The following is a 57,671-nucleotide window of genomic DNA, read 5'->3' as shown; positions in this document are numbered from 1 at the left end:
GGCCGGCAGGCGGCGAGGAGCAGCAGTGCCGCCGGCACACCGAGACGAAGCAGGCGGGAGCAGAGCGAAGCAGCCATCACAGGTACCGATCGGTGCGGACCGCACCATGCTGCCTCGCGACCCGGTGGTCAGCCGTGAAGGAGGCGCGGGCGGGCTTGCAGTGTTGCCACCGGCCTCAGCGCCCCTTGTCGTAGACCAACTGCTCCACGTCATATCCAAACTGCGTGGCCATATACGTGTTGATCGGCCCCATCCCTTGGATCAGCATCGTGCCATCCGGCCTGCCGCAGCGGTTGGCGACGTTCTTCATGCCGTAGATCAGCGCCGCTTCGCGGCCGCGCGTGGGTGTCGGTGCGGGATCAGGCGTCCACCACGGAAAACGATGCAGCGGCCTGTTGCTGGGCACATCGTGCTGCCAGCAGACAAAGGTCAGGCTCTCCTTGCCGCTGGCATCGTAGGTGTAGACACGATAACTGGCGTAGCCGCTTCTGGTGGGTGTGACCTTGAGTACGCCGCTTTCGGCATAGCGCCGGAGGTCTTCTGGATAGACCTTGAGTGCCCGGCCACCGGAGTAGATCACCTGGACCAGCTTTCCCTCGGCGTTGTAGGTCTCCTGGCGACTGAGTTCCACCGAACGCCATTGACGAAGCCGAGGCGTGCGACTGTTTCCATCGAAGAATTCGATGACATTCAAACCGCTTTGGTGCGGGTAGCGTCGCACACGCGGGTACTTGTCGAGGGTGGCGAAGTGGTCATCAACGACGGACAGCGGAACCGGCTGCGGGAAGTCGTACCTCAGCTTTCTGTTCGGATCGCGCAACAATTCCTTGTACGGCGGCTGCGCGTCATAGGCCGCGAGCCCCATGTTCTCTGCGTACAGCCGGGTGATCCCCTTCTTGTTCGTGAAGATGAAGTGCACGGACGACCGCTCGCGCTGAGGAACATGGACGTTGGACCATGCGGTGCCCCCTCCGGACCACTCGCCCTGCTTCGACGCATCGCGTTGGCTAGTCCTTGGGGAGACGTCGCTTCCTCGCGAGACCCTGAGTTCTGACAGCAATTTGCCGTCGGCATAATAGCGATAAGAAGTGCTATCCACCTCCCCGGTTTGAAGCCCGGCACATTGCGCGCCCGGCACATTGACCAACGACTCGAACATCCCTCCCGTGGTCCAGATCAACTGCCCTTGGGCGTTGTACCGCGCGCAGAACGTCAGGCGGTCGATCATCAGCTCTTTGGGGTAGCGCTGGCGGAGTGCGTTCACATCCTCGGTCTCCTGCACCCTGGCCTCGACCAGATGCCCGCCCTGATCGTAGAAGTACGCATCCACACGTGCCATATAGTAGTACGGGGTCAGTTTGGCCAGGATCGGGTTCCGCTCCTGGCCTGCCCAGCGGCGATACGGAACGGCCCGCACCTTGTTGTCTCTGTCACGACGCAGGTCCGGCGTGCCATCTCGGTGCGCGTAGTTCAAGGGTTGGTAGACCCGGCTTTCCCAACGTTCAGTTCGGCACACGCGCTTCCCACCCTTGCCATCGGGCTCCAGATACACCACTTGACCATCGGTGAAACCAAGCTTGCCCTCTTTCAGATCCACCACTGCCGGACGCAGGGCGGGAACTCGCAGATCGCCCTCGCCATAGATCTGCGGCCCCAAGAGGGAGACCCACTGGCCCGTAGTGCCTGTGAACATAAGGCTCACACCGGCGACGGGCGACACGAGCAGATCGGCACGGTCCGAGCAGTTGGCAGCGGCCTGTGCAGACAGCACCAACGTGAGCAGCGCAGCGGTCGCCAATCGGCGTGCAATGCTCATCCTTGCTTCCTGCCGTTGCGGGTCGATAGAACCGAGGCCATGTGGGTTCCTTTAGTGTGCAGACCGGTGTGGGTGGGGGCAGCAGCGATCAGTTGGCTGGGCAACGCGGATGCCGGGTCATCCATGCCGTGGCCCCATTCCAAGGGCATGCTTACCCAGAAGCCTCTGACTGCTGGCCGGCTGTCTCCATCACCTTCACGAAGACGAGCCAACCCCTTGGCAACATTGTGACACCCCACTACCGTGGTGACATCGCCCTCCATCACGCTTGGAGCGGCCATGTAGGCCGGCTGGAGATCCGGCGGCTGCGCGTGAACGTAGCGTTCCACTGCCTTCTTCTCTTCATTCCATCCAGCAGATGGAAACCCCTCGAGCACCGAATCGTAGCGGGGCATGGCATCGGTTGGCACGTTCCTGAACACCTCTTCGTAGAGCGCAGCGTTGTCGTCTGCCAGCTTCTGGATTTCCGTCCAGCAAACGGGATCGGCAGGCTTGGCAAGAAATGGAGTCTCACCTTCGCGCCGGCTGATCGGAGGATGAAAAGCGCCTCCCGCTGCACGGGTGTAGCCATCAGGCTTGCCCATCTCCTCAATTTTCTCACTGGTGTCGATCGACATTCCCAGGAACTTTCTCCATAGGCGCATCCGAAGATCCCGTGCAAACGCACGCGTGCCCACCCGGATGCCATTGCCCAGATCACGCAGCGTCGCCTCGCCATCGACGATGACCGCCGCAATTTCCGTGTCGCCATTACCCAGCAGACTTCGGTCATTGCAGTTGGCGCTGCCGATGATGGCCACCGCATCATCCACGATCAGCAGCTTGGAGTGTACGTAGCACTGTTCGGTCACCAGGTAGAGCGGCGGATTCGCCTCGCTGCCGCCTGCGGTTCGGGGGCCCGTGGTGTACAGGTCATGGTTGGTGTCCTTGAGCACGCCATAGCTGCGCAGGTTCAGGACAGTCAGATAGGCCTTCCACCCACCTTGGCGGAGTTCCGCACGCAGATCCTCCTCGCTCACACTGACATCGCGGATACCCAGGCGCCTGGCGGCCAGCGTCCGGCAGATCCGCCGGATCAGGCTGTCCTGCCCTCGCAGCAGGGTCTGCTGCACCCAGTACTGCTGTTTGACTACTGCGCCGTCGGTCACGCTGCCTTCGGGGTGTACCGGCAAGGTGATGTAGACATGGAAGCCCGTCCCGCTGCGGATCGCCTTGGCGATACGGGTAGCGATCACTTCGACCAGTGGGTTGCTCGCCGCCGATGGCACACCCGCCTTGAAGGCGAGCATGTCCGCCACCGGCGTACCGGGCAGCGCAGCGTCCACCGGCCCGCCCACCACACCCAGCCCCCGCGTGATCCGCCGTGCCTTGGTCTCTTCCTCCTCCGTGGACGGACCGCGCCGACTATCGCGAATGCGCCTGTCCAGCGGGCGTCCGGGCTCGACATCGGAGAAGCCGCAGCCTGAGATCAGGAACTGCGTCTCCAGATAGACAAACGCCCTGGCCGATGCGATGCAACTGAGCATCGCGTCCTGGATGGAGTGCATGGGTTGATCGCGCTCCCAATAGGGCGTCAGATTGCTGCCGTCGTCCAGGTCCAGGCCGTACCTGCGGCAGGCCCTGCGCTCCATGTCGTGCAATGCGGTGCCAGACGAGCGCACGATCTGCACGCTGACTCCACCGGCGGTGCCAGGACGGCACAGGTCTCCGAAGAGCGCCTGGGCACCCCCCATGCGCTGCAACCAAGCATCACCCAGGGGCGTCAGCTCCAGGCCGCGCCCCAGGGACGTCTGCCTTGGTACCGCCTTCCCGTGCTCCGCCGCCCAATCGATGCCCGCATTGATGCCCCCCACCGCTGCCCGGCCCCCGCCCCTTGCGCCACGCTGGTTCTGCCACAGCATGGCGTTCCAGCGATGCATGAAGTTGCGACAGATATCAAAGACTGCCGGCCCCTCAATGCAGGCATGCACGTCCTGCCACGGCATGCGCGGCTGGCGACCGCTGTCCAGCAGTGCCTGGGTGCGGTCTACGTCGGTCGCCAGCCAGGTGCGAAGGTCGTCCCACTTCTTTCTGGCACTGGCGAGCTTCTCCAGCGCTTTGGCCTTGGCCTTCTCGATGTCCGCGTCCATCTGGGATGGATCGCCGGGGTAGATCATCATCCGATCCAGCCCCTTCACGAAACGCCGGTGGTAACGCGTGAGCATCGCAGACTTCCCTGCGATCCAGTCCTCCAGATCCTTGGCGTGAATGGCCGTGAATGCGTCCACAATGTCCGACGCTGCCTCAAGGGTAGCTGTGACATCGCCGTTCCCGGCCTGGTCCACGGTGCGGTTGCCGGCGGCAATCACCTCACGATAGCGGTGCCGGGCCTGGTCCAGATCGATCCTGATGGCATTGAGAACCCCGCCCACCGTCCGCACGACGGTGATCATCTCGGAGATGCCTTTGACGTCCGCCATTTCCTGAAGCACTGAGATGATCGCGTCGCTGAGTACCTGCTTGCCCTTTTCCTCCAGCAGTGGCGTGATGGCGGCCTTGTCGGCATAGTCGAGAAGTTCCGACAGCGCCGCGCCCTCGTCCCATTGCTGTTTCATGCGATCAACGGCAATCGCCAGTCCGGGCAGGTACGCGGCAGCGAAGCCAGGACGGACCCTGCCGCACGCCTCCAGACTGTCGTCGATCCGGTCTCGGGTGAGATCGACCTCCAGGGTCGTCATGCCGCGCGAACGCGACAGGCTGTTGTTGTAGTGATCGTTGAGCACATGCAGCGCCGGATTGCAGACCACATCAAAGTTGCCGTCGTCCCAGCGGCCGTGCGCGATATCCAACCCACCAAGGAAGCCGATCTCTCCATCCACCACGAGAATCTTCTGGTGATGCGAGAAGGCGATGTTGAACGCATCGGCGCGACCGGTGGCCGGGTTCTGCAGACCTACTTCGATGTTGCCCGGGGTATTGTCGTCGCGCATTTTGTACAGCGCGATACGGGCCTCGTTCTCGTGCGTGTACGCGGCCGCCTCGATGCTGTCATAGAGCAGTACGCGCACGTCCACACCGCGATGATTGATGGCGTCGAACAGCAGTTCACTCAGCCGCCCGTCTCCGCCCCCTCCGCGCTCGGTCATCTCCGTATCGATGTTCAACTGCCAGTCGGCAATGAAGATGAACTTGTTCGCCCCTCGGATGGCCTCTGCCATCGCATGCATGGCAGAACAGCCATCGGTGAAGGACTGCACGGCATTGCCGTGCCGCACCGGTGCGAACTGCCGCTCTGCCGGCGCGTAGTAGTCCCCGCTGGACGTGCCCTGCTGACCGTTCCGGCACGTCAGCGCAGTGTGCGCGACGGTACGGGTATGGGTATGGGTGCCATCTGCCATGATCAACCTCTCCTTGCGCCGTCCGCGCCTGGTGTTCAGCCCGGGCAGGAACTGCCCCCGTCGTACCGACTGCTTCTGCTGTCCCCCGCTTCAAAAACGGTGGTGGACGCGGGCCAGACCGACAGGGACCGGCTCGCGTTCCACTTCCGCACGCGACATCTCCGCCTTGCGGCCGAACTGACTGCCGCTGTATTCGTCGACCTGTGCCGGCCGCCGGGACAGCCTGTTGCGTCCGGCGTACCGCGACGAGTCGCGGCGCGGTTCATGCAGTGGATGAGCGCGTGATGGCTGCAGCGCCCGAGCGTGCAGTTCAGCGGCTATCGCGCGAAGGAGCCTAGCGGCGTGTTGCCGGGGATGTCGTGCTGCCAGCAGATGACGGCTGCGGACTGCCTGCCCTTTTTCATCGCAATCGCAGGCATTGCAGCGGTCGTCGCCGCTGTAGGTCGCATGATCCTGCTGCCACGACGGGGTGTCGTCATCGGCCAGGGCAGACCCGGACATGCGCGGATTCGACGGCACGCTGCCGTCTCGGCAGAAGACCGGGATCGGGATCGTCGCCGTACGCGGCCCAGCCGCGCTGCAGGGGACGCGTCTGGCAGGAGAATCTCCTGACGGGCCATTGCGGCCTTCGGCGTCTCACCTCTTTCGGGCGTGCTGCGGGCATCCACTGCGTCGTGGCCAAGGACGCCTACGAGGGTCATCAAGCAGCAGCGTTCAACCTGGTCACGAGGCCTCGTGATGCCGGCCAGGCAGGGCACGCCGGTGCCTGCCCTCAGAGGGAAGGCACCGGCGTGTGCGAGCATGTGCACAAGGAGTCACGCGTACTCAGGTCCTACGCAGTCGCCTCACCGCAGCTGATCGTAGCTCAGCGTTTCCACGTCATATCCGTAAGGGACTGCCCGTATGGTGCCGCTCTCGTCTCGACGCAGGCCAGGCGTGCCGTCTGGCCGCGGACGCTCCATCGGACTGCAGGCACGGCTCTCCCATTGTTCCAGTCGGCACACACGCTGACCACCGTTGCCATCTCGCGGGCGAAGCGAGGAGATCGGCGCGGTCCGAGCAGGCCGCGCCGGCCCGCGCCGAGGTAGCCCAAAGTGCCACCACCAGCAGACCCAGCACACCGGGCTTCACGCTCACAGCTGATGCACACCAAGCCATCTCGTCTCCGGTGCGGGTCGATGTGCCTGCGATGCCTTACCGCACCTCGTCGTAGCTCAGCTTCTCCACGTCGTAGCCGTACTGCTTGGCCATGTACGCATTGATCTGCGCCAGCCCCTGGATCAGCATCTTTCCGTCCGGCGTGCCGCAGCGGTTGGCGACGTTCTTCATGCCGTAGATCAGGGCATCTTCCTTGCTGCGCTTGGGCGTGGGATCGGGCGTCCACCACGGGAAGTGACGCAACGGCCTGTTGCTCGGCACATCGTGCTGCCAGCAGACGAAGACGAGGCGCTCCCTGCCCGTGGCGTCGTAGTCGTAGACGCGATAGCTGGCGTAGCCGCTGGTGGTGGGCGTGACCTTCAGCACGCCGCTTTCGGCGTAGCGCTTGAGATCTTCCCTGGCAACTTCCTGCGGCATGCCCCCGTAGTGGATCACCCGGGTCAGTTTGCCGTCCGCGCCATACATCTCCTGGCGGTTCAGGTCGGCACCGCGCCATTGACGCTGGCGCGGTGCGCGGCGGTTGGCATCGAAGAACTCCATTACCGTGGAACCGCTGCGATGCGGGTAGGTGCGGATGCGCGGGTATCTGTCGAGCGAGGCGAACTGATCGTCGATGACCGAGAGCGGGACAGGCTGGGTCGGGAAGTCATATGCCAGCTTGGCGCTGCCATCCGTGCTGCGCTGCTCGTAAGGCGGCTGGGCATCGAAGGTGGCAAATCCCATGTCATGCGTGGCGAACGTGTAGATGCCCTGCTTCGGAATGAAATTGAACAGTGCCTCCTGGCGCCTGGCGTCCTTGTCTTTCAGCCACGCGTTGCCCTGCCCTCGACCGCGCGCGCTCGGCGGCTGCGACGCCGTGTCGTCGTCCGCCTGCCCGGGACCCGGGGTGCGAAGCTGCGACAGCAGCGTACCGTCGGGATAATAGGCATACGTGGTCATCGCCGCCGTGTCCGGCGCGACCTGGCTGCACTGGAAACCCGGCTGGACGCTCACTGCCTCGCTCGGGCCGCTGGCCATCGTCATCCGCCCCTGCGCGTCGTAGCGGGCACAGAAGGTCAACCGGTCAGCCACCACCGAGCGCGCGGCGTGATTGCTGGCCACCGTGATTTCCGGCGTCTCATGCATGCGCGCCTCGACCAGGTGCCCACCCGCGTCGTAGAAGAAGGCATCGACGCGGGTCATGAAGTAGTGGGGAGTCAGTTTGGCCAGGATCGGATTTCGCTGCTGCCCGGGCATGGGACGCGAGGAAGCCGCCTGCACCTTGCCGGCCGGGTCGCGACGCAGACCGGGTTTTCCATCCGGTTGCGCGCGCTCCAGGGGGCTGTACACCCGGCTTTCCCATTGCTCCAGCCGGCACACGCGCCGGCCGCCCTTGTCGTCCGATTCCAGATAGACCACCTGGCCCTCGGCCGGACCGAACCGGCCCGCCGGGAGCCTGGCGGCGGACGGCACCAATGCCGGCTGCCGCAGACGGCCGTCTTCCTGGATCTGGCCGTGCTGCAGCGCTACCCGCGCGGCGGCGCCGTCGTTGAACACCAGGGTCACACCTGCGACGGGCGACGCCAGCGGGTCGGTCCGGTCCGTACAGGCGGCCGTCGCCTGGAACGCCACCGCTCCCAGTGCGATCGACACCGCCCCCGTCACGCAGCGCCTGAATCTCATACCTGCTCCGTGCCCGTCTTGATCGGGTTGACCGATGCCATGCGTGTTCCTTCGTCGTTGATGCCACGGTGCGGCGGCACGGCGGCGATGATCTGGTTGGGCATTGCGGCGGCCGGGTCGTCCATGTTGTGCCCCCACTCCAGCGGCATGGTCACCCAGAACCCCTGTACCGCGTTTACACCATCACGCAGTCGCGCAAGGCCCTTGCTGACATTGTGACGCCCCACGGTCCGGGTTACCTCGCCGTCCATCACACTTGGCACCGACATGTAGCCGGCCTGCAGATCTGACGGCTGGGCGTAGATGTAGCGCCGGACCTTCTCCCGCTTCTCGTCCATGCCGGCCGTGGCGAAACCCTGGAACACCGCATCGTAGGTGCCCATGCTGTTGCGCGGCACGTTCTGGAACACCTCCTCGAACGCCGCCGCATTGGCGTCGGCAAGCTTCTGGATGGCGGTCCAGCACGCACGGCTGGCCGGCTGTTCGATGAAGGATACGTCGCCCTTACTCGGCAGGATCGGCGGGTGATAGGCGCTCCCCGCCGCATTGGTGTAGCCCAGGTCCTTGGCGACGCGCCCCAGCACAGGGCCGGTCTCGATGGACTTGCCCAGGAACTTCTTCCAGAGCCGCAGACGCAGGTCGCGGGCGAACGTGCGCGTCACCACCATCGCGCCATTGCCCAGATTGCGCACCCTGTTCTCCGTGTCCACGATGACGGCCGCGATCTCGGTGTCGCCAGTGCCTTCCAGGCTGCGGTCATTGCAGTTGGCACTGCCGATGATCGCCACCGCATCGTCGACGATCAGCAGTTTGGAGTGCACGTAGCACTGTTCGGTGACCAGATAGAGCGGCGGATTCGCGTTGCTGCCCTCGGCGGTTGGCGGTGCGCTGCGGTAATTGTCGTGGTTGGTGTCCTTCAACACGCCATAGCTGCGCAGGTTGAGGATCGTCAGGTAGTCCTTCCAGCCACCTTCGGCGACCGCTGCCCGCAGATCGGCTTCGCTCACGCTCTCGCGGCGGATCTTCAGTTTGCGTGCCACCAGCGCGCGCGCGATCTGCCGGATGAGGCTGTCGCGACCCCGCAGCAGGCTCTGCTGCACCCAGTACTGCTGCTTGAGCACCGCGCCATCGAACAGACTGCCTTCCGGGTGAACCGGCAAGGTCACGTAGACGTGGAAGTCCTGGCCGCAGCCGATCGCCTTGATGATGCGCGACGCCAGGGTGGCGACCAGTTTGTTGTGCGCGGCGGACGGCTGACCCTGCCGGAATTCACGGATGTCCTTGATCGCGTTGCCGGCGCCAAGCCGATCGGCGACGCCCTGGGTGGCGCCCAGTCCGCGGTCGGCGATCTTGGCCTTCTTGTCCTGCGCCGGCGTCAATTCGCCGCGACGGCCGCCGGTGATGATGGTGTCCAGCTTTCGCCCGGGTTCGGCATCGGAGAAGCCGCAGTCTGAAATCAGGAATTGGGTCTCCACATAGACATAGGCCTGCGCAGATTCGATGCAGTTGAGCATCGCATCCTGGATGGAGCGCATGGGCTGGTTCCGGTCCCAGTAGGGGCTCAACCCGGCATCATTCATGTCCAGGCCGTGCTCCCTGCAGGCGTCGCGTTCCATCGTATGCAGCGCCGTACCGGACGAGCGGACCACCTGCACGGTGATGCCACCCGCGGTGCCGCGTCGCGATACGTCGCCGAACAGTGCCTGCCGCCCACCCATCGCCTCCAGCCATTTCCCCGACAGCGGCGTCAGTTCGCGACCGCGTGCCAACGAGACCTGTTCGGGAATGGCGGCACCGATGCTGTTGGCCGTTCGGATGCCCGCATTGGTGGCGTCGCGGATCTTCTGGCCCGCCGCCCGGTCGCCGCGCTGGTTCTGCCAGACCATCGCGTTCCAGCGGTGCATGAAATTGCGGCAGATGTCGAACACGGCCGGACCTTCCAGCCGGGCGTGCACATCCTGCCAGGGCATGCGCGCGTGGCGTCCTGGATCCAGCAGCATCTGCGCGCGGTCGATGGGCTCGTTGAGCCACTTCTCGAACGCCAGGAACGCATCCTTGGCCTTCTGCAGGGCGTCCAGCGCAGCCGCCTTGAGCTTGTCCACGTCTTTGCCGATTTCAGACGGATCATCGATGTAGTCACCCGCCCGGTCGATCACCTTGCCACCGGTCTCGCGGACGGCCTCGACGGTCGCCTTCAGCTCATCCCAGCGCGCCATGAAGCCCTTGGCCTGGATGTCGACGAAGGCCTTGGCCGCATTCAAGGCATGGTCAGCCGCGCCGCTGACATTGCCCTTGCCCAGTTCGTCGTAGCTGCGGTTGCCGGAGGCGAGGACCTCCGAGTATTTCAGGTCGGCCTGCGCCAGGCTTTTCTGGATGCCCTCCAGCAGGGTGCCCAGGGTCTGGACCAGGCTGGTGGCGGTGGAGTAACCCGGAATGACCAGGCCGCGGATCTTCTCGGTCACCGCATGTTCGGCGGCGTCGGGAATGCCGGCCTTGTCGGCGTAGTCGAGGATTTCCGCCAGGGCGGCCCCCTTCTCCCACTGCTCCTTGAGCAGGTCCATCGCTGTGGCCATGTTGGGCAGATAGGCCGCCGCAAACCCCGGGCGCTTGCGCCCGGCGGCGTCGGGGCCGGTATCCATGATGTCGCGGGTGAGCTCCCACTCGTCCTGGGTCATGCCGCGCGCCTTTGTCACGCTGTTGTTGTAGTGATCGTTGATGACATGCAGCGCCGGGTCGCAGACCACGTCGAAGTTGCCATCGTCCCAGCGGCCATGCGCGACGTCCAGACCGCCGACGAAACCGATCCTGCCGTCGATCACCAGGATCTTCTGGTGGTGCGAGAACGCAATATTGAACGCGTCGGAGCGGCCGGTGGCCGGGTTGTGCAGGCCCACTTCGATGTTGCCCGGGGTGTTTTCATCGCGCATCTTGTACAGCGCGGTCCGGGCTTCGTTTTCATGGGTGTAGGCGGCCGCCTCGATGCTGTCGTAGAGCAGCACGCGCACGTCCACGCCACGCAGGTTGATGGCGTCGAACAGCAGTTCGCTGAGGCGCCCGCGGTGCTGGCTCTCTCCGCGCCCGGTCAGCTCGGTATCGAAGTTCATCTGCCAGTCGGCGATGAAGATGAATTTCTTCGCGCCGCGGATGGCCTCGGCCATCGCATGCATGGCCGAACGGCCGTCGGTATAGGACTGCACGGCATTGCCATGCCTTACCGGTGCGAACTGCCGATCTGGCGGCGCATAGTAATCACCGCTGGACGTGCTCTGCTGGCCGGTCTGGCAGGTCAGCGCGTTGCGCGCGACGGTGCTGGTGTTGGTCCCATCGGCCATGACTCAGATCTCCTTGCGCTGCTTGGGCGCAGCAGTCAAACGGGACTGGAACTCGTACTCGACCCGATGGCGGATGGCGCGCAGCGCGTCGCTGTCGGGCAGCAGCTGGAGATCCTTGCTGTAGTTGTTGGCATCCAGGGTTTCCACCATCTCGCGGACACCCGGGCCGGTACTGAACTGACGCATCTGCAGCGGGATCGCGTCGATGCCGTGCACCAGATACAGGCGCCCCGGGAAGCGGGCCACCGCATCCCAGACCGCCTTGCAGTCGGCATCGTCCAACGTGACCTTGCCGTCGCCGTCGGCGCTGCCCTCCTTGAGCACCTCCACCCACTCGTCGGCGTCCACCGCGTGCAGGTTGTCGGGGGTGTCGGTGGCGGCCTGCCGGGTGCGCACGATCTTCCACGGCTGGCCGGCCAGCGCCACGCCCTGTGGACCGGGAATATCCTGCAGACGGAAGGCGAAGGTCGGCATCACCTCGGGCGATTCGCTGCGCGGCATGGTTGGCAGCGGATAGGTCAGGTTGGTCGGGCCAACGAACGACTTGCTGCCGGCATGGACGGTGATGGTGCCCGGACAGGTGACCGTGAGGTTGCCGCCTTCCAGGGTGATGCTGGCGCCGCCAGCGGTGGCCACGTGCAACGTGGTCGGTGCTGCCAGCTCGACGGCGGCGGACGCGCTGGCCATGCGCAGGCCGGCCCGCGACTGCACCAGTATCCGGTTGTCCTGGGCCTGCACGACCAGCTCGCCCAGGCCACTGACCACGCTGAGGCTGTTGCCGGTTGGCGTGCCCATCGTGGCGGCCAGTGCGCCAAGCGCCTGGCCACCGTGCAGGCGTGCGCTGCCCTGCACGATGCCTTCGGACGCCAGGCCGCTGGCCAGGGTGAGGACCTCGCCAACCGCCCAGTGCAGGCTCTGCCCGGCGACCTGGGCGATGCCGGCGCTGGCCGACAGGCCCAGCGTGGGCTCACCGGTATGCGGCAGCCGCCCGGGGCCGGCATCGCTGGCGAATGCCGGCGCATCGGTGCGGCCGGTGTCGAAGGCGTCGCCGCCCACGGTGGTGCGGGTGCTGCGCAGCAGCTGCGCCAGCGGCGCCGGTTCGTCGCCCTGCCCCGCCACGCCGGCATGGCTGGCCAGCACCACGCTGCGATGCGTCCTGGCGGCCTGGTCCTGCGCCTTGCCCAGGTCGCGCAGCTGGGTCAGCAGGGCGGCCTGCGCCGCCGCTTCGCCGGCCGGCGCCTGTGCCGAACGCGATTGCGCGGTGAGCCACAGGCCGGCGCGCGCACGCACCGCGCCCCAGGCATCGGTGCGCAGTTCGTTGCCTTCGCCGCGCAGACTGCCGCGGAAGTTGTCGGCCTGGTGGATCAGATGGCCGAGGTTGAGCTGGGAGCTGGCGTGGGTGGTGGCCAGTTGCAGCCGCAGCTGGCCATCGCTGTCGTCGAATACCAGTCGCGAATGGCCTTCGCCATGCCACTCGCGCGACTGAATGCCCCACAGCGCGGCGGCGTTGCGGTGCGCGTCGTCCCCCTTGCCCATCGCATGCCAGGCCGGCGCGTGGCCACCGGCCAGGTTGCCCTGCGCGCTGGGACGGGTGTCGCCTGCCTGCGCATAGGCCGCAAGATCAGAGGACGCCGAAGCGCCGGCCGGGGTCGGGGCAACGCCGGCTTCGCCGCGGCCGTTGTAGAGCGCACCGACCACCAGCGGCCGGTCGATGTCACCTTCGAGGAAGGCCACCAGCACCTCCTGCCCCACGCGTGGCAGGAACTGGCTGCCAACGCCCGGGCCGGCGTAGCGCTGCGCCACGCGCAGCCAGGCACTGCCGTCGTCGCCGCTGCCCGGGGACTGGAAATGGAAGCGCACTTTGATCCGGCCGAGCGTGTCGCAGGACACCTCGCCGGTGTCGCTGCCGTCGGCCGCGATCACGCGCGCGGTCTGGTAACCCGGCGCGATGGGACGGGGATTCAGGCGCAGACCGGTGCCATCCTCGCGCGCCGGGCGCCACGGCTGGCCACGATCCACGCCGTCGAACGCATTGGCGTAGCCGAGCGATTCGGCGCGGGCCTGGAGGCGGGCAAAGCGCTCTGCATCGGTGCCGCTCGACGCCGGCATCGGCTCACCCAGGCGCTGCTGCAGTGCCTCGCGCGTGGCGGTGGGAAAATTGTTGCTGCCCTGATGCAGCACGCGGGTCACCAGCACGGACGGGGTACCGCCACGGTCGGCCATCGGCCACTGGCGCACGCCGAACCACGTCCCCGTGCGCAGGCTGGGCGCGGTGCTGCTGCCCAGCCAGGACGCCCCACGCGATTCGTGCGCCTGCGCGGCGAGGCGGCTGTAGTGCTCGGCCGCGGCGCGGCCGGCGAAGGCGTAGGCGCCCACCGGGGCATAGTCTTCCAGTGCGGTGCCGTCCTGCTGCGCCGCCAGCACCGGGGTCTGCCCCTGGCGGGCCTGGCGCGACACGTAGTCGTCGCTGGCCAGCACCAGCCGGGTCACCCCGACACGCTGGGTACGGCCCAATGCCAGCACGCTGTCGGTGGCCTCGGTGGCATCACTGCGGTGGAAGCGCAGCCCACCGTCACGCTCGGCAGTGGCGTCCTGCGCCTGCGCGCCGCTGTCGGCGAACACCACCAGCGCGTGGCCGGCCGGAGCACCTTCGTCCTCCTCGATGCGCCAGCCCAGCCCTTCCTCGGCCAGCAGGCGCTGCATGAAGTCCAGGTCCGACTCGCGGTACTGCACGCAGTAGCTGCGCGCCGGCACTGCCGCCAGGAAGTCCCCCACTTCATCGCTGACCCGCCAGGCGGCATGCGCGCTGTACGGCTCGATCACGCTCTGCAGGATCTCCAGTACCGTGCGTTCCTGGAACACCCGGCTGTGCCGCCCCTGGCCCATCGCCCAGGTCCAGGGCACCAGACACAGGCGATACCGGGCCAGGCCACCATCGGCGGCGATGCAGGCCGCTTCGCGGACCACGCCGCTGCGCACCGCGTCGTGGCCACCGGTCTGCCGCGAGCGCAGCGTGGCCGTTGTGCCCAGCCAGCCATCCAGATCCAGATCGGCATCGGTGGCGAGGACATCGACCCACCATTCGAAGCCGTCCGACAACTGCTCGTGACCCCACCAGCGCTCCACCAGCAGCGGCGCGCCGGCGGCCAGCGCCAGGCGATGCGGACGGCTTTCCCCGTCCATTCCTGCCACGCCCGTCAGCGAGGAAAACACTGCGACTGCATCCTGCATCGTACCCGTCCATTCGCGGCCATCCGGCCGACTCATTGGTCCCGAAACCAACGTGCACCACGGCGGTCCGGTTCGTGGACTGCCATCGTGCACCTCCATGTCCTGCGAACAGCGTCGCACCCGGGATGGCCCACGCACCCCCTGTGCGATGAGCGCATCCGGCGACCGGTCTGCCCGGCGCAAGAATATCGCAGATGGCCGCCCCGCACGGGTTCCGGTGAAACCCTTAGTGCAATTCTTACGCCAACGTCAGAAATCCCTGACGCGAATCCGCCTCACGCGCGGGGCTGTACTGGTCATTTCCTGACCACCCGGCCACATGCCCTGCGGCACAAGGCGCTTGCCATGCTATCCACAGGTTGATCGCCTCCAGGTCCACATCCTGTGTGGACAACCGGCGACGCGACCGGCGGTTTTTTCACCACCGCTGTTTCCGCCTGCCCGCACAAGGGCTGCCAATGGATATCCACAGCTTTGCCAACGAGACCTCCACACCCGGTGTGGACAACCGGCGGCGCTGGCAGGCACCCGGAGCGCGCGCTACTCTGTAGCCCCTTTCCCTGCCCGCGGCCCGGTCCCTGGATCGAGGGCCGCCAGACGCAATGACCGCACTGTCCCAACGCGATTTCACCCTGGCCCCGGAGAACAACGAGCAGCTCGCGAACCTGGCCGGCCCCTTCGATGAGCACCTGCGCCAGATCGAGCTCAAGCTCGGCGTGGAGATCGCCAACCGGGGGCATGTGTTCCGCATCACCGGCCCGAAGGCCGTCGTCGAGGAGGCGCAGACGCTCATCGAGGCGCTGTTTGCCGAAGCGGCCGAGGTCAGCTTCGATGCGCATGCCATCCACCTGCGCCTGAACCGGGCCAACGTGGAGCACGTGGTGGAGCGCGCGTACGAGGCCCAGGACGTGGCGATCAAGGTCAAGCGCGGCACCGTGCGCGGGCGGGGCGCCAACCAGGCGCGCTACCTGCACCAGATCACCACCCACGACATCAATTTCGGGATCGGCCCGGCCGGCACCGGCAAGACCTTCCTGGCCGTGGCCAGTGCGGTGGAGGCGCTCAACGAATCGCGCGTGCAGCGGTTGATCCTGGTGCGCCCGGCGGTCGAGGCCGGCGAGAAGCTGGGCTTCCTGCCCGGCGACCTCAGCCAGAAGGTCGACCCCTATCTGCGCCCGCTGTACGACGCCCTGTACGAAATGCTCGGCGTGGAAAAGGTGCTCAAGCTGCTGGAAAAGAACATCATCGAAATCGCGCCGCTGGCCTACATGCGCGGACGCACGCTCAACGACGCATTCGTGATCCTGGATGAAGCACAGAACACCACCGTGGAGCAGATGAAGATGTTCCTGACCCGGCTGGGCTTCGGCTCCACTGCGGTGGTCACCGGCGACCTTACCCAGACCGACCTGCCCAAGCACGTGAAGTCCGGTCTGCGCGACGCGATCGAGGTGCTGCGCGACGTGGAAGGGGTGAGCTTCACCTTCTTCGAGGCGCGTGACGTGGTGCGCCATCCGCTGGTGGCGCGCATCGTCAGCGCCTATGATCGCCGCGACCTGCAGCAGGTGAAACCGGGCGCGGAGTAGCCGCAGACCCGCTCTATCGCCGCGCGCACAGGGAGTGCCATGCCTGATCCACGGAAGAGGCTCGTCTTCGTTCTGCTGCCGCTTGCGGCAGTAGCCACGGCAGCCGCCGAAGCGCCGGCGGCACCGCAGGCATACGTCGACACCCGCTATGTCGTTGCCCCGCACGCGGCCGGCGGCTTCACCCTGGAACGCAGCAGCTACGATCCCGACAAGCGGTTGGCCGGTGCCAGCTTCCTGTATCGGCTGAAGGAACAGCCGGACGTGGTGGTCAACGTGTACGTGTATGCCGCCGGGCGGATGGCGCCCGACGATGCACTCGCCGGCCGTGCCGCGCGCGCGCTGGTGCCGGCGATGCAGGTGGTCAACGTCAGCGGCTGCGCCAACGCGACCATCAACCTCGACGTCAACGCGACACCGGCGCAGTCCGCTGCCGAACTGAGCCGCCAGGTGATGGCGCACAAGGGGTACAGCTGCCACCTCTCGGCCGATGCGGCCGGCATCGCCGAACACACCGTCGGGGCCGATGTCATTCCGATCCACTACCAGGCATCGGACTGGACGTCGCAGTGACGGCCCGCACGCGCGATACTGTCGGTTCCTGACTGTTCTGAAATGCCGGTATCGCCATGACCAAGGGTCCTGTCCGCCTCGATGTCGCCGTGAGCTACGCCCTGCCCCGTGCCGGGTTGCCCTCGGCGGTGAGCTTCCGCAAATGGGTGGCCGCCGCGCTGAAGGGCCGCATCCGTGAAGCCGACCTGGCCATCCGCCTGGTCGATGCCAAGGAGGGCCAGTCGCTGAACCGGCACTACCGTGGCAAGGATTACGCCACCAACGTCTTGAGCTTCCCCGCCGACGTGCCCGAGGGCCTGCCCAAGGGGGTCAAGTTCCCGTTGCTGGGCGACCTGGTGGTGTGCGCGCCGGTGGTGGCCCGCGAGGCCGTGGAACAGGGCAAGGCGCTGAACGCGCATTACGCGCACCTGACCGTGCACGGTGTGCTGCACCTGCTGGGCTGGGACCACGAAGACGACAAGGAAGCCGATGCGATGGAGCAACTGGAACGCGAGATCCTGGCTGAACTCGGCATCGCCGACCCCTACGCCGGCGAGCGCTGAGCCATGCGCGACGAACCGTTGTTCGACCGCCGCCCCGCGCGTTGGCCGGCGGCGCTGTTCGTGCTGGCGCTGCTGGGGTGCGCGCTGGTTTTCCTGATGGCGCCGTCGAGCCTGGGCGGGGTGCGTTTCGGTATCTGCGCGGTGCTGGCCGTGCTGGCGGTCGCCCTGCTGGCGCCGGCCCGTCGTGGCTGGCGGGCCGCCTGGGCGCGGTTGAGCGCCACCACGCAGCGACGCGTCCGCCTCGCCATCGCCCTGACCTGCGCCACCAGCCTGGCGGCCAGCCAGGTGGTCGGATTCGTGCTGCCCCGGTATCTGGCGGGTCCGTCCGAGCCGACCCACAGCCCGGGCGGCGTCAGTGCGCTGATGGTGCTCGGCCTGCTCGCCGTACTGACCGCACCTTCGGCATGGCGCACGGTGTACCGGGCGCTGCATCGTGGCCGTCCGACGCCGGAGCAGCAGCCGTTCTTCCGCGCCAGTGCCGTCCAGTTGGGTGGCCTGTTCGGCCTGGCTGTGCTGTGCGTGCGCCTGCTGCCGCCGGCGGCCGTGCAGCTGGAACAGGGCGGTTCAACGCTGTGGCAGATCGCGGCAGGCGCGCTGAACGTGCAGGCCTGGCTGTCACACTGGACGCTGCTGTTCCTGCTGCTGACCGCGATCGGCTGGGCGCTGGACCGCTGGCGGCGCGCCCCTGCGCCGACGGCGGGAATGCCATGATCGGCGCCTGTCGCCGTTGTCGTTTGTGATGGAAGCCTCGTGATGCCCCACCTTCCCACCGCGCTGGCCGGCCTGATGGGCCTGCTGCCGCTGGCCGCCGACGGCGCCACCCCCACGCTGGACCTGCCGGCCCTGATCGAATGCCGCCAGAGCGTGGCCGACTACGCCGCCGTGGCCCCGGTGGTCGCCGACCCGCTCAAGGCGGTGGCCAGCGGCCTGCAGCCACTGCCGCAGACCAACCAGTTCATGACCGAGTTCCGCCTGGCCGCCCCGCTGACGGTGTTCGGCCAGCGCACCGAGTACGTCGCCGTGGCCGGTGCGAGCATCATGGCGATCCTGGACCTGCCCGACCCTCGCCCCCTGGCCGGCAGCTTGGCGCTGGAGACCGCGGTCGACAGCCCGGACAAGTTCATGGCCGGCCGCGAGCTGGTGAGTCGCGATGTGACCGACCCCAGGACCGGCGAGGCACAGATCGAGTCGGTGATCCTGAGTCTGTCCACGGTCAAGAGCCACCCGGGCAAGACCCTTGCCGGCTGCACCTACAGTCTGGATCTGCCGCCGGAGGAGGAGGCGCCGGAACCGCCACCCGCCCTGCCCGTCCCGTCGGTGAATGCGGCCCCTGCCGGGGGGCGCTGACAGCGCCGCGCATCCTGCTAGACTAAATCCAACGCCCGGCTCGCCGGGTGCCTTTTTTCCAGAGATGTCTGAAGACGACAGTAGCAGCTCCTCCGTGGAGCACATTGAGAAGAAGCGCAGCTGGCTGGAACGCCTGACCTCTGCCTTCTCCGGCGAACCCCACACCCGCGACGAGCTGGTGGCGGTCCTGCACACCGCACAGGAAGACGGCCTGATCGCCGCCGACACGCTGCGCATGATGGAAGGTGCGATCTCGGTGGCCGAGCTCACCGTCGGCGACGTGATGATTTCGCGTTCGCAGATGGTGTCCCTGCCGGTCGAAGCGCCCTTCCTGGACCTGATGAAGCAGGTGGTCGAATCCGGCCATTCGCGCTTCCCCGTCCACGGCGACAACAAGGACGACATCCTCGGCATCCTGCTGGCCAAGGACCTGCTGCGCGGCGTGGTGGCCGACAACGGGCCGGCCAACATCCGGGAGCTGCTGCGCCCGGCAGTGCTGATCCCCGAGGCCAAGAAGCTCAACGTGCTGCTGAAAGAGTTCCGGCTCTCGCGCAACCACATGGCCATCGTGGTCGACGAGTACGGCGGTGTCGCCGGGCTGGTCACCATCGAGGACGTACTGGAGCAGATCGTCGGCGAGATCGACGACGAGCATGACGAGGCCGAGGACCACACCGCGCAGATCGCGATCCAGGCCGACGGCCAGTACGTGGTCGACGCGCTGACCCCGATCGAGGATTTCAACGAGCGTTTCGGCGCCGCCTTCCCCGACGATGACTACGACACGATCGGCGGCCTGGTGACCGAAGCCATCGGCCACCTGCCTGAAACCGGCGACGAACTGACCCTGGACCGCTTCGTGTTCCGCGTGGCGCGTGCCGATGCGCGCCGGGTGCAGGCCTTCCACGTGACCGTGCTGGCCCCCGACGTACAGGACGAGAATTGACCCACGCCATGCGGCCCCTGCTGATGCGGTGGCCGTTGTGCCGCCTGTTGTTCCTGTCGTGGGTACTTGCCCTGGCCAGCCTGCCGTCGATGGCGCTGGCCCAGGAGGCCCCTGCCCCGCCGCCGGCGCCTGTCGCCGCTGACCCTGCCACGCCCGCACCGCGCATCGGCGTGGTGACCATGCAGCCGGGCGAGATCTTCTTCGAGCGCTTCGGCCACGATGCGCTGGTGGTGGTGGACCCGGTGACCGGCGCGGCCACTTCCTACAATTTCGGCTACTTCGATCCGTCCGAACCGGACTTCATCGGCCGCTTCGTGCGCGGCGAGATGATGTACTACCTGGTGGCGCTGCCGCTGGAGCAGGACCTGTCCTATTACCGCGAGAGCGGCCGCGGCGCGAGCATCCAGTGGCTGGACCTGGACCCGCAGCAGGCGCGCGCACTGGCCGCTTCGCTGGCCGAGCGCGCCAAGCCGGAAAACGCGCGTTACCACTACGACTACTACACCGCCAACTGCGCCACGATGGTGCGCGACGCGGTTGACCAGGCCCTCGGCGGCGGACTGCATTCACAGCTGTCCGGGCGCTCGCGCGGCAACACCTACCGCAGCGAATCGGTGCGGCTGGCCTCGCCGTCGCCCTGGATGTGGCTGGGCTTCGATATCGGTCTGGGACCGTTCGCCGATGCGCCGCTGTCGCGCTGGCAGGAAGCGTTCGTGCCGATGCGCCTGGCCGATGCGCTCCGCCAGGCGCGCAACAGCGACGGTCGCCCGCTGGTGCAGGCCGAGCAGGTGCTGCTGCCGCACCGGATCGCACCGGAGCCGGCCGAATCGGCACGCCGCTGGTGGCCCTGGCTGCTGTGTGGGCTGATTGCCGCCGCGGGCGTGGTGGCGCTGCGTGCGCGGCGGCGCTGGCTGGGCGGCATCGCGCTGCCGTTCTGGCTGTTCTGCGGCATTGCCGGTGCGCTGCTGACCTACCTGTGGGGCTTCAGTGCCCACCAGGCTGCGTGGGCCAACCGCAACCTGCTGCAGCTCTCGCCGCTGTGCCTGCTGCTGCTGCCCGGCGCCATCAGCCTGCTGCGCGGCCGCCAGCCGTGGCGCGGCTTCCGCGCCGTGCTGTGGGCGGTGGCCCTGCTGTCCGGGCTGGGCCTGGTCCTGCACTGGCTGACCCTGCAGGCGCAGTACAACCTGCAGTGGATCGTGCTGCTGCTGCCGATCCACATCGCCCTGGCCTGGGCACTGGGCCGCCGTGACTTGCCCGTCACGACCCGCTGACGCACGATGCCCGCCATGCAGACCGTCCCGATCGCCAATCCCGCCTGCGTCATCAACTGCGTGCACTACGACGACCAGGGCAAGCGCCACGACATCAGCCTGGATGCGATCAGCGACGTGATCGAAAGCGGCAACGGCTTCGTCTGGGTGGGCCTGTACGAGCCTGACGACCGCGTGCTGCTGAAGCTGCAGGAAGAGTTCTGCCTGCACTCGCTGGCCATCGAGGATGCGCGCAACGCGCACCAGCGTCCGAAGGTGGAGGCGTACGGCAATTCGCTGTTCGTGGTGGTCACCACCGCGCAGATGGTCGACGAGCGCATCGAATACGGTGAGACCCATGCCTTCCTCGGCCCGCGCTTCCTGGTCACGGTGCGCCACGGCGCGTCGCTGTCCTACGCCGCGCCGCGCGCGCGGGTGGAACGCGAGCCGGAGCTGCTGCGCCGGATGGGGCCCTCGTACTGCCTGTACGCGGTGCTGGATTTCGTGGTCGACAACTACCTGCCGATCACCCAGCGCTACCGCGACACGCTGGAGCTGCTGGAGAAGGACATCTTCGCCGACCGCTACAAGCGCCAGACCGTGGTGCGGCTGTACGAACTCAAGCGTGACCTCAACAAGATGCGCATGGCCGTGGCCCCGCTGCAGGACATGCTCTCGCAGATCAAGCGCTACCAGGGCGAACTGGTGCCGGACGAGGTCAAGCTGTACCTGCGCGACGTGCACGATCATGCCGTGCGCATCAGCGATGTGATCGACACCCTGCGCGAGATGCTGGGCACCGCGTTGAGCGTGAACCTGTCGCTGGTGACCCTGGCCCAGGGCGAGACGGTCAAGCGCCTGGGCGCGTGGGCCGCACTCCTCGCGGCCCCGACCTTGATCACGAGCTGGTACGGCATGAACTTCACCCACATGCCCGAACTGGACAAGCCGTGGGCCTACCCGGCGATGATCATCGGCGTGGGCGCGGTCTGCGTGGGCCTGTACCGCCTGTTCAAGCGCGTACGCTGGCTGTAGTGTCGGCCGCTGGCCGGCTCCCGCAGATGCCGGCCACGCCCGTTCCCGTATTTGCGGGCCGCCGCCTCGCCCCGCGTCGTCAGGCGACGTAGACCGTTTTGATGTTCATGAACTCGTGGATGCCGTGGTCGGCCAGCTCGCGGCCGAAGCCGGAGCGCTTGGTGCCGCCGAACGGCAGGCGTGCGTCGCTCTTGACGATGGCGTTGACGAATGCGGCGCCGCATTCCAGGCGCTTGGCGATCGCTTCGCCACGCACCGGATCGCCACTCCACACACTGCCACCAAGACCGAAGGTGGTGTCATTGGCCACGCGCAGCGCGTCGGCATCATCGCGCACGCGCAGGATCGCGGCGACCGGTCCGAACAGCTCTTCGTCATAGGCCGGCATGCCGGGTGCCACATGGTCGAGAATGGTTGCCGGGTAACCGGCATGCGAACCGGCCACCGGCTCGCCGCCAAGCAGCACGGTGGCGCCCTTGGCCACGCTGGCCTGCACCTGCCTGTGCAGCTCATCGCGCAGGTCGGCACGCGCCATCGGCGCCAGCGTGGTCCTGTCATCCTGCGGGTCGCCGTAGACGCGCTCGGCGGCCGCCGCGACGAACTTCGCCACAAAGGCATCGGCGATCGCATCGACCACCACGAAACGCTTGGCGGCGATGCAGGTCTGCCCGCTGTTGTCGAACCGCGACTTCACCGCGGCGGCGACGGTCTTGTCCAGGTCGGCGTCGTCGAGCACCACGAATGCGTCGCTGCCCCCCAGCTCCATGACGCACTTCTTGAGCTGGTCGCCGGCATTGGCGGCGATCGAGCGCCCCGCGCGCTCACTGCCGGTCAGCGTGACCGCCTTGACCCGCCTGTCGCGCAGCACCTCGGCCGCCTGGTCGTTGTCGATATGCAGCACATCGAACACACCGTCCGGCAGGCCACCATCGCGGCAGACCGCCAGGATCAGATCGGCGCACTGCGGCACGTTGCTGGCGTGCTTGAGCAGCGCCACGTTGCCGGCCATGAATGCCGGGGCGAGGAAGCGGAACACCTGCCAGATCGGAAAATTCCACGGCATCACCGCGAACACGCAGCCGATCGGCTCGTAGCGCACGTAGCTGCGCTGGGCCTCGGTGTCGATCAACTGCGGCTTGAGGTAATCGGCGGCGTGGTCGGCGTAGTACTCGCAGGCCTGCGCGCACTTCTCGATTTCGGCCAGCGCCTCGCCCTTGAGCTTGCCCATTTCGCCGGTCATTGCCTGCTGGATGTCATCCCTGCGGGCGCGCAGCTGCGCGGCGATGCCGCGCAGGATGCCACCACGCTCCTGCAGCGAGCGCGCCGTCCACAGCGGGAAGGCAGTTGCCGCTGCCGCCAGACGCTGTTCGATCCCGACGGCATCAAGCAGTTCGTGACGGTACGTGACCTGGCCGGTCGCGGGATTGACGATTTCAACGGTCATCGTGGTACTCCGGAAGACAGACCGTCATTCTGCGCCCGGAGGTGTGATCCGGATGTTGCCGCGGCTGGCGGGCGCCGGGCTCGGGGTGCGTCATGGCGTCGCAGGAGCCAGAGCCACAGCGCGGGCAGTCGCTTCGTCGGGGCGGGCATGGTGGGGTGCGTTGCCGGGCGCCGGCGTGGCTGGGTTGGCAGGACCGTTGCCTCACCCCTTGTCCTGCAGCGCCATCTGCAGATCGCGCTGGCGGCGCTTCTCGCCGCGCGCGGTGATGTACCAGCCGATCACGGCGGCGACCGACACCGCCAGCACCATCAGGGTGGCCAGCGCGTTGATCTCCGGCTTGATGCCCATGCGCACCGAGGCGAACACCTTCATCGGCAATGTCGTGGAGTTCGGGCCTGCCACGAAGCTGGCGATCACCACGTCGTCCAGCGACAGCGTGAAGGCCAGCAGCCAGCCGGCCACCAGCGCCGGTGCGATGATCGGCAGGGTGATCTGGAAGAACACTTTCAGGCGCCCTGCCCCAAGGTCCATCGCCGCTTCTTCCAGCGAACGGTCCAGTTCCTGCAGGCGCGAGGACACCACCACCGTTACGAACGACAGGGTGAAGGTGACATGCGCGATCCAGATCGTGACCACGCCGCGGCTCGGGAAACCGGGAATGCCGCCCATCGACACCAGCAGGGTCATCAGCGAGAACCCGAGGATCACTTCCGGCATCACCAGCGGCGCGGTAATCAGCGCCCCGAACACCGTCTTGCCCGGGAACTGGCGGAAACGGGTCATCACCATTGCCGCCATCGTGCCCAGCACCGTCGCAGCCGTGGCGGTCCAGAACGCCACTTCCAGGCTGATCCACAACGCATCCAGGATCTGCCGGTTGTTGAACAGCTCACCGTACCAGCGGGTGGAGAACCCCGACCACACCGTGGCCAGCTTGGAGGCGTTGAAGGAATACACCATCAACAGCAGGATCGGCAGGTACAGGAAGGCAAAGCCCAGCCCCAGCACGCCCCAGCCCAGCCAGCGGTTGCCGCGCACCATGCTCATGACAGCTTCCCTTCCAGCTCGCGCTGCTGGAAGCGGTTGAAGACCAGGATCGGCACCAGCAGCAGCGCCAGCATCACGATCGCCACCGCCGAGGCGGTGGGCCAGTCGCGGTTGTTGAAGAACTCGCCCCACAGCACCCGGCCGATCATCAGCGTGTCCGGCCCACCGAGCATTTCGGGAATCACGAATTCGCCCACCGCCGGGATCATCACCAGCATGCAGCCGGCGACGATGCCGCTGCGCGACAGCGGCAGGGTGATGCTCAGGAACGCCCGCCACGGCTTGGCGCCGAGGTCATAGGCGGCCTCCAGCAGACGATGGTCGAGCTTGACCAGATTGGCGTACAGCGGCAGCACCATGAACGGCAGGTAGCAGTACACGATGCCGATGTACGCGGCGGTCGGGGTGTACAGGATCTGCAGCGGCGCATCGATCAGGCCCAGCTTCATCAACCACTGGTTGAGCAGGCCGTTGCGGTCCAGGATGCCGATCCACGCGTACACGCGGATCAGGAACGAGGTCCACGACGGCAGCACCACCAGCATCATGGCCACGTTGCGCGCGGCCGGCGACATCCGCGAAATCACGTAGGCCATCGGATAACCGATCAGCAGCGTGAGCAGTGTGGAGACCAGCGCAATCCTGATCGAGCTCAGGTAGGCCAGCACGTACTGGTTGTCCTTGACCAGCGCGGCGTAGTTGCCGAGGTTGAGCTTGAGCGAAAACGCGCCGTCCACATACTCCAGCAGCCACGTGTACGGCGGCGAACCGACTTGGGTGCGCGCGAACGAGATCATCAGGATGATCACGAATGGCACCGCGAAAAACAGCAGCAGCCACAGGTACGGCGCAGCGATCACGCCACTGCGCGTGCCGGGGAGCCAACGCTTCCAGCCCGTGGCGTTCATGCGGTGAGCACCACGCCGTCGTTGTCGCGCCAATGCACCCACACGCTGTCGCCCCAGGTCAGCCCGTCGCTGGCCCAGCGCTGCGAGTTGGCGAAGTTGGACAGCACCTTGGCGCCGCTGGGCAGGCGCACGTGGTACACCGAATGGCTGCCGAAATAGGCGATGTCCTCGATCACGCCCTGGGCCTTGTTGGTGGCGCCCTCGGGCTCGTCCTTGCCGATCATCACCTTCTCCGGACGCAGCGCGAAGGCGACCGGCTGACCTTCGTAACCGGTGATCCCGTGGGCGACATAGATCGGCGCCGGGAACAGCGGGGTGCGCACCGTGACGTACTCGGGCAGGTCCTCGTCGATGACGCCGTCGAACAGGTTCACCGACCCGATGAACTCGGCGACGAAGCGGTTGGCGGGCTGCTCGTAGATCTCGTCCGGTTTGCCGACCTGCTGGATCCAGCCAGCGTCCATCACCGCAATGCGGGTGGCCATCGTCATGGCCTCTTCCTGGTCGTGGGTGACCATCACGCAGGTCACCCCCGAGGTCTCGATGATGTTGACCAGCTCCAGCTGCATCTGCGAACGCAGCTTCTTGTCCAGCGCCCCCATCGGCTCGTCCAGCAGCAGCAGCTTGGGCCCCTTGGCCAGCGATCGCGCCAGCGCCACGCGCTGCTGCTGGCCACCGGAGAGCTGGTGCGGCCTGCGCTTGGCCAGCCTGCCCATCTGCACCAGCTCCAGCATCTCGCCCACGCGCGTACGGATCGCATCGCGCGCCATTCCGTCCTGCTTCAGGCCAAACGCGATGTTCTGCTCCACGGTCATGTGCGGAAACAGCGCGTAGGACTGGAACATCATGTTGATCGGGCGCTGGTACGGCGGCAGCGCATTGATGCGCTGGCCATCCAGGTCGATGCTGCCGGCGGTGGGCGTCTCGAAGCCCCCCAGGCAGCGCAGCAGGGTCGACTTGCCGCTGCCCGAGCCACCCAGCAGGGCGAAGATCTCGCCCTTCCTCACGTCCAGACTGACGTCGTCAAGCGCGACGAAGCCGTCGAACTCCTTGCGCAGCGCGCGGATGGACAGATAGCCCGGTTCGAGGACCGGCACGACCTCGCCTTCCGGCTTGGCTTCTAGTGGCATGGGGAGCGGCTCCGGGCGCGCGTCGGGACGGGGGGAGGATCCCATTTTAACGGTCGCGGCCGCGTCATGGGCCGCAACCGACACCGCCGGCACAGGGCCGGCGGTTGAAGGGGTGTACCAGACGGGGGCGGTTCAGCGCCCGGTCTTGACCTCGGTCCACAGCCGCGTGTAGAGCTTGTCCACTTCCGGGGTGTTGATCGAGTAGGTGAACATTCTGGCGGCCACGTCGGCCGGCGGGTAGATGGTCGGGTCGTTGCGGATGGCCGCGTCCACCAGCGGCGTGGCCGCCGTCACCGGGTTGGCGTAGTGGATGAAGTTGGTGTTGGCCGCGGCGACCTTGGGTTCGAGCAGGTAGTTGATGAAGGCGTAGGCGGCCTCCGGGTGCTTGGCGTCCTTGGGAATGGCCAGCATGTCGAACCACTGCGGCGCGCCCTCGCGCGGGATCGAATAGGCCACGGTGACGCCGTTGTCGGCCTCGGCGGCACGGTCACGGGCCTGGATGATGTCACCGGACCAGCCGACCACCAGGCAGGTACCGCCGTTGGCCAGCGAGCCCACGTACTGCGAGGAGTGGAAGTTCTGCACGTACGGGCGGATGCTCTTGAGCAGCGCGGCCGCCTTCTGCAGGGTGGCCGGGTCGTTGCTGTGCGGATCCTCGCCGAGATAATGCAGCGCGATCGGGATCATGTCCGACGGGGTGTCCAGAATGGTCACGCCGCAGTCCTTCATCTTGGCGATGTTCTCCGGCTTGAACACCAGATCCCAGCTGTTGGCGATCTCGGTGCTGCCCCCGAAACGCTGCTTGAGCAGCTCCACGTTGTAGCCGATCCCGGTGGTGCCGATCATGTAGGGCACGCCGTACTGGTTGCCCGGGTCCTGCTGGGCGATGCGCTTCATCATCTCCGGGTCGAGGTTGCCCAGGTTCGGAATCCTGCTCTTGTCCAGTGGCAGGAACACACCGGCCTTGATCTGGCGCCCGAAGAAGTTCAGCGTCGGCACCACCACGTCGTAGCCGCTGTCACCGGCCAGCAGCTTGGTCTCGACCATCTCATCGCTGTCGAACACATCGTAGGTCACCTTGATCCCGGTCTTCTTCTCAAAGTCCGGAATGGTGTTCTCGGCGATGTAATCGCTGTAGTTGTAGACGTTCAGCACCTTGGCGTCTTCCTGTTTGCCGCCGCCACAGGCGCTGAGCAGGGACACGGCAATGCCGAGGGTGAGGATTCGCAGCTTCATCGGACTCTCCACAGGTCAGGTGCGAGATGGGGGAACCGGCCGGACCGGCAAGACGGGTGCCAGCCTACCGGGCGCGCGCCCATTTTCCCAGCACGCGGCCCTCACGGCCTTGCCGCACCGGGTGCGTCACGGCCTTCAGACGTTGAGCAGCAGGAACTCGCGCTCCCACGAGCTGATGACGCGGAAGAAGGTCTCGTACTCCTTGCGCTTGACCGAGACATAGGCCCGGCAGAAGCGCTCGCCAAGCATGTCGCGCAGTTCCGGGCAGCCCTCCAGCCCGTCCAGCGCCTCGCCCAGCGAGCGCGGCAGGTCGTAGCCCAGCTCCTTGGCGCTGCCGCCGATCGGCGCGGTCGGCGAGCCCTGCTCACGGATGCCGAGCAGGCCGGCCGCCAGCGTCGCGGCCATCGCCAGGTACGGGTTGGCGTCCGACCCGGCGAAGCGGCTCTCCACGCGCATGTTCTCCGGGGTGTCCATCGGCACGCGCAGCCCGCAGGTGCGGTTGTCGAAGCCCCAATGCACGTTGCTCGGCGACACCTCGCCGAACACCAGCCGACGGTACGAGTTCACGTTGGGGGCGAAGAACGCCATCGCCATCGGCACGTACTTCTGCAGGCCCGCCAGGTAGTGGCCGAAGATCGGACTGAAGTCCTCACCGCCGTTGTCGCCGCTGAAGACATTGTGGCCGTCGCTGATCCGTATCAGGCTCTGGTGGATGTGCATGGCACTGCCCGGCTCGGTCTCCATCGGCTTGGCCAGGAAGGTGGCGTACACCCCGTGGCGCATCGCCGCCTCGCGCATGGTGCGCTTGAACAGGAATACCTGGTCGGCCAGGTCCATCGCATCGGCATGGGTGAAATTGACCTCCAGCTGCGCCGCACCGGATTCATGGATCAGCGTGTCCACGTCCAGCTTCATCGCATCGCAGTAGTCGTACATCAGGTCCAGGATGGGATCGAACTCGTTGACCGCATCGATGGAATAGGACTGGCGTGCGGTCTCCGGGCGCCCCGAGCGCCCGGCGGGCGGCAGCAGCGGGAAGTCCGGGTCGGTGTTCTTCTGCACCAGGAAGAACTCCAGCTCCGGTGCCACTACCGGGCGCAGGCCCAGTGCGGTGTAGCCGTCCAGCACCCGCCGCAGCACGTTGCGCGGGGCCAGTTCGTGCGGTTGGCCGGTCTTGGTGTAGCAGTCGTGGATCACCTGCGCGGTGGGATCGGTGGCCCACGGCACCATGCGGACCGTGTCCGGGTCCGGGCGCAGGATCATGTCCGAATCCGACGGCGAGGTCAGTTCGTAGTAGTCGTCGGGGAACTCGCCGGTCACGGTGGTGGCGAAGATGCCCTCGGGCAGGCGCGTGCCGTAGTCGTGGGAAAACTTGTCAGCCGGGATGATCTTGCCGCGCGCATTGCCGGTGATGTCCGGCACCAGGCACTCCACTTCGGTGATGCGCCGGTCCTTGAGCCAGCGCAACAGCACGCTCTCCTGCGGGACGGGCGGCGTGGCGGATTTCTTGCGCGAGCGCGTTCGGGTGGTCATGACCGGTCTGCTGTAGAGGAGTAGCGGCGACAAGCATCGCCGAAGGCACGGAAAATACTGTGATAGAACGCATCGCTGGCGACACGCCATTCCGGGTGCCACTGTACGCCGAGGACGAAACGATGCGTGGGACTGCGCGCGGCTTCGACCAGCCCGTCCGGCGCCCGCGCCTCGACCTGCAGCCCCGGCGCGAGCCGCGCGATGCCCTGCCCGTGCACCGAGTTGACCCTCGCCGTCTCCGCACCCGCCCAGCCGGCCAGCCAACCGCCCGGTGTGAGCACGACAGCGTGGGCCGGCCCGTACTGCACGTCGACCGTGGCAGCGGGGTCTTCACGATGGTCGAGCATGCCCGGCACCCGCTGCACCCGTGGGTGCAGGCTGCCCCCGAGCGCGACATTGAGCTCCTGGAAGCCGCGGCAGATCGCCAGCACCGGCAGGTCACGCGCCAGCGCCGCCTGCAGCAGCGCGAACGCGTTGGCATCGCGCGCCGGATCGTGCGGGTTGCCAGGCCAGGACGGTGGGCCATCGTAGTGACGGGGGTCGATGTTGCTGACCGCGCCGGTCAGCAGCAGCCCCTGCAGGCGGTCCAGCCAGGGGCTGGCCGGCAAGGCGGGGTGCAGGCTGGGCAGCAGCACCGGCACCACGCCGGCCGCCTGGACCAGCGCCTGCACATACTTTTCGCCCGCCATCGCAAACCGGTGATGGCCCAGCTGCAGGCTGTCGGTGGGCAGGCCGACCCAGGGTGACGGGTCCATGCATCGTGCTCGGATGACCTGGCTGCACGGTACGCCGACGCGCGCGGGCCACGCAAGCGCGACCTCCACGATGCGTTGCCGGCGTTGCTGGCATGCTGTGCGCATGACTGACGCCCCCTCCCTTCCCTGCCGGTGCCGCGCATGAGCAGCACCGCCGTCGCGCATGCGCCGAGCTGGTACGCCGACAGCGTGCCGGACGTGGCCGTGCATGCGCCGCTGCATGGCGACCATGTCGCCGACGTCTGCGTGCTGGGTGCCGGCTACACCGGCCTGTCCGCCGCGCTCGCGCTGGCCGGGCGCGGCTATCGGGTGATCGTGCTCGAAGCGCAGCGCGTCGGCTGGGGCGCGTCCGGACGCAATGGTGGCCAGGCCATCGTCGGCTATGGCTGTGAAGTGGACACCTTGGAACGCCTGGTCGGCCCGGCCGATGCCCGCCTGCTGTTCGATTTTTCGCGCGACGGCATGCGCCTGCTGCGCGATCGACTCCAGCGCCACCAGATCCAGTGCGACTGGCGGGACGGCCATGCCAGCGTGCCGATCAACGCCCGCCAGGAACGCGGGCTGCGCGCGGGCCTGGTCGCACTGGCCGAACGCTACGATTATCCGCTGCAGTGGTGGGACCGCAGCCAGCTCCAGCAGCAGCTGGACAGTCCGCGCTATCGCGGGGCGATGTTCGATGCTGACAGTGGCCACCTGCATCCGCTGGCCTATGCGCAGGGCCTGGCACGCGCGGCGGCATGCGCCGGCGCGGTCATCCACGAGCACTCGCCGGTGCTGCGGCTGGAACGGGGCACGCGCCCGCGGCTGCGCACTGCCGCCGGCAGCGTCAGCGCCAGCCATGTGGTGATCGCCGGCAACGCCCTGCTGCAGGGCATCGCGCCGGCGCAGGAAGCACGGATCATGCCGGTGGGCACCTATATCGGTGCCTCGCAGGTACTGGGGAAGGCCCGCGCGCAGGCCCTGATCCGCAACGACATGGCGGTGGCCGACGTGAGCTGGGCGCTGGATTACTTCCGTCTCAGCCACGACCACCGGCTGCTGTTCGGCGGCCGGGCCAGCTACTCGGCGCTGCCGCCGCCGGGCCTGCGCGGCGTGATGACGCGGCGCATGCACCAGGTGTTTCCGCAGCTGGCCGATGTGGAAATGGACTATGTCTGGGGCGGCCTGGTGGATATCACCCGCAACCGCGCGCCCGACTGGGGGCGCCTGGACCCCACGGTGTATTACGCGCAGGGCTTCTCCGGCCACGGCGTGGCGGCCGCGGGACTGGCCGGCGTGATATTGGCCGAGGCCATCGCGGGGCAGTCGGAACGGCTGGACGTGTTTGCCCGTATCCCGCACCGCCGCTTCCCGGGTGGGCGTGCGCTGCGCACCCCGCTGCTGGTGGCGGCGATGTCCTGGTACAAGCTGCGCGACGCGTTGTGGTGATCGGAGGTGATCGCGCGCAGTTTCCCGTCGCGATTGCAACCGCTGGAAACTGCCGATACTGTCCCGTTCTCCGGGAATGCCGTCTGGATGGATTCTCCGCCGCGACGGAAGACCGGCCTCATACGACACGCCGGGGCGTCGCACGATGGGACTGGTGGAGAAACGGACGTCAACTGAACCTGCGCATTCGGCCCGCTGGCCTCGCTCTGGCCGCGGTATATGCCCTCGCCTGCCGGAGCGCACGTCATCGGCCTATATACCCACGTGCGCTGCGGCAACCCGCAGAGAAAATAGAGACGCAAATCACACTCAAGGCCGAATGCTGCGCCGCGTCTGCTGAAACCCACGGTCACCGCAATCCGGCAACTGTCCTGCGCAATTGCATAATCCTTCCCGTGTGGATACCGTCCACTCATAGTGTATTGCGCCGCATGGATGTTGACGGGGCACGGACAGGAGGGAAGGCGTGCGAGGCGAATGGTGGAAAGATGGTCTTCAGCTGAAGCTGCACATCCGCCCGGTCGGACTTGCTCTCGCAGTTGTGTATGCCTTTGCATGCTGGGGCGCGCGCAAGCTGTCCCTCGACCAGTTCTACCTGCCTGCGGGCATACGGGTGGCCGCGCTGCTGCTCTGCCCACCACGCCTTTGGCCTTACCTGTTCCTCGGCGAATACGCCTACTTTGCCCAGATGCGTTACCCGATGGTGGAAAAGTACGGGCTGACCTGGGTGATACTCGCTTCCGTCTCCCTGATGCCCACAGTGGCACTGATTGTACGACTGCATCGCCGCATGATGGCCGCCACCACCCAGGTCTGGCTGCTCTCGGTTGGCGCGGCATCGGCCGTCGCCGTTACATCGTTGAACCTGGCGCTGATGCACCTGCTCTGGCCGACACCGGATGTGCCGCTGCTGGCCGGCGCAGCGCGCTACATCGTGGGAGACTTCATCGGCATCCTGACGGTGGTCCCGCTTGCCCTGCTCTGGGCATTGAGACGCGCGGAGCCCGCACGGACAGGCCGTTTCCTGACGCCGAGCATCATTGCGGTGGCGGTAATGATCCTGATCGGCATCTCCTCGTCGCTGATTCCAGCAGAATCGGCGACCGCCAAGACCGGCATGCAGCTGTTGTTGGCACTACCGGCCATAGCACTTACCTGCCTGCTTGGGTGGCGTGGAGCGGCGCTGGCCGTTCCATCACTCAATCTCATCATCGGGCTGACGACACCCAAGCCGCATCCTTTGGCGTTTGATTCGACGACCTTCACGTCGCAGATGGTCCTGGCTGTGGCCGGCATCGCCCTTCTTCTGTTCGGGTCGCGCATCACGCACTACTATCATCGCTACCGGATCCATGAAGACGGGGCGGGAAAGGCCATAAAGCTGGCCCGCAATTCACATATCGCGACCGAGAATGGCCTGCGCGAACGTGCGCTTCACCTGAAGAAACTCGGCGACGGCATTGATGTGTCGCTCAAAGAAGTGGTGAACTGGCTGAAACTGCACGGCCACAATGAAATAGCAGGCAGGCTGTTGAACACGGCAACAGTACATTCACGACTGTTCCGTGCGCAGGCAAGCATGGTCTATCCCACCACACTGGATCAGCTGGGCCTGTACGTCGCGCTGCAGGCCGGCGGCGTGCGTGAATCCTGGGATCTGAGCAATCGGGTGACCCGGCCTCGCCTGGAAGGCGACCCGTGCCTCCTGAGCACCGGGCTGCAACTGGCCGCCTATCGGGGAACCACTGAAGCGGTTTCCATGCTGCTCGAGCACGAGTACGGACAGATAACGGTCCGGGCCCGCTGCGGGCGCTTCGGGCCCCGGCGGGGAATCCTCGTTGTCGTCGCACTGCTCGATCCGGCACACACGCTGTCTGAAACAACCGTTACCAGGGTCGATGAGCATCTGGCCGGCCTGCCGCTTGCCTACGGCGGCCTTGTGCAGTGCCGCCGCAATCGGATCAGGATCGTGCTGACGGAGCCATCGACGCGCACACCCGCCAGAGCGGCAGACCTCCCCCAGCAGCACTGGGTTCGGGAGAGTCTCCGGTCTGGTCAATAGGAAGAACGGTTCCCGGTGTGCGGGAACGGATGCTGCCGCGTATCACGCGGCAGCGCGTCATGGCCACATGCGCCCCGGAACGCTATGGCTGCTGGTCTGCGACCTCTACCGACCAGACGGCATCGGCGCCATGACCGTAACGAACCAGCGTAAAGCCGGCTCCCCGATAGACCTCGGACCTGGCTGCGTTCGCCGGAGTCTGGACCCGTTGCAGTGGCAACGACACACGGGCCGGGCTTTCGCCAGCGGGCAGCGTCCAGAACGCGTCATCCGCACGTCCAATGATCAACTGTACCCGTCCAACGAGATCGTTGACCTGGAAGTACGAGATGCCATCACGCTGGAACCCGTACACCCGCCACTCCGGGTCGAGACTCAGGTTGACGGCAACTGGATGCGTCTGGCCCAGCCCACTTCTTGCCAGGGGAGCCCCGTGACCATCAGACTGAGCCAACGCCAACGCCGGAACCACCGCCAGAATCACGCTGGCCACGGCACTACCTATACGTAGAAAAGGCACGTCCACCTCCTGATTGGGGCCAATGAAAACATCGCTTGGCATATTACCTGCGCATCGTCCCGATATCGAACCGGAATGGCGCGATTGTCCTGCTGGCCCTGCCTGCCGGCGGACCGATGGCCATCATGCTCCTGGTCCCGCCTTGCGTCGCGCCTAAAGTTTCATATGAAATGGCCGCTATCCCTGCCGACCCACTCGACTCCGAGCGTACGCCTCATGCCGGCACTGTTGCAGGGCGCTTTCGACAGCGACCCCGGTGATGCTTTGCCCCAGCGGATCCTGCTGGTGGAGAACTCGCGAACGTTCACCAGCATGCTGCGCGAAGCGATCGAGCAGCGCCTGGAGCTACCGGTGTCGGTGGCCACCAGCCTGGCCGAGGCGGGCCGGCTGCTGGACGAGGAACAGGGCTGGTTCCTGGTCCTGACCGGGCTGGTGCTCGCCGATGGCGACCGCGATGGAGTGGTGGAGTTCTTCCTGTCGCGCGGGCTGCCCACGGTGGTGGTCAGCGGCGTCTACGACGAAGACCTGCGCAAGCGTGTGCTGCAGCAGCAGATCATCGACTACGTGTTGAAGAACACGCCCGGCAGCATCGACTATCTCGTGTGGCTGGTGCAGCGGCTGGAGCGCAACCGGCGCATCGCCGCGCTGGTGGTGGACGACTCGCTGTCGGCGCGGATGTACGCCGCCTCCCTGCTGCGCATGTACGGCCACGACGTATACGAGGCCGCCGACGGTGCCGAGGGACTGAAGGCGATCGAGGCGCATCCGGCGATCCGCCTGGCGGTGGTGGACCAGGAAATGCCTGGCATGGAAGGCGTGGAGTTCACCCGCCGCCTGCGCACGCTGCGCTCGCGCGACAAGGTCGCGGTGATCGGCATTTCCGGCAACACCGATCCGTCGCTGATTCCACGCTTCCTCAAGAACGGCGCCAATGACTTCCTGCGCAAGCCATTTTCGCGCGAGGAGTTCTTCTGCCGCGTCTCGCAGAACGTGGACCAGCTGGAGCTGATCGGCACCCTGCAGGACCTGGCCACGCGCGATTTCCTCACCGGGCTGCCCAACCGCCGCTGCTTCCTGGAACAGAGCCAGCGCCAGCTGCCGCAATTGCAGCTGGACGGCGAACAGGTGGCGGTGGCGATGATCGACATCGACCATTTCAAGCACATCAACGACACCCACGGCCACGAGGCCGGCGACGATGCGCTGCGTGCGGTGGCCGCTGCGGTCGCCGCCCACGCGCGCGACCAGGACCTGATCGCGCGGTTCGGCGGGGAGGAGTTCTGCCTGCTCGTGCCGGGGCTGGACCAGGAGGCGGCTTTGACCTACTTCGAGCGCCTGCGCCAGGCGATCGCCGCGCTGGAAGTGAACCTGGGCGAGACGACCCTGCGCATGACCGTCAGCATCGGGCTGTGCTGCCTGCGCCCGCAGCACGATTCGCTGCACCGGCTGATCTCCGAAGCCGATCGCCAGCTCTACCTGGCCAAGGCCGGCGGCCGCAACCGGGTCAACTGCACCACGGTCGCGACCAATGCCGGCGCCCGCGCGTGCGAACCCGCGCTGGCGCCTTGATCGAGATCAACGCGGCCTGGCCGCGTCGTGCCTAGAGTCGTGCCCAGTTGAAAAGCACAGGGAACGCATCATGGCACTTCTGGTCTGGCAGGACGATCTCAACATCGGGATCGAGGTCATCGACCACCAGCACATGCGCATCGTGGAGATGCTCAACCACCTGCATGTCGCGCAGAAGAGCCTGGAGCGACTGGCCGTCGCCGAGGTGATCGACGAGCTGGTGGACTACACCATGTCGCACTTCGCTTTCGAGGAAGAGCTGATGGAGGAAGCCGGCTATCCGTTCTGCGCCGCGCACAAGCGCGTGCACGAGATCTTCGGCAAGCGCGTGGCCGAGTACCGGCTGCGTTTCCAGGCCGGCGAGGACATCACCGATGAACTGCGCACAATGCTGTCGCGCTGGCTGTTCAACCACATCCGTGGCGACGACAAGGCCTATGCGCCGCAGGTCAAGCAGCACCTCAACCAGTTCGCCCGCGAGCACCAGCAGGGCAGCTGGCTGGGCCGCACGCTCAAGCGCTTCTTCGGCTGATCAGCGCGCCCGCCGGCCCATCGCCAGCAGCGCGACGATGGTGACCAGCGCGGTGAGGCAGAGGTAGTAGCCCACCGCGACCAGGCCGAAGCGTTCGGCCAGCCAGGTGGCCACGTACGGCGCGGGTGCAGCGCCCAGAATGCCGGCCAGGTTGAACGACAACGACGCGCCGGTGTAGCGCACCTGCACCGGGTAGATTTCAGCCAGGAAGGTGCCGCAGGGGCCGTAGGTCAGCCCCATCAGGAACAGCCCCAGCGACAGGAAGACGAGCACCATCCACGGGCTGCCGGCCTGGAACAGCGGCGCGAACAGCACGCCGAACGCCAGAATCAGGCCGCTGGCAACGATCATCGTCCGGCGCGTGCCCCAGCGGTCGCCGTAGCGCGCGGACAACGGGATGCCGGCGGCGAAGAACAGGATGCCGGCCATCTGCAGCAGCAGGAAATCCTCGCGTGCATAGTGCAGCACGGTCGTGCCGTAGCCGAGGGTGAACACGGTCATCAGGTAGAACAGCACGAAGGTGGCGAACGCGCCCAGCGTGCCCAGCAGCAGGGTCATCGGATGCGCGGAGATGACCGTCCACATCGGCAGGCGCACCCGTTCGTTGCGGTCCAGTGCGGCCTGGAACTGCGGCGTCTCGTGGATGTTCAGGCGCACCCACAGCCCGACCGCGACCAGCAGCGAACTGGCCAGGAATGGCACGCGCCAGCCCCACTGCAGGAAGTCGGCATCGCTCATCGCGCGTCCGAGCAGCAGGAATACGCCGGCCGACAGCAGGAAGCCCAGCGGCGCGCCCAGCTGCGGAAACATGCCGTACCAGGCGCGCTTGCCAGGCGGCGCGTTCTCGGTCGCCAGCAGTACTGCCCCGCCCCACTCTCCGCCCAGCCCGAGGCCCTGGCCGAACCGGCACAGTGCCAGCAGCGCGGGCGCCCACAGGCCGATGCTGGCATGCGTGGGCAGCACACCGATCAGTACCGTGGATACGCCCATCGTGAGCAGCGCGGCGACCAGCGTGGCCTTGCGCCCGATGCGGTCGCCGTAGTGGCCGAACACCGCCGAGCCGACCGGCCGCGCGATGAACGCCACCGCGAAGGTCGCCAGCGACTGCAGCAGGGCCGCACCATCGCTGCTGTCGGGGAAGAACAGGTGCGGAAACACCAGCACCGCCGCCGTGGCGTAGATGTAGAAATCGAAGAACTCGATGGTGGTGCCGATCAGGCTGGCCAGCAGCACACGGCGGGGCGAATTGACGGCAGGCGCGGCAGGAGTCGACATCGGACACACGAAAAGGGGCAGCTGCCGGATTCTGCCACGCCCGTTGCCTGCGGCGGGACGATGGTTGCAGACGTGACTGTCCGCCGCCGGCGCCCGCCGCGGCGGTTCACGCGCCCAGATGGATCCAGGTGGCTTTCAGCTCGGTGTACTTGTCGAAGGCATGCAGGGATTTGTCGCGGCCGATGCCGGACTGTTTGTAGCCACCGAACGGCGCGGTCATGTCGCCACCGTCCCATTGGTTGACCCAGACGCTGCCGGCACGCAGGCCGCGCGCCACGCGATGCGCGCGGCCGAGGTCGCGCGTCCAGACACCTGCGGCCAGGCCATACACCGAATCGTTGGCCAGGCGCAGCGCATCCTCCTCATGATCGAAGGGAATCACCGCGAGCACGGGACCGAAGATCTCCTCGCGGGCGATGGCGTGCTGCGGGTCGACCTCATCGAACACGGTGGGCTCCACATAGCTGCCGCCTGCCACCACCTCCACCCGCCGACCGCCAAGCAGCAGGCGGGCGCCCTCGGCCTCCCCCCGCGCCACGTGGTCGAGCACGCGGTCGGCGTGGGCATCATCGACCAGCGCGCCCATCGCGGCGTCCGGCTCGAACGGATGCTGCGGCTGCATGTGCCGCCCGTAGGCGAGCACGCGCGCCACGAACGCATCCTTGATCGAGCGCTGGACCAGCAGGCGCGAGCCTGCCGTGCACACTTCGCCCTGGTTGTAGAAGATCGCGGTGGCCGCGGCCTGCGCCGCTGTGTCCAGGTCCGGTGCGTCGGCGAACACCAGATTCGGGCTCTTGCCGCCACATTCCAGCCATGTCCGCTTGAGGTTGGACTGGCCGGCGCACTGCAGCAGCCGCCGGCCGACTGCCGTAGAGCCGGTAAACGCAAGCGCATCCACGTCCATGTGCAGCGCCAGGGGTTCACCGGTGCGCTGGCCGTGGCCGGGCAGCACGTTGAACACACCGTCGGGCACGCCCGCTTCGGCCGCCAGCGCCGCCAGCCGCAGCGCGCTCAGTGGCGAGCGCTCGGACGGCTTGAGCACCACCGAATTGCCGGCGGCCAGGGCCGGGGCGATCTTCCAGCAGGCCATCAGCAGCGGAAAGTTCCAGGGCACGATGGCCGCCACCACGCCGATCGGCTCACGGGTGATCAGCCCCAGCGTATCCAGCGGCGTGGGCGCTACCTCGCCGTAGACCTTGTCGACCGCCTCGGCGGTCCAGCGCAGGCAGCGCAGGACCCCCGCCAGGTCGCCCTGCCGCGCGTCGCGCACCGGCTTGCCCATGTCCAGGGTCTCCAGCAGCGCCAGTTCGTCCGCATCGCGTTCGACCAGCTCGGCCAGCCTCAGCAGCACCTGCTTGCGCTGCGCCGGGGCGGCCCGCGACCAATGGCCCGCTTCGAAGCTGCGACGGGCGGCGGCGACCGCACGGTCGACGTCGAGGTGGTCGGCATCGACCACCTGTGCCAGCACGCGTCCATCGATCGGGCTGATGCAGGCGTAGCGTGCACCGCTGGCGGCGTCGACGTAGCGCCCGTCGATGAAGGCCTGGTCGGGGATGTGCAGGCCCTCGGCCTGGCGCTGCCAGTCGGCGCGGGTGCGTGCGGCGGTCATGGACGCTCCTCGTTTGATCGGATGGGCTATCGCGGTTATACCTGCCGCCCTCACGGCACGCCGTGACGCGTCTGCGATAGAGTCGTGACCATCCAGACCCTGCGGAGCCGCCATGCCTCGTTCCGAATCGTCACTGAGCGCGCTGTCCCGGCAGATGCCGGCCGATCTCGACGCGTACTGGATGCCGTTCACCGCCAACCGCCAGTTCAAGGCGGCCCCCCGCCTGCTGGTGCGGGCCGAGGGCATGTACTACCACGATGTCGACGACCGCCCGATCCTGGATGGCGCCGCCGGACTGTGGTGCTGCAACGCCGGCCACGCGCGGCCACGCATCGTGCAGGCGATCCAGCAGCAGGCAGCGACGCTGGACTTCGCGCCGCCCTTCCAGATGGGCTCGCCCCTGCCGTTCGTGCTGGCCCAGCGCCTGGCCGCGCTGGCGCCGGCGACGTTGAATCATGCGTTTTTCACCAACTCCGGCTCCGAAGCGGTCGACACCGCGATGAAGATCGCGCTGGCCTACCATCGCCTGCGGGGCGACGGGCAGCGCACCCGCTTCATCGGCCGTGAGAAGGCCTACCACGGCGTCGGCTTTGGCGGTCTGTCGATCGGCGGCCTGCCCAACAACCGCAAGACCTTCGGCCCGCTGCTGGCCGGCAGCGATTTCCTGCGCCATACCCTGGACCTGGAGCGCAATGCGTTCAGTCCCGGCCTGCCCCGGTATGGCGCCGAGCTGGCCGAGGACCTGGAGCGGCTGATCGCCCTGCACGACGCGTCCACCATCGCGGCGGTCTTTGTCGAGCCGATTGCCGGCTCGGCCGGCGTGATCCTGCCAGCCCCGGGCTATCTGCAGCGACTGCGCGAAATCTGTGACCAGCACGGCATCCTGCTGGTGTTCGATGAGGTCATCACCGGTTTCGGCCGGGTCGGCAACGCCTTCGCCGCGCAGCGGTTCGGGGTCACCCCGGACCTGCTGACGATGGCCAAGGGCCTGACCAACGGCAGCGTGCCGATGGGCGCGGTGCTGGCCAGCGACGCGATCCATGCGGCCTTCATGCAGGGTCCGCCGGGAGCGATCGAGTTCTTCCACGGCTATACCTATTCCGGTCACCCCCTGGCCTGCGCCGCCGCACTGGCGGCGCTGGACACGTATGCGGAGGAACACCTGTTCCAGCGTGCCATCGAACTGGGCGAGTACTGGCAGACCCGCCTGCACGGATTGCGCGGCCTGCCCCACGTGATCGACATCCGCACGTTCGGTCTGATCGGCGCCGTCGAACTGGCGCCGCGCAAGGACGCGCCGGGCAGCCGCGGCTATGACGTGTTCGAGCGCTGCTTCCGCGACGGGCAACTGCTGGTGCGCTGCACCGGCGATGTGATCGCCCTGTCGCCACCCCTGATCATCGACAAGGCGCAGATCGACCGGATCGTGGACATCCTGGGAGAGGTGATCCGCGCCACCCGGTGATGTCAAGCCCGACGCGGTTCATGTCGATCAGGGTGCCGGCGGGCGACCGGCACTACAATGGTCGGTCACGTTTGGCTCGCGTATCGGATTGCATGGACATTGTCGTCAAAGAAGAACTCAAGGCCTACATCGACCCACTGACCGCGGACGAGCACGACGCGCTGGAGCGCAGCATCTTGGCCGAGGGCTGCCGCGATGCGCTGGTGCTGTGGGGCGATGTGCTGGTGGACGGCCACAACCGCTACGGCATCTGCCGCAAGCACAACCTCCCGTTCCAGACCGTGCAGAACACGCGCTTCCAGTCGATGGACGATGTGCACCTGTGGATGATCGAGCAGCACCTGGGCCGCCGCAGCGTCTCGGATTTCCAGCGCGGCGTGCTGGCCCTGCGCAAACGCGACATCCTGGCCGAGCGCCATCGCCTGGAACAGGCGCAGCTGCAGAAGGAAAGCGATGGCACGGCCACCGCCGACGCGGCTGCCGACGATGCCGACAGCCCGCCGTGGGCGCCGGCACCGAAGGTGAGCCGGGCCGAGATGGCCCGCGAAGCGCGCCTGAGCAACAGCCAGGTCACGATGATCGAGCGCATCCACAAGCAGGCCGCGCCGGAACTGGTGGAAGCGGTGAAGACCGGCGTGATCTCGATCAGCGCCGCCGCCGCGGTGGCGGCGCTGCCTGAAGACGAGCAGCGCGCGGCGGCTGCGGCGGGCAAGGATGAGCTGAAGCAGGCCGCCAAGCGCGTGCGCGACGCCAAGCGCAAGCCGCGCAAGCCAGCGCAGGAGGTGCTGCACAGTGCGGACGAAGACGCCGAGGTCGACCCGAGCCGCGCCGCCGAAATCGCCGATGCGCTCACCGCCTTGGGCGAAGGCCCGGCCGAGCTGCGCCAGCGGGTGATCGCGCTGACGCTGGAAAATGACACCCTGCGCCAGCAGTTGGCGGCGTTGCGCCGGCAGCTGGCCGAGGCCTGAGGTTCATCGCGTTGCCGGCCAACGGCCGGCATCGCGGTGGAGTGCGGTCCCCGGGCGGGTGCGGTTCATTGGTCCGCACGCCCGGCGTTTCGGCAGGGAACGCCCTGCCGTTGGGTAGACTGCCGGGATGACGCCCCTTTCGACCCCCGACCCACGCCGACGCCAGTTGCGTCGCCTCAAACTGATCGCGCTGGCGATGCTGCTGGCCATGCTGGCCGGCTTCGTGCTCAGCCACTGGATGGGCGAGCGAGGCGTCTGGGCGTGGGTTGGCGCGTTCTGCGAAGCCGCCGCCGTGGGTGCGCTGGCGGACTGGTTTGCGGTGGTGGCCCTGTTCCGCCGCCCGCTGGGCCTGCCGATCCCGCATACGGCCATCATTCCGCACAGCAAAGACCGTATCGCCGACAGCCTGGCGGTATTCGTGCGCGACCAGTTCCTGGAACCCCAGGCGCTGCTGGCGCGGCTGCAGGTGTTCGACCCGGCCAGCCGGCTGGGCAGTTGGCTGGCCGAGCCCGCGCGGGCGCGGATGCTGGCCGACATGGCGCGCGGCTGGGCGCTGCAGGCGCTGGATTTCCTTGACGAGGCGGCGGTCCGGCGCAGCATCCAGGCCTTCGTGATCCAGCAGTTGCGGCAATGGAACGCGGCTGCCACGGCCGGCGAGCTGCTGGGCCTGCTGACCGCCGACAACCGGCACCAGCGGGTGCTGGACGAGGGCCTGACCCGGGTCGGCGACTGGCTGGGCAACGAAGCGGTCAAGCAGCGCGCGTCGGCGCTGATCGTGCGCTACATCCAGCGCGAGTGGCCCAAGCTGGCCAGCACGGTCAACTGGGTCAAACCCATCGATGAAATCGGCGACAGCCTGGCCGAACGGCTCGCGCATGCGGTGCTGGCCGAACTGCAGCAGATCCTGGCACAGCCGGGGCATCCGCTGCGGCGCGATTACGAAATGTGGCTGGGCCAGTACATCCAGCGCCTGCGCAGCGATCCGGCACTGGCGGCCCGGGTCGAGGACCTCAAGCAGCAGATGATCGACCACCCTGCGGTACAGGACTATGTGCAGGGCCTGTGGGCGCGCATCCATGCCAGCCTGCGCGAGGACCTCGCCAGCGAGGACTCGGCGCTGGCCGGCCACCTGCGCCGCAGCCTGGCCGCGGTCGGACAATCGCTGCAGGACGATCCGGCCCTGCGCGAGGCGCTCAACCAGCATCTGATGGACGGCGCCGAACGTCTCACCAGCCGCCTGCGCGAGGGCGTCACCCAGCACATCGCGCAGACCGTCAAAGGCTGGGACGAACGCCACCTGGTGGAACAGCTGGAACTGAGCGTAGGCCGCGACCTGCAGTTCATCCGTTTCAACGGTACGTTGGTCGGCGGGCTGATCGGCCTGCTCCTGCACGCCCTGACCGTCTGGCTGCACTGGTAGAGAACGGCGTACTTGACGCTTTGACCGGGTGTTTTTGTGCCGCAGCTCACGTATTCTGCGGCGCATTCGGGGCCGGAGTGGCCTGCCTGGGGGGATCCATGCGCAACACCATCGTGCTGCTGGCGCTGTGCGCGCTGGCGGGCAACGCCGAGGCCGGGCGCATCTACAAATGCGCGGCCAACGGACAGACCGTCTACCAGTCGGTGCCCTGCCCGGCCGACCAGGACACCGGCGTGACGCGGCCGATCATCAAGGACCCCAAGCTCAGCTGGGAAGAGCGCAGCCGCGCGCAGCGCGAACTGTACGAGGCACGCCAACGCATGCAGGCCGACGCCGGGCGCACGGCTGCGCCGATCCGCGGCACGGTGATCGATGGGGCCGCCGATCCGGAGAAATGCGAGGAACTGCGCTTCCGCCGCGATCTGGCCGAAACCCTCAGCGGGCAGAAGGCTCCGCAGCGCGTCAACGACGCGGTACGCCAGGCCTGCGCCGCGCGCTGACCCGCCTCAGCCAGCCACCGCACGTATCGCCGCCACCAGCGTCTCGATCTGCGCCGGCGGGGTGAATATCCCGGGCGTCACGCGCAGACAGGCGCCCGATGCCAGGCCGTCGCGCGGCACCACGAACACACCATGCCCGCGCAGCATGCGTTCGGCGGTAGCGGTGTTGGCCGCCATCGTGGTCTGACCGCGCAGGCGGAATGCGGCGATCGCGCTGGACAGACGCGGGTCCGGCGAGGCCAGCCGTTCGATGCGGTCGTCCCCGTGCAGCGCCTCCAGCCACTGATTGCGCAGCCGCAGCAGCCGCGCCCGCTTGTTGGCCACGCCGATCCGCGCGTGCAGGGCCAGCGCCGTGGGCAGGGCCAGGCACGCGGCGAAGTTGAGCGTGCCGGTGTGGACCCGCGCATCGATACGGCCGTCGTCATGCTCGCCCAGGTAGGGGGCCACATCGGCGATACGGTCGCGCCGGATGTACAACGCGCCCAACCCGACCGGCGCGCCGATCCACTTGTGCAGATTGATGCCGGCAAACGCCACGCCCAGCGCCGGGAGCACGGTATCGACCTGGCCGATGCCGTGCGCCGCATCCAGCACCACCTCCACCCCGGCGGCACGGGCGAGCGCGGCGATATCCGCCACGGGCAGCAGCATGCCGTTGCGGTGGTTGACGTGGGTCAACAGCAGCAGCCGCGTGCGCGGGTGCGCCGCCAGCGCCTGGCGATAGGTCTCCAGCACCGCCGCGTGGGTGAACGGCTCCGGCATGGCAATTGCTACGCTGCGCACCCCGCGTCGTTCGCCCAGCCACTGCATGGCGGTGATCATGCTGTCGTAGTCGATGTCGGCATGCATCACCGTGTCGCCCGGCGAGAGCCGGCGGTACCCGGCGATCAGCACCTGCATGGCCTCGGTCGCACCGCGCGTGATCGCGATTTCGTCGGGGTCCACGCCGAGCATCCCCGCCACCTGCGCGCGTGCCTGCTCCAGCAGCGGCGGAAATGCCCGCCGACCGAACCAGGCGTTGCCTGCATTCACCCGCGCCGTCCAGTCCTGGCAGGCCTGCAGCACCGGCCGCGCCATCGCGCCCCAGTAGCCGTTGTCGAGCATCACCACCGCATCGTCCAGGTCGTACAGCGCCTGTACCCGCTGCCACCACCGGTCATCGGCGGCAAGGTCGTCGGGCGTACGCCCGTTCGGGTCCGGCACATCGGCACGGTCAAGCCATTCGCAAGCGTCCATCACCACAGTATCGCAGCGTCACCATCGAACGGACTGATGACGCTTGTCGAACGTAATGATAATGACTATCATTCACGCATTGGTTGTATGCCCAGCCCCACCCGGCCAGTGCCGCGCGATGTGCACGGGCTCGCTTCGCCCCGTGTACTGCCCCACGCCATCCGCGTCCGTCCCCGGGTGTGCCGCCAACGGCAGTGTCCCCGTGACCGGCAGCGGGCAGACGGGCGGAGGCAGGCGTGCCTGCGCCATCCCGTTGCCGGGTGGGCGGAACCGCGCAGTGTGCGGCTGCCCCTGCGCTGGATGCTGCCACCGCGGCATTGGATGCGGACCTGCCGGCCACGCGCCGGCACGGCGCCGCCCCGGCCACGGACGGCCACCATTACCTGTCACCGGCTGCGGCTGGTGATGCCCGTTGTTCGACTCGCTATGGCAGGTTTCCGTGAACAGCACGCCCAACGCCAGCTGGCATACCCGTTTCACCGCCGTGTTCGCCCGCCCCTGGCTGGGCGTGCTGTCGCGCTCGATGGCCGCGATCCTGGGGGGTTATGCGCTGGCAGCGACCTGCGCCATGTTCTTCGCCGTCGCGCTGCCGATCGCCCGCGGCCAGGCGGTACTGACCGGCATGCTGGTCGCCATCGCGCTGTGCGCGTGTGCCGCCCTGTGGGCATTCGCCACGCGCACCGCACTGCGCGCCTGGGTCGGCATCCTGATGCCCACCGCACTGTTCTGGCTGGGCACCGCTGTGATGAGGGCGGGCGCATGAAGAACGGATTCCGCCAATCAATGGCGTGGCTGCACACCTGGACCGGCCTGCTGGTCGGGTGGCTGCTGCTGCTGATCTTCATGGCCGGCACGGCCAGCTACTACCGCGAGGAAATCAGCCGCTGGATGCGCCCGGAGCTGCCGCGCAGCACGGTCGACGCCGATGTGGCGGCCGAGCGCGCGATCATCTTCCTGCAGCACAAGGCGCCCCAGGCCGAAAGCTGGAACGTGAGCCTGCCCGACCCGCGCAACCCCGCGATGCGGATGTTCTGGCGCAATCCCGAATCGATGGTCAAGCCGCCGGCGGAGGGCGAGAAGCGCCGCCGCCGCGGCGGCGGGCGTTTCGGCGACGCCACGGTGGACCCCAACAGTGGTCAGGAAGTGGCCGCGCGCGAGACCCGCGGGGGCGACTTTTTCTACCGCCTGCACTTTGACCTGCACTACATCCCGGTGCTGTGGGCGCGCTACCTCGTGGGCTTCTGCGCGATGTTCATGCTGGTGGCGATCATCACCGGGGTGATCACCCACAAGAAGATCTTCAAGGACTTCTTTACGTTCCGGAAGGACAAGGGCCTGCGTTCGTGGCTGGACTTCCACAACGTCAGCGCGGTGATGGCCCTGCCCTACCACGCGATGATCACCTACACGGGCATCGTGACACTGATGTTCATGTACCTGCCGTGGGGCGTGAGCGTGGCCTACCCCAAGGATGAGGACGCGTTCTTCAGCGAGGCGTTCGCGCGCCTGGCCGACATTGATACGCCGTCCGAGGGACGTGCTGTGGCACTGCCGATACAGCAGCTGCTGGACAGCGCGCGCGCCGAATGGAAGGGCGCCGACGTGGGCGGCTTCACCCTGTACCACCCGGGCGCGGCCAACGCGGTGATCGACATCCAGCAGCGCGACGGCAAGCGCCTTTCGGTGGATACGCCGTCGCTGCGCTACAACGCGGTGACCGGTGCGCTGCTCGAGGCCAGTCCGGCCGCCGGTGGCGCCACCCAGACCCGTGGCGTGATGTACGGCCTGCACCTGGCGCGTTTTGCCGACTGGGGCCTGCGCGCCCTGTTCTTCCTGTCCGGGCTGGTTGGCTGCCTGATGGTCGCCAGCGGCGTGGTGCTGTGGGCGGTCAAGGAACGGCCCAAGCATGCCAAGTCGGGGAAGATCGGCTTTGGTCTGCGCCTGGTGGATGCGCTCAATATCGGCGCGGTGGCCGGCCTGCCGATCGCTTTCGCGGCGTACTTCTGGGGCAACCGGCTGCTGCCGCTGCAGATGGCCGAACGGTCGACGGCCGAAGCCGACGTGTTCTTCTACGCGTGGGGCGCGGCGCTGCTGGCCGCGTTCATCTGGCCCAAGCGGATGATGTGGGCCTGGCAGCTGTACCTGGGCGCGGCGTTGTTCGCGCTGATCCCGGTGGTGAACGCGCTGACCACCCACGCGCACCTGGGCGTGACCCTGCGCAGCGGCGACTGGGTGCTGGCCGGGTTCGACCTCACCATGCTCGCCTTCGGCGCGATGCTCGCCTACTGCGGCCTGCGCATGCAGCGCTGGCAGCCGGCGCTGAGCGCGGCCGGAAAGAAGCGGCAGGCGGCGGCAAAGGCGCAGCAGCATGCCGGCGCGGAGGTGGGCGCATGATGCTGTTGGCGATCACCGTGAGCTTCTCGGCGTTCACTGCCCTGTCGCTGGCGATGGACAGGCACCAGGCGGACCTGCACGGCAAGGCCGCCGCTACGCCGACCCGCAGGCGCGCATGGCGCTGGCTGGGTTGGGCGTTGCTGGCGCTGTCGTTCGGCCTGTGTGTGGTGGACCACGGCTGGGCCGCCGGCCCGGTGCTGTGGCTCGGGGCGCTGACGATCAGCGGCATTCTGATCGCGTTCGGGCTGTACCCCTTCCGCCCCCGCTGGATCGCGCCGCTGGCGTGGGCGTTGCCGGCGGTCGGGCTGGCGGTGACGCTGTTCGCGCGCTGACGTGCAGACCGGCGCGATGCAGCGCTGCCCCTGTCGCCAGTGGCGGCTCGAAGACCACCTCGGGCTCCCGCTGTACTGGCAGGCCGCAGTCGGCGGGTATGAGCGCGCTCATCGACCCTTGGCGTAGGCGCAAGGCCGCCTTCTGATGGTGTGACGCGCACGGCGCGCGGCCGGAATCCGGTGCCGCCACCGCAGGTCAGGGCACCAGCGAGAACACGTGGGCCGGTGCAGACTGGCCATCGATGACCAGCCGGTTGCGCGCCACGCTCTCGCGCAGCGCCCCGGACTTCACCGCCACCCGCTCGCTGGCCAGGTTGCCCACCGCCACGACAATCTCCACCCGCTGCATGCCCATGTGCGCGAACGCGTGGGTCGCCAGCGCGTGCACGACGCGCGTGGCGATGCCCTGGCCCTGGCGAGACTGCCGCACCCAGTACCCCAGATTGCAGAAGCGGTGATCGTGCCGGATGGCGTTGAGCCCGGCGCCGCCGACAAACGCGCCGGTATCCGGGTCGAACGCACCATACTCATGGGCGGTGGCCGCTGCGCGGCCGTCGCGGCAGGCCTGGAACCACTGCAGTGCCTGCTCGGCGCCGTAATCGGTGGAGCACCACGGCATCCAGCGCCGCATGCCCTCGGCCGATTCCCGCACCGCCGCGGCGAACGCGGCGGCATCGCCATCCTCGAACGGACGTAGCAGCAGTCCGTCGGCGAGAAGCTGGCTGTCGTCCATGTCAGCCCCTTGCCGTCACGCGCCGTAGCGGCGCAGTTCCCAGGCGCGGTGGATGCGCGGATTGCGCTCGAAATCATCGCCGATGGTCTCGGCGGAGATTTCCGTGCACTCGGCAAATTCCTTGATCGCTTCTTCGTCCAGCTTGAAGCGGCGGAAGTTGTTGGAGAAGTACAGCACGCCTTCCGGGCTCAACCGCGCCACGGCCGCCCGCAGCAGGCGCACGTGCTCGCGCTGGACGTCGAAGTCCTCGGCGCGGGCCGAGTTGGAGAAGGTCGGCGGATCGCAGAAGATCACGTCGAAGCGGTGCCGTTCGGCTTCCAGCCAGGCCAGCGCATCGGCCTGGATCAGCTGATGCTGACTGCCGCCCTTGCCGTTCAGCGCCAGGTTGTCGGCACACCATTGCAGGTAGGTGCCGGACAGGTCCACGCTGGTGGTCGACGCCGCTCCCGCGACCGCCGCCTGCACGCTGGCCACGCCGGTGTAGCAGAACAGGTTGAGGAAGCGCTTGCCGACCGCTTCCCGGGCCATGTGCCAGCGCAGCGGGCGGTGATCCAGGAACAGGCCGGTATCGAGGTAGTCGAACAGATTCACCCGCAGCAGTGCGTCATTCTCGCGGACCAGCACGAACTCACCGCGCTGTTCGAAGCGGCCGTATTTGCTGCCGCCCTTGCCGCGCTCGCGCGACTTCAGCGCGACCTGCTCGGCCGGCACCTGGAACACCTCGCGCGCGGCCGACAGCAGCTCGTTGCGGCGGCGGCGCACATCGACATCGGGAATCGTCGCCGGTGCCGCGTACTCCTGCACGTGCAGGAACGTGCGGCGCGCGCCGGCGTCTTCTTCGTACACGTCAATCGCGGCCGCGTACTCGGGCAGGTCCGCGTCGTACACGCGGTAGCAGGTGATTGCCTCGCGGGCGCGCCAGTTCTTGAACTTCCTGATGTTCTTGCGCAGGCGGTTGGCCACCATCTGCGCGCCTTCGCTCAGCTCGCGCGGCTGGCCGGCGTTGTCGCGCTGCGGCACCGCGATCGGATCGCAGACGATCAGCGCGCATTCGATCGCCCCGTTGAACAGCTGGTACTTCTTGTTGGCGCGCAGGCCGGTGGCGAACGCCAGGTCGGCACTGCCACACAGCAGGCTGGCCCGCCACTGCGGCACCGCACGCTTGAGCGCATCGCCAAGTCGGCGATACAGCACCGCATCGGCGGCCAGCCGTTCGTCATACGGAGGGTTGCACACCACGCAGCCGGTTTCCTGCGGCGGCACCTGCATGTCGGCCACATCGCGCACGCCGAACCAGATCGCCTCGGCCACGCCGGCGGTCTCGGCATTTTCCCGGGCGGCACGGATCGCATGCGGATCGATGTCGCTGCCGTGGATCACCTGCTTGAGCGCGGCACGCCCGGCCGTCTCTCGAGCGCGCGCCTCGGCCATCATCGTGTTCCAGGCGTCGCGGTCGAAACCCAGCCAACGGCTGGGCGGAATGCTGCCGTGGCGCTGCAGGCCCGGCGCGACGTCGGCGGCCATCAGCGCGCCTTCGATCAGCAGCGTGCCGCTGCCGCACATCGGGTCGAGCAGGCCACCGCCTTCGGCGTGGATCTTGGGCCAGTTGGCGCGCATCAGCACGGCCGCGGCCAGGTTTTCCTTCAGCGGCGCTTCGTTCTGCGCCATGCGCCAGCCACGGCGGTGCATCGGGCCACCACCGAGGTCGATGGAGATGCTTGCCCGGCCCTTGCGCAGCGACAGATTGATGCGCACATCGGGGAACTCGGTGTTCACCGACGGCCGTTCCAGGCCCTTGGCGCGCAGGCTGTCGACCACGCCGTCCTTGACCCGCTGCGCGGCGAAGCGCGCATGGGTGATCTCGGTCCCGGACACGTGCGCGTCCACCGACAGGGTCAGCTCCGGGCTGATGTGCTGGTCCCACGCCATCGCCGACACGCCCTGGTACAGCGAGCCTTCGTCCGGGCAGTCGAACTCGGTCAGCGGCCACAGCACGCGGCTGGCCAGGCGCGACCACAGCACCACCTTCAGTGCCTGCGGCAGCTCGCCTTCGGCGTTGACGCCGGCGATGGTGGCGGTGGCCTTGTCCAGGCCGAGCGCCAGCAGTTCGTCGGCGAGCAGGTACTCCAGGCCCTTGGCGCAGGAAACAAAGAATTTCACGGAATCGGTATCGCAGGTCAGCGGAAAGGAGGTGCCCACCGGGCACGGCAAGCGACCCGGCGCGACGCCGGGACGGCCATTGTACGGTAGAGCCGGGCTCTGCCCGGCTGGCGGGGGCGTGTGGCGTGGGGGGTGCCGGGCGCTGGCCGGCTCCCCCCTCACCCCAGCGACTGCAGCAGGTCCTCGAACGCCAGGGCCGAGGCCTCGACGTGATTGTTCAGCCGGTGCCCGTCGTCCACCAGCAGCAGGCGCGCCGAACGGGCCTGCGCCCAGGCGATGACCTGTGCCGGCGGAATCAGTTCATCGTGCCAGGCGTGCACCACGCTGGTCGGCACCGGGGCGGCATCCAGCGCCGGCATCGGTCCCATCGTGGTCGGCGGCACCATCAGGAACAGACCACGGGTGGGCACCTGCAGCGAGGCAATGGCCGAGATGTAGGCGCCCAGGCTGGAACCGGCCAGCACCACCGGGCCACGTGCGGCAGCCGCCGTGGCCAGGCCGGCCAGACGCTGCAGGCGGGCGCGGACGTCGCCGACGCTGCTTACCGCGCGCATCGCGTCCAGATCGGTGTAGTCGGGGCGTTCGTGCGTCCAGCCGAGCCGCTGGGCGACCTCGGCCAGCGCGGTCACCTTGGTGGCGTCCGGGCCGCTTTCGAACCCGTGGGAAAGGATGCAGTGGCCGCGGCTCATGCACGCGTCCTGTGGGAGTGGATATGAGCGTTCATGACGGAATGCTAGCATCGCGCCATGCCCGGCCGCGCACCGCCCCCGATCGACCTTCAGCCCCTGCCCTACGTGGCACGGCTGGGCGCGCGCGCGCCGGCCGACATCGATCTGGTGGTCATCCACTGCACCGAGCTGCCCGACCTGGCGATGGCCCGCCAGTACGGTGAGCGCGTGCTGTACGACAGCGGCAGCGGCAACAGCGGGCACTACTACATCGACCGCGATGGCCGCATCGTCCAGTACGTGGCGTTGGACCGCATCGCCCACCATGTCAGCGGCTACAACCCGCGCTCGGTCGGCATCGAGCTGGTCAACACCGGCCGCTACCCGCACTGGCTGGATTCACGCCACCAGGCGATGGACGAGCCGTACACCGAGGCGCAGCTCGCCGCGCTGATCGACCTGCTGCAGCACCTGTGCGACACGCTGCCCGGGCTGCGGCACATCGCCGGTCACGAATGGCTGGATACCCGCGAGGAAGTGGCCAGCGACGACCCCGAGCGGCGCGTGCCGCGCAAGCGCGATCCCGGGCCGCTGTTCCCGTGGCCGCGCGTGTTGGCGGCGCTGCCGCTGCAACCGTTGGATGCGCACCGCCCCTGACCCGGGAGGTGTTTCAGGGGCCGGTGGCGACCGGGCGGCTGGAATCGCTGACCCACCCGCTCCACGAATCGGCGTAGATGCGGGCGCCATGCAGGCCGGCCACTTCCATCGCCAGCAGCAGATGACAGGCGGTGACGCCCGAGCCGCACATCAGCACCACCTGGCCCGGATCGTGGGTGCCGATCAGCGGGCGCAGCGCGGCCTGCAGATCCGCCGCCGGGCGCAGGCGTCCGTCGTGGACGTTCAACGCGAACGGGCGGTTGACCGCGCCGGGGACGTGCCCAGCGATGGGGTCCAGCGGCTCCACCTCGCCGCGGAAACGCTCGCCGGCCCGGGCATCCAGCAACCAGCCCGGTGCGTGCTTCAGGCGTGCGGCCACTTCGCCAGCCGAGGCGATCTGGCTGCGGTCGAACTGGCCGGGATAGGGCGGCAACGCCGGCACCTGCGGCACCTCGGCGGTCAGCGCCAGGCCGGCGGCCTGCCACGCGGCCAGTCCACCATCGAGCACGGCGACCCGACGGTGCCCGATCAGCCGCAGCAGCCACCACAGCCGCGCGGCGGCCATGCTGCCATCCCCTGCGTCATAGACCACCACCTGGGTTTCCGGCGCGATACCCCACTGCCCCAGCCGCGCGGCGAAGTCCGCGCTGTCCGGCAGCGGGTGGCGTCCCTGGCCGTGCTTGCCCATGTCGGCCAGGTCGCGGTTGAGGTCGGCGTACAGTGCACCGGGCAGATGCCCCTGGGCATAGGCCTGCGCGCCCGACTGCGGGTCGCCCAGCGAGAAGCGCGCATCGACCACGCGCACGGCGGTGCTGGCGGTTGCGCGCGCGTCGAGCACGCGTGCCCCGCCCTGCTGCAGAGCATCGGCAAGGGCGGCGACATCGACCAGGGCGGTCCAGGAAAACGCGGTGGAAGTCATTCGGTCTGCTCCAGGCGGCGACGCAGGTTGTAGAGAATGGCGGCGGTGGCGCCCCAGATGCGTTGGCCCGGCCAGCCGTACTCCAGCACATGCCGGATGCGGCCGCGGTGGTCGATCTCCACCTGGTGCAGGTTGGCGGGCTCCATCAGATAGCTCAGCGGCACCTCGAACACTTCGGCCACTTCATCCGGCTGCGGCACGGCGACGAATGCCGGATCGATCACGGCCACCACGGGCATCACCCGGTAACCGGTGATGGTGACGAATGGATCCAGGTAACCGAGCACGTGCACCTGATCGTGCTTGAGCGCGATTTCCTCATCGCTCTCGCGGATCGCCGCGGCCACGGCGTCGCGGTCGTCCGCCTCCATCCGTCCACCGGGAAAGCCGACCTGGCCGCCGTGATGGCGCAAAGTATCGGTGCGTCTGGTCAACAGCACCTGGGCACCGCCCTCGCGCGGAATGATGCCGGCCAACACCGCCGCCTCGACCGGCGGTCCGGGCGGCAGCAGGTCACTCAGCTCGCTGCGGTTCCAGCCCTCGCCAGTCGGCGGCGCATCCAGCGGATGCAGCGCGCGCATCAGCCGCGCGTGCTCGGCCAGCGAACCGCGCAGCGACTGCCGCAACTGCTCGCGCAATGGCAGCGTATGCTGCATGACATGGGTCTGTTCGTGACGGCTCATCGTTCGCCAGCGGGTGATTTCATCCACGGTGCGCAGGCACCCCGCGCAGATATCGGCGCTGTCCAGCGCGCAGATACCGATACAGGGGGTGGGTACGGCACGCGGGGGATCGTCCAGTGATTGCACCGTGCAACAGTAGCGCGATTGGCAGGCTGGATCGAGAGCGCGGAGCGCGCGGTGACAGCAAACAAAAACGCGCCGATGTTTCCATCGGCGCGTTTTTGTGACTGCCTGATCTTACTTGACGCTGATCAGCTTGATTTCGAACTGCACGGCGACGTTCGGCGGGAACGGCGTGCGCGGATCGGCACCATAGGCCTGTTCCGGCGGCAGCGTCACTTCCCACTTCGAGCCGGCCGGCATCAGCAGCAGCGCTTCGCGCATGGCCTTCATTTCGACTTCGCTGACCTTCATCGCCGGGATCTGCTGCGCCGGGCGGGCTTCAGCCGGACGGGTGCCGTACGGGTACGGACCGGCGACTTCCAGCTGCACGGTGCTGGCCTGGGTCGGCTTGGCGCCGGTGCCGGCTTCGACCACGCGGTACTGAACGCCGCTCGGCAGCGTCTGCACGCCGGCCTTGGCCTTGTTGGCAGCCAGGAACTGGGTGCTCTTGGTCTTGTTCTCGGCAGCGGCCTTGTCGTACTCGGCCTTGGCGGCCTGCGCACGACCCTGCTCACGCTTCTGGAAGGCTTCGACGGCCGGCTTCAGCTGCTCGGCGGTGATCGCCGGCTGCTTCTTGGCGTAGGCATCCTGCAGGCCCTTCACCACCGAGTTGATGTCCAGCTGTTCGCCACGCGAGGTGAGCTCAGCCAGATTGTTGCCGTAGTCGTAACCGAAGTAATAGCTCAGCTTGCCCTTTTCGGACGAGGTGTCCTGGGCGAAGGCATTGCCCGTCAGGGCCAGGGCCGCGACGGCGACCGCGATAGAACGCAACTTCATCAAACATTTCTCCAGGGGTGGTAACTCAGGACGCGTTGGGCCGCCCTGAGGCGACGGGTTAGGATAGCCGCCGCAACGTTGAACCGCCACTAACGACGCAAGCTCTGACCTGACTTCGTTTCAAGAGTTCAACCTCACTTTTTTTTAACGTTTTTCCAGGAGCCCCGCCGTGGCCGATTCGCCCCTCGCCGTGACCGATGACGGCGCCATCCGCACCCTCACCGTGAACCGCCCGGACAAGCTCAATGCCCTCGACAAGGCTACGCTGGAAGCGCTATACAGCGCGTTTTCGGCGGCAGCCGCCGATCCGGCGGTCCGGGTGGCAGTGCTCACCGGGGCCGGTCCGAAGGCGTTCGTGGCCGGGGCGGACATCGCCGAAATGAACGGACTCAGCGCGGTTCAGGGACGTGATTTCTCGGCGCTGGGGCAGAAATTGATGCGCTGCATCGAGCGCATGCCCAAGCCGGTGATCGCGAAGATCAACGGATTTGCGCTGGGCGGCGGCCTGGAACTGGCGATGGCCTGCCACCTGCGCATCGCTGCCGAAACCGCCAAAGTCGGCCAACCGGAGATCAATCTCGGGCTGATTCCCGGCTTCGGCGGCACCCAGCGCCTGCTGCGTCTGTGCGGCCGCGCCGCGACGCTGGAACTGTGCCTGCTTGGCACACCGATCACGGCCGCGCGCGCACTGCAGTTCGGGATCGTCAACGAAGTGGTGGCTGCCGATGCATTGGATGCACGCGTGCAGGCGCTGGCCCAGCAGCTTGCGCACGCCGCGCCGCTGGCGCTGCGCGGCATCCTCGATGCCGTCCATATCGGCGGTGAGTGTGCGCTGGGCGAAGGTCTGGCCTACGAAACCGCGCAGTTCGGGCTGATGTTCGCTACCGAGGACATGCGCGAAGGCACCGCCGCCTTCTTGGCCCGCCGTCCGCCGGTGTTCCAGAACCGCTGATGATGATGGCCACCGACCCTGACCTGCCCACGCGGCTGTGGATGCTGCTGCTGGACGACGACGTCGACGGCGCACTCGCGGCCGGCTTGATGGACTACGTGCCACACCCTGGCGACGCCCAGCGGGTGCCCGGCCATCCGGACCTGCCCGTGCGCCTGCTGCAGGCCCAGCAGCAGCTCACGCGAGCGTGGGCTGCGCGCGAGCGCTACCGCCAGCGCGCGGTACGCCTGGGCCGCCGTGCCGCCGAACGCGACGCGCGGCGGGCACCGGCGGCGACCACGCCGGATGCGAAGCCGGCGCTGCCGTCGGCGGCGGCGGCCATCCTCGCCCGCGCCAAGGCCCGGGCGGCCGGGAACGGCACCTGATGGCCGTCGTCAGCAAGGCCGCGCCGCGCTCCGCACGCATGCCCAAGGCCGATGTGATCGAGATGTTCACGCGTCTGCGCGAGCTCAATCCGCATCCGCGCACGGAGCTGGAATACAGCACGCCGTTCGAACTGCTGATCGCGGTGGCGCTGTCGGCGCAGGCCACCGACGTGGGCGTCAACAAGGCCACGCGCAAGCTGTTCCCGGTGGCCAGCACGCCACAGGCCATGCTCGCGCTGGGCGAAGACGGGTTGAAGAAGTACATCGCCACCATTGGGCTGTTCAACGCCAAGGCGAAGAACGTGATCGCCACCTGCGCACTGCTGATCCGCGACCACGGTGGCGAGGTGCCCCGTGATCGCGCCGCCCTCGAGGCGCTGCCGGGCGTGGGCCGCAAAACGGCCAACGTGGTGCTCAACACCGCCTTCGGCGAGCCGGTGATGGCGGTGGACACCCACATCTTCCGCGTGGCCAACCGCACCGGGCTGGCCCCTGGCAAGGACGTCCGCGCGGTGGAGGACCTGCTGGTCAAGGTGATCCCCGCCGAGTTCCTGCTCGACGCACACCACTGGCTGATCCTGCATGGCCGCTACGTGTGCAAGGCACGCAAGCCGGATTGCCCGCAGTGCGTGATCCGCGACCTGTGCCGCTACAGGGAAAAAACCGCCGCCTGACCCCCGGCGGCGATTGCCATCTGTACGCAATCCGGCGGTCATCTGCGCCGGGCATTCATGTAAAGCCCTGCCGGGCCGTGGGGTCCGGCAAACGACGGTTTGTCTGAAACTGTCACATTTACGCAATCTTCACTAATTAGCCTGCGCAGCATCTTCCCACCTGCCTGCAAGGCTCCTTTCCATGAAACTGCATCGCCAACTTCTTACTGCGGCCGTGGCGGCTGCGCTGTTCGTGCCGGCCGCTCACGCTGAAGTGGCCATCGACGTGATCGGCGGTTCGGAGATCACCTTCGAAGGCCTGGTCCAGGCCGACGGCAACTGGTTCGACAACGATCTGACCGACCTCAACGGCGGCGATGCCGGGAACGGCAAGAACAGCGAGTTCGAGCTGCGCCGCGCCGAGCTGGTGCTCAAGGGCAAGGGCCCGGGCAACGTGGAATGGGTGGTGGGCTACGATGCCAAGGCCGACAAGTTCCTGGACACCAACCTGAAGTACAAGCTGGCCGGCAACGCCAACCACTTCGTGCAGTTCGGCCAGTTCAAGCAGCCCAACAGCCTGGAAGAACTGTCCAGCACCAAGAACAACGACTTCATCTCCAAGGCGGCGGTCACCAACACCTACGCCGTGGCCCGTCGCCTCGGCGGTGCCTACAGTATCGGCGACAGCAACTGGTCGGTCACCGCCAGCGCCTTCGGCCGCGAGCTGACGCGCAACCTGGCCCACGGCAGCGGCTACGGCGCGCGTGGTACCTGGGCGCCGATCAACGAGAAGGGCCAGGTGCTGCACTTCGGCCTGAGCTACGTCGACTACGACACCGATGCGGACACCCTGCGCGTGCGCGCCCGTCCGAACGCCGACCTGGCCACCGTGCGTCTGGTGGACAGCGGCAACCTGGTCGATACCGACCGCGTCAGCACGCTGGGTGCCGAAGCGATGTACATCGGCGGCCCGTTCAAGGCCCAGGCCGAGTACTACACCAGCAAGGCCAAGCGCTACAGCCACGACAACTACAGCAGCGACGGCTTCTACGTGAGCGGCCTGTGGAACATCACCGGCGAGAGCTGGGGCTACAAGGGCGGCACCCCGACCACCGGCCTGCCGGACGAACCGGGCCGCGGCATGTGGCAGCTGGGCGCGCGCTACGACCAGATGGATCTCAACGATGGCAACCTCACTGCCAACCCCGTGGCCGGCCGTCCGCCGATCGTCGACGGCGTGCTCGGTGGCAAGATGAACATCTGGACCGTCGGCGTGAACTACTACTGGCGCTCCAACACCAAGTTCGCCCTGAACTACGTGATGGTGGACAGCAAGAAGTACAGCTCGTCGGCCCGCGGCTTCGTCAACGACGACCCGAACATCCTCGAAGCCCGCCTGCAGTTCTTCTGGTAAGCCCTGCGGCATCGATGCACTCCAGGGGCGCAGCGCAGGCTGCGCCCCTTTTCGTTGGGCCTGCATGCCGTGTCGCCTGCGTATGCTGTGCGGCCACTTTCCCACGGACGGCCCGATGCGCCCCACCCTGCTGCTCCTGCCTGTGCTTGCGAGCGCCACGCCAGCCGCCCATGCCCAGCAGTGCACCGACGCCATCGCGGTGATCGAGCACGCCTACGCTGTCCGCCCAGGCACCGTGCTTCCCGACCGCGCGGGCTGGCGCCGTGCGCCGCAGGCGGGCACCTGCCGCGTCTGGCCAGCGCACCCGGAGCTG

The 57,671-nt window shown here is 67.5% G+C and carries 49 protein-coding genes (2 of these 49 cut by a window edge); 25 read left to right on the top strand and 24 right to left on the bottom strand.

The genetic code is table 11. The features are described 5' to 3' along the window. From OC534_RS07585 to OC534_RS07555, 7 genes are all read right to left on the bottom strand, one after another. On the bottom strand, window positions 1-77 hold the 5' portion of the coding sequence (locus tag OC534_RS07585; protein WP_166472817.1) for an HlyD family secretion protein. The gene continues 895 nt to the left of window position 1, outside the view; 77 of the gene's 972 nt are visible here — the first part of the coding sequence; it begins with the start codon at window positions 75-77; its stop codon lies beyond the left edge, outside the window. Between the two features lie 98 nt (window positions 78-175). Then, window positions 176-1,816, bottom strand: coding sequence for a hypothetical protein (locus OC534_RS07580; RefSeq protein WP_262071637.1), 1,641 nt, complete (start codon window positions 1,814-1,816; stop codon window positions 176-178). Continuing rightward, window positions 1,813-5,193 carry a phospholipase D-like domain-containing protein gene (locus OC534_RS07575; RefSeq protein ID WP_262071636.1) on the bottom strand — a complete coding sequence of 1,127 codons (3,381 nt, stop codon included), beginning with the start codon at window positions 5,191-5,193 and terminating at the stop codon, window positions 1,813-1,815. Before OC534_RS07575 ends, OC534_RS07580 begins: the two co-directional genes overlap by 4 nt. Before the next feature lie 90 nt (window positions 5,194-5,283). Then, window positions 5,284-5,694, bottom strand: coding sequence for a hypothetical protein (locus OC534_RS07570; RefSeq protein ID WP_136007018.1), 411 nt, complete (start codon window positions 5,692-5,694; stop codon window positions 5,284-5,286). Between the two features lie 693 nt (window positions 5,695-6,387). Continuing rightward, window positions 6,388-8,013: a hypothetical protein gene (locus OC534_RS07565; RefSeq protein WP_262071635.1), complete on the bottom strand. Its 1,626-nt coding sequence runs from the start codon at window positions 8,011-8,013 to the stop codon at window positions 6,388-6,390. Continuing rightward, the gene (locus tag OC534_RS07560; protein ID WP_136004173.1) at window positions 8,010-11,345 is read right to left on the bottom strand and encodes a phospholipase D-like domain-containing protein; all 3,336 of its coding nucleotides are present in this window, start codon (window positions 11,343-11,345) and stop codon (window positions 8,010-8,012) included. The genes OC534_RS07565 and OC534_RS07560 overlap by 4 nt, the downstream gene beginning before the upstream one ends. 3 nt (window positions 11,346-11,348) lie before the next feature. Continuing rightward, window positions 11,349-14,576, bottom strand: coding sequence for a type VI secretion system Vgr family protein (locus OC534_RS07555; RefSeq protein WP_262071634.1), 3,228 nt, complete (start codon window positions 14,574-14,576; stop codon window positions 11,349-11,351). Between the two features lie 602 nt (window positions 14,577-15,178). Here OC534_RS07555 and OC534_RS07550 point away from each other — a divergent pair. From OC534_RS07550 to OC534_RS07515, 8 genes are all read left to right on the top strand, one after another. Then, complete coding sequence (locus tag OC534_RS07550; RefSeq protein WP_017357083.1) at window positions 15,179-16,162, top strand: PhoH family protein; 984 nt, start codon at window positions 15,179-15,181, stop codon at window positions 16,160-16,162. 39 nt (window positions 16,163-16,201) lie between these two features. Beyond that, window positions 16,202-16,732: a hypothetical protein gene (locus OC534_RS07545; protein WP_166472813.1), complete on the top strand. Its 531-nt coding sequence runs from the start codon at window positions 16,202-16,204 to the stop codon at window positions 16,730-16,732. Window positions 16,733-16,788: 56 nt separating this feature from the next. Further along, complete coding sequence (ybeY, locus tag OC534_RS07540) at window positions 16,789-17,274, top strand: rRNA maturation RNase YbeY (RefSeq protein WP_017357081.1); 486 nt, start codon at window positions 16,789-16,791, stop codon at window positions 17,272-17,274. A gap of 3 nt (window positions 17,275-17,277) precedes the next feature. After that, window positions 17,278-17,985, top strand: a complete 708-nt coding sequence (locus OC534_RS07535) for a hypothetical protein (RefSeq protein ID WP_262071633.1) — start codon at window positions 17,278-17,280, stop codon at window positions 17,983-17,985. 75 nt (window positions 17,986-18,060) lie between these two features. Beyond that, window positions 18,061-18,621, top strand: coding sequence for a hypothetical protein (locus OC534_RS07530; protein ID WP_051008651.1), 561 nt, complete (start codon window positions 18,061-18,063; stop codon window positions 18,619-18,621). 64 nt (window positions 18,622-18,685) lie between these two features. Then, on the top strand, window positions 18,686-19,567 hold the full coding sequence (locus OC534_RS07525; RefSeq protein ID WP_262071632.1) for a transporter associated domain-containing protein: 882 nt from the start codon (window positions 18,686-18,688) through the stop codon (window positions 19,565-19,567). 8 nt (window positions 19,568-19,575) lie between these two features. Beyond that, window positions 19,576-20,838 carry a DUF4105 domain-containing protein gene (locus OC534_RS07520; protein WP_017357077.1) on the top strand — a complete coding sequence of 421 codons (1,263 nt, stop codon included), beginning with the start codon at window positions 19,576-19,578 and terminating at the stop codon, window positions 20,836-20,838. Window positions 20,839-20,853: 15 nt separating this feature from the next. Further along, the gene (locus OC534_RS07515; RefSeq protein ID WP_017357076.1) at window positions 20,854-21,852 is read left to right on the top strand and encodes a magnesium and cobalt transport protein CorA; all 999 of its coding nucleotides are present in this window, start codon (window positions 20,854-20,856) and stop codon (window positions 21,850-21,852) included. A gap of 79 nt (window positions 21,853-21,931) precedes the next feature. Here OC534_RS07515 and OC534_RS07510 read toward each other — a convergent pair whose 3' ends face one another. The 7 genes from OC534_RS07510 to OC534_RS07480 form a co-directional block, all read right to left on the bottom strand. Then, on the bottom strand, window positions 21,932-23,296 hold the full coding sequence (locus tag OC534_RS07510) for an NAD-dependent succinate-semialdehyde dehydrogenase (RefSeq protein ID WP_153164388.1): 1,365 nt from the start codon (window positions 23,294-23,296) through the stop codon (window positions 21,932-21,934). 201 nt (window positions 23,297-23,497) lie between these two features. Continuing rightward, entirely contained in the window at window positions 23,498-24,343 is an 846-nt protein-coding gene (locus OC534_RS07505) for an ABC transporter permease subunit (protein ID WP_017357074.1), read from the bottom strand. Next, window positions 24,340-25,251: an ABC transporter permease subunit gene (locus OC534_RS07500; RefSeq protein WP_017357073.1), complete on the bottom strand. Its 912-nt coding sequence runs from the start codon at window positions 25,249-25,251 to the stop codon at window positions 24,340-24,342. The genes OC534_RS07505 and OC534_RS07500 overlap by 4 nt, the downstream gene beginning before the upstream one ends. Next, window positions 25,248-26,381, bottom strand: a complete 1,134-nt coding sequence (potA, locus tag OC534_RS07495; RefSeq protein WP_153164389.1) for a polyamine ABC transporter ATP-binding protein — start codon at window positions 26,379-26,381, stop codon at window positions 25,248-25,250. Before potA ends, OC534_RS07500 begins: the two co-directional genes overlap by 4 nt. Before the next feature lie 132 nt (window positions 26,382-26,513). Beyond that, window positions 26,514-27,617, bottom strand: a complete 1,104-nt coding sequence (locus OC534_RS07490; RefSeq protein ID WP_136004178.1) for a polyamine ABC transporter substrate-binding protein — start codon at window positions 27,615-27,617, stop codon at window positions 26,514-26,516. A gap of 135 nt (window positions 27,618-27,752) precedes the next feature. Beyond that, complete coding sequence (locus OC534_RS07485; RefSeq protein ID WP_017357070.1) at window positions 27,753-29,150, bottom strand: glutamine synthetase family protein; 1,398 nt, start codon at window positions 29,148-29,150, stop codon at window positions 27,753-27,755. Next, complete coding sequence (locus tag OC534_RS07480) at window positions 29,147-29,905, bottom strand: gamma-glutamyl-gamma-aminobutyrate hydrolase family protein (protein ID WP_262071631.1); 759 nt, start codon at window positions 29,903-29,905, stop codon at window positions 29,147-29,149. Before OC534_RS07480 ends, OC534_RS07485 begins: the two co-directional genes overlap by 4 nt. A 141-nt stretch (window positions 29,906-30,046) precedes the next feature. On the opposite strand from OC534_RS07480, the gene OC534_RS07475 reads away from it, so the two are divergent. Continuing rightward, window positions 30,047-31,333: an FAD-binding oxidoreductase gene (locus OC534_RS07475; RefSeq protein WP_262071630.1), complete on the top strand. Its 1,287-nt coding sequence runs from the start codon at window positions 30,047-30,049 to the stop codon at window positions 31,331-31,333. Between the two features lie 466 nt (window positions 31,334-31,799). Further along, on the top strand, window positions 31,800-33,395 hold the full coding sequence (locus OC534_RS07470) for an MASE1 domain-containing protein (protein WP_262071629.1): 1,596 nt from the start codon (window positions 31,800-31,802) through the stop codon (window positions 33,393-33,395). A gap of 82 nt (window positions 33,396-33,477) precedes the next feature. On the opposite strand, the gene OC534_RS07465 is transcribed toward OC534_RS07470, so the two are convergent. Continuing rightward, window positions 33,478-33,888, bottom strand: a complete 411-nt coding sequence (locus tag OC534_RS07465; protein WP_037591605.1) for a hypothetical protein — start codon at window positions 33,886-33,888, stop codon at window positions 33,478-33,480. A gap of 243 nt (window positions 33,889-34,131) precedes the next feature. On the opposite strand from OC534_RS07465, the gene OC534_RS07460 reads away from it, so the two are divergent. Both OC534_RS07460 and OC534_RS07455 read left to right on the top strand, forming a co-directional pair. Then, window positions 34,132-35,484, top strand: a complete 1,353-nt coding sequence (locus OC534_RS07460) for a diguanylate cyclase (RefSeq protein WP_262071628.1) — start codon at window positions 34,132-34,134, stop codon at window positions 35,482-35,484. Between the two features lie 70 nt (window positions 35,485-35,554). Then, complete coding sequence (locus OC534_RS07455; protein WP_017357064.1) at window positions 35,555-36,016, top strand: bacteriohemerythrin; 462 nt, start codon at window positions 35,555-35,557, stop codon at window positions 36,014-36,016. On the opposite strand, the gene OC534_RS07450 is transcribed toward OC534_RS07455, so the two are convergent. Next, a complete protein-coding gene (locus tag OC534_RS07450) occupies window positions 36,017-37,291 on the bottom strand; it encodes an MFS transporter (protein ID WP_017357063.1) in 1,275 nt (424 codons plus the stop codon). 106 nt (window positions 37,292-37,397) lie between these two features. Next, window positions 37,398-38,900 carry an aldehyde dehydrogenase gene (locus tag OC534_RS07445; RefSeq protein WP_017357062.1) on the bottom strand — a complete coding sequence of 501 codons (1,503 nt, stop codon included), beginning with the start codon at window positions 38,898-38,900 and terminating at the stop codon, window positions 37,398-37,400. A gap of 112 nt (window positions 38,901-39,012) precedes the next feature. On the opposite strand from OC534_RS07445, the gene OC534_RS07440 reads away from it, so the two are divergent. The 4 genes from OC534_RS07440 to OC534_RS07425 all read left to right on the top strand — a co-directional run bounded on the left by OC534_RS07440 (window position 39,013) and on the right by OC534_RS07425 (window position 43,253). Then, complete coding sequence (locus tag OC534_RS07440; RefSeq protein ID WP_166472805.1) at window positions 39,013-40,365, top strand: aspartate aminotransferase family protein; 1,353 nt, start codon at window positions 39,013-39,015, stop codon at window positions 40,363-40,365. A 92-nt stretch (window positions 40,366-40,457) separates the two neighbouring features. Then, window positions 40,458-41,333: a plasmid replication/partition related protein gene (locus OC534_RS07435; RefSeq protein ID WP_136004188.1), complete on the top strand. Its 876-nt coding sequence runs from the start codon at window positions 40,458-40,460 to the stop codon at window positions 41,331-41,333. Window positions 41,334-41,460: 127 nt separating this feature from the next. Next, entirely contained in the window at window positions 41,461-42,753 is a 1,293-nt protein-coding gene (locus OC534_RS07430) for a DUF445 family protein (protein ID WP_262071627.1), read from the top strand. A gap of 98 nt (window positions 42,754-42,851) precedes the next feature. Further along, complete coding sequence (locus OC534_RS07425) at window positions 42,852-43,253, top strand: DUF4124 domain-containing protein (protein WP_262071626.1); 402 nt, start codon at window positions 42,852-42,854, stop codon at window positions 43,251-43,253. A 6-nt stretch (window positions 43,254-43,259) separates the two neighbouring features. On the opposite strand, the gene OC534_RS07420 is transcribed toward OC534_RS07425, so the two are convergent. Further along, entirely contained in the window at window positions 43,260-44,489 is a 1,230-nt protein-coding gene (locus OC534_RS07420) for an aminotransferase class V-fold PLP-dependent enzyme (protein ID WP_166472804.1), read from the bottom strand. 439 nt (window positions 44,490-44,928) lie between these two features. Between OC534_RS07420 and OC534_RS07415 the strand changes: the two genes are divergently transcribed. The 3 genes from OC534_RS07415 to OC534_RS07405 are packed head-to-tail and all read left to right on the top strand — an operon-like array spanning window position 44,929 to window position 47,215. After that, entirely contained in the window at window positions 44,929-45,252 is a 324-nt protein-coding gene (locus OC534_RS07415; protein ID WP_243746332.1) for a DUF3649 domain-containing protein, read from the top strand. Further along, window positions 45,249-46,883: a PepSY-associated TM helix domain-containing protein gene (locus OC534_RS07410; RefSeq protein WP_153164398.1), complete on the top strand. Its 1,635-nt coding sequence runs from the start codon at window positions 45,249-45,251 to the stop codon at window positions 46,881-46,883. The genes OC534_RS07415 and OC534_RS07410 overlap by 4 nt, the downstream gene beginning before the upstream one ends. Further along, window positions 46,880-47,215, top strand: a complete 336-nt coding sequence (locus tag OC534_RS07405; RefSeq protein WP_153164399.1) for a DUF3325 domain-containing protein — start codon at window positions 46,880-46,882, stop codon at window positions 47,213-47,215. The genes OC534_RS07410 and OC534_RS07405 overlap by 4 nt, the downstream gene beginning before the upstream one ends. A gap of 196 nt (window positions 47,216-47,411) precedes the next feature. Here OC534_RS07405 and OC534_RS07400 read toward each other — a convergent pair whose 3' ends face one another. The 3 genes from OC534_RS07400 to OC534_RS07390 all read right to left on the bottom strand — a co-directional run bounded on the left by OC534_RS07400 (window position 47,412) and on the right by OC534_RS07390 (window position 50,797). Beyond that, window positions 47,412-47,948 (bottom strand): GNAT family N-acetyltransferase, encoded by a 537-nt coding sequence (locus OC534_RS07400; RefSeq protein ID WP_136004196.1) that lies wholly within the window; start codon window positions 47,946-47,948, stop codon window positions 47,412-47,414. A gap of 15 nt (window positions 47,949-47,963) precedes the next feature. Continuing rightward, on the bottom strand, window positions 47,964-50,108 hold the full coding sequence (gene rlmKL / locus OC534_RS07395) for a bifunctional 23S rRNA (guanine(2069)-N(7))-methyltransferase RlmK/23S rRNA (guanine(2445)-N(2))-methyltransferase RlmL (RefSeq protein ID WP_026071020.1): 2,145 nt from the start codon (window positions 50,106-50,108) through the stop codon (window positions 47,964-47,966). Between the two features lie 158 nt (window positions 50,109-50,266). Continuing rightward, on the bottom strand, window positions 50,267-50,797 hold the full coding sequence (locus OC534_RS07390; protein ID WP_262071625.1) for a hypothetical protein: 531 nt from the start codon (window positions 50,795-50,797) through the stop codon (window positions 50,267-50,269). A gap of 57 nt (window positions 50,798-50,854) precedes the next feature. On the opposite strand from OC534_RS07390, the gene OC534_RS07385 reads away from it, so the two are divergent. Further along, window positions 50,855-51,433 (top strand): N-acetylmuramoyl-L-alanine amidase, encoded by a 579-nt coding sequence (locus OC534_RS07385; RefSeq protein ID WP_262071624.1) that lies wholly within the window; start codon window positions 50,855-50,857, stop codon window positions 51,431-51,433. Window positions 51,434-51,446: 13 nt separating this feature from the next. Here OC534_RS07385 and OC534_RS07380 read toward each other — a convergent pair whose 3' ends face one another. From OC534_RS07380 to OC534_RS07370, 3 genes are all read right to left on the bottom strand, one after another. Continuing rightward, complete coding sequence (locus OC534_RS07380; protein WP_136004201.1) at window positions 51,447-52,352, bottom strand: sulfurtransferase; 906 nt, start codon at window positions 52,350-52,352, stop codon at window positions 51,447-51,449. Further along, window positions 52,349-53,152: a CoA pyrophosphatase gene (locus OC534_RS07375; protein WP_026071021.1), complete on the bottom strand. Its 804-nt coding sequence runs from the start codon at window positions 53,150-53,152 to the stop codon at window positions 52,349-52,351. Before OC534_RS07375 ends, OC534_RS07380 begins: the two co-directional genes overlap by 4 nt. Window positions 53,153-53,272: 120 nt before the next feature. Beyond that, window positions 53,273-53,974 (bottom strand): FKBP-type peptidyl-prolyl cis-trans isomerase, encoded by a 702-nt coding sequence (locus tag OC534_RS07370; protein ID WP_017357558.1) that lies wholly within the window; start codon window positions 53,972-53,974, stop codon window positions 53,273-53,275. Between the two features lie 169 nt (window positions 53,975-54,143). Here OC534_RS07370 and OC534_RS07365 point away from each other — a divergent pair, with 169 nt between their 5' ends. The 5 genes from OC534_RS07365 to OC534_RS07345 form a co-directional block, all read left to right on the top strand. Further along, window positions 54,144-54,926, top strand: coding sequence for an enoyl-CoA hydratase-related protein (locus OC534_RS07365; RefSeq protein ID WP_153164401.1), 783 nt, complete (start codon window positions 54,144-54,146; stop codon window positions 54,924-54,926). A gap of 5 nt (window positions 54,927-54,931) precedes the next feature. Further along, window positions 54,932-55,291, top strand: coding sequence for a hypothetical protein (locus OC534_RS07360; RefSeq protein WP_262071640.1), 360 nt, complete (start codon window positions 54,932-54,934; stop codon window positions 55,289-55,291). Continuing rightward, the gene (nth, locus tag OC534_RS07355) at window positions 55,291-55,965 is read left to right on the top strand and encodes an endonuclease III (RefSeq protein WP_136004205.1); all 675 of its coding nucleotides are present in this window, start codon (window positions 55,291-55,293) and stop codon (window positions 55,963-55,965) included. The genes OC534_RS07360 and nth overlap by 1 nt, the downstream gene beginning before the upstream one ends. A gap of 181 nt (window positions 55,966-56,146) precedes the next feature. Further along, entirely contained in the window at window positions 56,147-57,358 is a 1,212-nt protein-coding gene (locus tag OC534_RS07350; protein ID WP_026070827.1) for an OprO/OprP family phosphate-selective porin, read from the top strand. Between the two features lie 115 nt (window positions 57,359-57,473). Further along, window positions 57,474-57,671 carry the beginning of a hypothetical protein gene (locus tag OC534_RS07345; protein ID WP_136004206.1) on the top strand. It continues 579 nt past the right edge of the window, so only the first 198 of its 777 coding nucleotides appear in the window; its start codon is at window positions 57,474-57,476; the stop codon falls past the right edge of the window.

Origin of the sequence: Stenotrophomonas sp. Marseille-Q5258 (genome assembly GCF_946900935.1) — a bacterium.
Taxonomy (GTDB): Bacteria; Pseudomonadota; Gammaproteobacteria; order Xanthomonadales; family Xanthomonadaceae; genus Stenotrophomonas; species Stenotrophomonas nematodicola.
Note: the sequence above shows the minus strand (reverse complement) of the source record. Positions and strands in the feature narration are given on the sequence as shown.

Coding starts and splice junctions, on each gene's coding strand:
- OC534_RS07550 (WP_017357083.1), top strand. CDS start 15,179: ATGACCGCACTGTCCCAACGCGATTTCACCCTGGCCCCGGAGAACAAC.
- OC534_RS07360 (WP_262071640.1), top strand. CDS start 54,932: ATGGCCACCGACCCTGACCTGCCCACGCGGCTGTGGATGCTGCTGCTG.
- OC534_RS07500 (WP_017357073.1), bottom strand. CDS start 25,251: ATGAACGCCACGGGCTGGAAGCGTTGGCTCCCCGGCACGCGCAGTGGC.
- potA (WP_153164389.1), bottom strand. CDS start 26,381: ATGCCACTAGAAGCCAAGCCGGAAGGCGAGGTCGTGCCGGTCCTCGAA.
- OC534_RS07530 (WP_051008651.1), top strand. CDS start 18,061: ATGGGCCTGCTGCCGCTGGCCGCCGACGGCGCCACCCCCACGCTGGAC.
- nth (WP_136004205.1), top strand. CDS start 55,291: ATGGCCGTCGTCAGCAAGGCCGCGCCGCGCTCCGCACGCATGCCCAAG.
- OC534_RS07455 (WP_017357064.1), top strand. CDS start 35,555: ATGGCACTTCTGGTCTGGCAGGACGATCTCAACATCGGGATCGAGGTC.
- OC534_RS07405 (WP_153164399.1), top strand. CDS start 46,880: ATGATGCTGTTGGCGATCACCGTGAGCTTCTCGGCGTTCACTGCCCTG.
- OC534_RS07445 (WP_017357062.1), bottom strand. CDS start 38,900: ATGACCGCCGCACGCACCCGCGCCGACTGGCAGCGCCAGGCCGAGGGC.
- OC534_RS07580 (WP_262071637.1), bottom strand. CDS start 1,816: ATGAGCATTGCACGCCGATTGGCGACCGCTGCGCTGCTCACGTTGGTG.
- OC534_RS07370 (WP_017357558.1), bottom strand. CDS start 53,974: ATGAAGTTGCGTTCTATCGCGGTCGCCGTCGCGGCCCTGGCCCTGACG.
- OC534_RS07510 (WP_153164388.1), bottom strand. CDS start 23,296: ATGACCGTTGAAATCGTCAATCCCGCGACCGGCCAGGTCACGTACCGT.
- OC534_RS07525 (WP_262071632.1), top strand. CDS start 18,686: ATGTCTGAAGACGACAGTAGCAGCTCCTCCGTGGAGCACATTGAGAAG.
- OC534_RS07400 (WP_136004196.1), bottom strand. CDS start 47,948: ATGGACGACAGCCAGCTTCTCGCCGACGGACTGCTGCTACGTCCGTTC.
- ybeY (WP_017357081.1), top strand. CDS start 16,789: ATGACCAAGGGTCCTGTCCGCCTCGATGTCGCCGTGAGCTACGCCCTG.
- OC534_RS07545 (WP_166472813.1), top strand. CDS start 16,202: ATGCCTGATCCACGGAAGAGGCTCGTCTTCGTTCTGCTGCCGCTTGCG.
- OC534_RS07380 (WP_136004201.1), bottom strand. CDS start 52,352: ATGACTTCCACCGCGTTTTCCTGGACCGCCCTGGTCGATGTCGCCGCC.
- OC534_RS07570 (WP_136007018.1), bottom strand. CDS start 5,694: ATGTCCGGGTCTGCCCTGGCCGATGACGACACCCCGTCGTGGCAGCAG.
- OC534_RS07520 (WP_017357077.1), top strand. CDS start 19,576: ATGCGGCCCCTGCTGATGCGGTGGCCGTTGTGCCGCCTGTTGTTCCTG.
- OC534_RS07485 (WP_017357070.1), bottom strand. CDS start 29,150: ATGACCACCCGAACGCGCTCGCGCAAGAAATCCGCCACGCCGCCCGTC.
- OC534_RS07450 (WP_017357063.1), bottom strand. CDS start 37,291: ATGTCGACTCCTGCCGCGCCTGCCGTCAATTCGCCCCGCCGTGTGCTG.
- OC534_RS07575 (WP_262071636.1), bottom strand. CDS start 5,193: ATGGCAGATGGCACCCATACCCATACCCGTACCGTCGCGCACACTGCG.
- OC534_RS07560 (WP_136004173.1), bottom strand. CDS start 11,345: ATGGCCGATGGGACCAACACCAGCACCGTCGCGCGCAACGCGCTGACC.
- OC534_RS07555 (WP_262071634.1), bottom strand. CDS start 14,576: ATGCAGGATGCAGTCGCAGTGTTTTCCTCGCTGACGGGCGTGGCAGGA.
- OC534_RS07430 (WP_262071627.1), top strand. CDS start 41,461: ATGACGCCCCTTTCGACCCCCGACCCACGCCGACGCCAGTTGCGTCGC.
- OC534_RS07440 (WP_166472805.1), top strand. CDS start 39,013: ATGCCTCGTTCCGAATCGTCACTGAGCGCGCTGTCCCGGCAGATGCCG.
- OC534_RS07535 (WP_262071633.1), top strand. CDS start 17,278: ATGCGCGACGAACCGTTGTTCGACCGCCGCCCCGCGCGTTGGCCGGCG.
- OC534_RS07480 (WP_262071631.1), bottom strand. CDS start 29,905: ATGGACCCGTCACCCTGGGTCGGCCTGCCCACCGACAGCCTGCAGCTG.
- OC534_RS07475 (WP_262071630.1), top strand. CDS start 30,047: ATGAGCAGCACCGCCGTCGCGCATGCGCCGAGCTGGTACGCCGACAGC.
- OC534_RS07410 (WP_153164398.1), top strand. CDS start 45,249: ATGAAGAACGGATTCCGCCAATCAATGGCGTGGCTGCACACCTGGACC.
- OC534_RS07350 (WP_026070827.1), top strand. CDS start 56,147: ATGAAACTGCATCGCCAACTTCTTACTGCGGCCGTGGCGGCTGCGCTG.
- OC534_RS07390 (WP_262071625.1), bottom strand. CDS start 50,797: ATGAGCCGCGGCCACTGCATCCTTTCCCACGGGTTCGAAAGCGGCCCG.
- OC534_RS07385 (WP_262071624.1), top strand. CDS start 50,855: ATGCCCGGCCGCGCACCGCCCCCGATCGACCTTCAGCCCCTGCCCTAC.
- OC534_RS07460 (WP_262071628.1), top strand. CDS start 34,132: ATGCCGGCACTGTTGCAGGGCGCTTTCGACAGCGACCCCGGTGATGCT.
- OC534_RS07505 (WP_017357074.1), bottom strand. CDS start 24,343: ATGAGCATGGTGCGCGGCAACCGCTGGCTGGGCTGGGGCGTGCTGGGG.
- OC534_RS07425 (WP_262071626.1), top strand. CDS start 42,852: ATGCGCAACACCATCGTGCTGCTGGCGCTGTGCGCGCTGGCGGGCAAC.
- OC534_RS07490 (WP_136004178.1), bottom strand. CDS start 27,617: ATGAAGCTGCGAATCCTCACCCTCGGCATTGCCGTGTCCCTGCTCAGC.
- OC534_RS07515 (WP_017357076.1), top strand. CDS start 20,854: ATGCAGACCGTCCCGATCGCCAATCCCGCCTGCGTCATCAACTGCGTG.
- OC534_RS07565 (WP_262071635.1), bottom strand. CDS start 8,013: ATGAGATTCAGGCGCTGCGTGACGGGGGCGGTGTCGATCGCACTGGGA.
- OC534_RS07420 (WP_166472804.1), bottom strand. CDS start 44,489: ATGGACGCTTGCGAATGGCTTGACCGTGCCGATGTGCCGGACCCGAAC.
- OC534_RS07435 (WP_136004188.1), top strand. CDS start 40,458: ATGGACATTGTCGTCAAAGAAGAACTCAAGGCCTACATCGACCCACTG.